Genomic DNA, 57,671 nt, shown 5'->3' with positions numbered 1-57,671 from the left:
GATCACGCTGAACACCAAGGCCGACAAGGAAATCGCGGTCTGCAACCTCGGCTCGGTCAACCTGCCGCGCCACATCGGTGCCAACGGCCAGCTCGATCTCGCCAAGCTCGAGAAGACCGTCAACACCGCGATGCGCATGCTCGACAATGTCATCGAGTACAACTACTACTCGGTGAAGACCGCGCGTGACTCCAACATGCGCCACCGCCCGGTGGGCCTCGGCGTGATGGGCTTCAACGACGCGCTCTACAAGAAGCGCCTGCCGTACGAGTCCGAAGCCGCGATCCAGTTCGCCGACGAGTCGATGGAAGCGATCAGCTACTACACGATCAAGGCCTCGGCCCAGCTCGCCATCGAGCGCGGCGCGTATTCCAGCTTCAAGGGCTCGCTCTGGGATCAGGGCATCCTGCCGATCGACTCGATCAAGCTGCTCGCCGACAATCGCGGCCAGTATCTGCAGCAGGACGCCTCGCAGTCCGGTCGCTTCGACTGGGCCGCGCTGCGCACGCAGATCCAGACCACCGGCATCCGCAACAGCAACACCATGGCGATCGCGCCGACCGCGACCATCGCCAACATCACCGGCGTGTCGCAGTCGATCGAGCCGACGTACCAGAACCTCTACGTCAAATCGAACCTGTCCGGCGAGTTCACCGTCGTCAACGAATACCTCGTCAACGACCTCAAGGCCCTCGGTCTCTGGGACGAGGTGATGGCGCATGACCTCAAATACTTCGACGGCAGCGTGCAGCAGATCGACCGCATCCCGGCCGAGCTGAAGGACATCTACAAGTGCGCCTTCGAAATCGATGCCAAGCGTCTGGTCGACGCCGGCTCGCGCCGCCAGAAGTGGATCGACCAGGCACAGTCGCTGAACCTGTACATGGCGCAGCCGTCGGGCAAGAAGCTTGATGAACTGTACAAGCACGCCTGGCTGTCCGGCCTGAAGACCACGTACTACCTGCGCACCATGGGCGCCACCCACGCCGAGAAGACGACGATCCAGGACAACCGCCTGAACGCCGTCGGCAACGCAGGCGCCGGCAAGGCGGGCGGCGCGTCGGCGAAGGCCGCCGCCAAGCCCGCGGTCCCGGTGGCCGCCGAGCCGATCATCCTGCCGACGCTGGAAGCCGGCAGCGGCAGCGCCAAGGTCTGCTCGATCCTCGATCCGGACTGCGAGGCCTGCCAGTAAGCCATGCGCCAGCCGGCTGCCCTGTCGACCGTCGTTCATGGCGAAAGCCGTGTCCCTCATGCCGTTCGTGGCGAGTGCCGCGACAGCGGTGTATCGAGCCACGCGCATGCCCCTCGATACACCGCGCGTTGCGCGGCACTCGGGGCGAACGGTTTGAGAGATGCGGCACTCGCCATGAACGGAATGAACGGGCAGCCGGCTCGTCGCTTTGACCCGTTCGTCCCGAGTGCCGCGTGCAGCGCGGTGTATCGAGGGATCACGCCGGCTGGTCTGCACTCGCAATAGGGAATCCCCTCATGCTCAGCACCGTCATCCTGCCCTGGGTTCATTACGTCGCCGTCCTGCTGATGGTCGGCGCGCTGATGGCGCAGATGTATCTGCTGAAGCTGAGCGGGGTTCCCGATGCCGTGCGCAGCATCGCCCGCGTCGACCGCATCTACGGCATCGCCGCGCTGGTGGTCTTCGTCACCGGCATGCTGCGCGTCTGGCACGGCGGCAAAGGCCCGGACTACTACTTCCACAACGGCGCGTTCCACGGCGTCATCGGCCTGTTCATTCTCGCCGCGCTGATCTCGGTGGTACCGACGCTGCGCTTCATCCGCTGGCGCAAGGCCGTCGACGCCGGCGCGCTGCCGGCCGAAGGCGAAGCCCGCAAGACCCGCATCCTGATGCACGTGCAGCTCACGCTGATCGTCATCATCACGCTGCTCATCACGATGGTCGCGCACGGCTACGGCGTGCACTGACCTCACACATTCACGAATACAGAGCCGCCGCGAAACGGCGACCGACATAGAAGAGGGACGACATCATGCTGAACTGGGACGACACTCCGAGCACCGCGACGCAGACGCCGGCGATCACGCCGAAGGCGCGGCCTCACCATCTCGCCGCCGAAGCGGTCGCAGCCGGCGCCACCGGCCTCGAAGACCTGGAGATGGGCGCCAGCCGCATCCGCGTCGACGACAAGAAGATCATCAACTGCCACGCCGACCTCAACCAGCTCGTCCCGTTCAAGTACAAGTGGGCCTGGGACAAGTACCTGTCGGCCTGCAACAACCACTGGATGCCGCAGGAAATCGGCATGTCCGCCGACATCGCCATGTGGCAGGACCCGCAGGGCCTGACCGAAGACGAGCGCATGATCATCAAGCGTTCGCTCGGCTTCTTCAGCACCGCGGACTCGCTGGTCGCCAACAACCTCGTGCTGGCGGTCTACCGCCACATCACCAATCCGGAATGCCGCCAGTACATCCTGCGCCAGGCCTTCGAGGAAGCGATCCACACGCACGCCTACCAGTACTGCATCGAAAGCCTCGGCCTCGACGAAGCCGAAGTCTTCAACATGTACCGCGAAGTGCCGAGCATCCACGACAAGGCCGCGTGGGCCCTGCCGTACACGCAGTCACTGGGCGATCCGAACTTCAACACCGGCACCACCGAAGACGATCAGCGCCTGCTGCGCGACATGATCGCCTTCTACGTCGTCTTCGAAGGCATCTTCTTCTACGTCGGCTTCGTGCAGCTGCTCAGCTTCGGCCGCCGCAACAAGATGGTCGGCGTCTCCGAGCAGATCCAGTACATCATGCGCGACGAAGCCATGCACATGAATTTCGGGATTGATGTCATCAACCAGATCAAGATCGAAAACCCGCACCTGTGGACCGCCGAGTTCCAGCAGCAGGCGCTGGACATGATCAAGGAAGCGACCGAGCTGGAAATCCGCTACGCGCACGACACCATGCCGCGCGGCGTGCTCGGCCTGAACGCCAACATGTTCAACGAGTACATGAAGTTCATCGCCAACCGCCGCTGCGAACAGATCGGCCTCAAGGCCCTCTACCCGCGCGCCGAAAACCCGTTCCCGTGGATGAGCGAAGTCCTCGACCTCAAGAAGGAAAAGAACTTCTTCGAGACGCGTGTGACGGAGTATCAGACGGGCGGGGCTTTGAGCTGGGATTGAGGCATAGCCAATGCTTGAGGGTCGATTTCAAAGCTTTTTTGAAGAAGTAATAGATCGACGTCCTGAGTTCGATACCCTGCTGGCAGGGCGAACGATTTATAAAAAGTATCACAATGAGTGGTTTACCGCTACGAATGTGCCCGTCCTGGACACCACACTCCGTAGTCGTTTGGAGCAATCACTAATTCACGGTGAGCCTTGGCGAGCGCGGCGTTCTTCCGAAGTATTTTTCGCAGTACCGTCGCTATCAGCTATTGTCTTGGCACTCTTTCACTCACGGCCAAGAAGAGCTACATACGATAAAGTCCAAATAATACTTGAGGACTGTTTACGAATCAGTGATTACAGATTTAACGCCACGCACCACAGCAAAACAGGCCTTCCGAATCAATTAGAACTCGAATCAAGGCTGAACAAATTTTTGACCGCAGGAACGGCCGATTCGGGAGATATGGTCCTTGCGGGAACAAACCAAACTCAGCTGTCAGAGGTTCACATTTTCGCCCTAGATGTAGATCATTTTAAACAGTGCAACGACTCGTATGGCCATCAATTTGGGGACTTGGTTTTACAAACCATAGGACGCCGCCTCAAAACATTCGAAGGAACGTTACGCGAGCTATTCCCTAGCATACAAGAGTCGTTTGTGGCACACCCTCATGGGGAAGAGTTCTTTTTGGTTATTTCTGGCCAACTGCCTAAAGCAGACCTTTCAGAGATCGGAAATCGAATTAGGAAGGTCATTAAAGATACGCCAACACCGACTGATTCTGAATGGGTGTCTGTTCCGGAAATAACGCGTGATATCTCCCTTCCTCCCATTACCGAACGACAAACGACAGTAAGCGTCGGCATCGCGAGCACGGCCACTCGGATAATGCCGGTTGGTGACTTAGAAGACCGCGCCGAAGTATCTCGCCTACTCGAACACGCTGATAGTGCTCTTTATCGCGCCAAGGCCGGCGGGCGAGACACTGTGCGTCACTACTCTGACATCCTAACGCATTGTGGGGCCGTAATTGAACATCATGCCGAGACTGACATAGTTGTCGTTGACATCGGAACCTTAGTCGGCGTGCAGGTCGGCCAAGAGTTCAAAGTATATCATCCAGATTTCGTCGGAACTAAACCATTCTACGTCAGCGACGGCCGTTCACGCAGAAAGCTTGGAAGCTACCCCAGACTCTCGTGCGGGCACATTGAGGTTATCGAGGCCCAACGAGACCTTTCGTTCTGTAGAACTATCGCTAAAGTCGGAGCTGCGCCATTTGCTGTTGGCTCAACGCTTGAAGCGGTTCCATTAGGGTCAATCGCTCACCTCCTCAATAACTCGCCTAGTGCGAGCTTGGAACACCAAGGGGACATTTTAAAACCGGAGGAACTACAAGCTTATGTAGATTCCATATGCCAAGAAATTCTGGGAGACGGCGCTGCAGCCTGCGTATTTGCAATCGAAGCTCCGGATGTCGTGCTAAAAGATCGCGGTTCCGCCTTCGTCAATTCATCCTTAGCTAAACTCTATACATCGATCACCGAACTATTTTTGCCTCTCGCAAAAATAAGAATTGGTCAAATTGATCAGACCTCTATTGCTGCGGTATGGTCTAGCCATCCTCCTGTCGAGACGGAGACGGCGGCAAGAAAAGTTGTACAGCACTGCGAAACTTCGCTAGGAGGAAAAATACGGTTCTGTGTTGGCATATACGATCCATCGATCGAGCGGAAAGCTATTTCAGGAGACAACAGCAACTTAGATCCCAGTAAGGCACTAGCATTTGCGATGTACGCTGCCAGTAGCGATGGACGAAGTAATTCATCGGTGCAGGTATTCTCGCCGCTAGTTGCATCTCGCATACTCGCCGGGGCGCGGACTAGGAAGAAATATGACCAAGCGCTTAAAGACTATGCTGATTTTCAGACGGCTGGGGTCCGCTACTGCTTTGTAGAGAATACCGCCGGCCTATGTGCACTAGAGGGGCGACAACGAGATGTATCGTTTGCACGAGAAAGGTTCGCCACAGCCAAAAAACTAAAAAATGACGACGCCATTTTCAGCGCAAATCTGGGCCTAACGGAATACATGCTAGGCAATTTCGAAGCAGCACATCTTGCTTTTGGGGGCACGAAGCAAGCACAACCGCAGGCTGAACTCTCCGAGGTGTACCGGCCAGCTCGTGCTCTCGCTGCATATGAGAGCTATAAACTGACAGGCACCCCAAGCAAGGAATTTGTGAAAGCTGTGTTCTCAAAAATTGGCCAAGGCGAACGATATCACTTCGTTTCGCCATCTGCGATCGAGGCAGCGCAAAGCGACATCGCAACTTGGGTTTCTTGAAATCCAGTAGAAACTTGGGAAGAAAGGGAAAAGAGGGCGGAGTAAATATTCCGAACATTCTGTTGGAGCTTACTTCGACTGCGGTTTCTTCAACCCCGGGCGACTCTGCAGCGCTCGCCCCTCAAACACCACCCCACCCCAACCCGTCCGCATGAAGTTGCGAATGTTCTGGTGGTCGCTGCCGTCCGGATTCTTCAGCACGTCTTCACGATAGAAGCGCCCGAAGCACGCCAGCGTTTCGGCTTCACTCAATCCCCGCAGCCTGGCGAACGACAGCAGCTTGCAGGAGCCGGCGTTCTGACCGGCTTCGTTGTGGACCTCACCATTGCGGAACGCGGTTGGCGTGTAGTCGTAGGCGCCGTCGATCGTGGCGATCGTGTCGGCGAATTCGATCTCGTCCGGGGTTTCGCGCAGGCGTTTCAGGAAGGCATCGACCGACATCGCAGGCTCCGGTTGCGGGGTGCGAAGTTTAGCGGGGCCGTGCGGCGAGCACGGCGCCCTGTCCGGATGGAGCACGGGGAACGGGGTGCCGCTCACCGGCACCCTTCATTATTCCGTCCGCACATTTCGACTCGCGCCGAACAACCGACACCGATGATCGACGATGCGCTGCCGGGCGCGCGATGCGGCGGACTAGCTGAATCGCGTATCCACGGTCGCGACCTGGCTGGCGGCGGCGAAGGCTTCGCTGATGTGCATGTAGACGTTTGGGTTGCCGGAGAAAGTCAGTGGAAACGGGCCAGCCTGACCGGTCTTGCTCAGGCGCGTGAAGTCGACGAAAGCGTCGTACTTGCCGCGAAACAGCAGGTCGGGATCGACGTCCGGCTTGTCGAGACCGAAGCGCACGCCCGTGGCCGGGTCGAAGGCCATCGTCCACCAGACGGTGTCGGCGCCGCGTTCGAGCTCGTAGCCGACGATGCAGGTTTTCGTGAAATGACCGGTGACGCGGCGTCGGCACGACCGGCGACCGCGGGCATCAGGGCGGTGCATGAGGCGACGACCGCGGCGCGACTCGCGGCAGCGCGCATGCCGGATCGCGTTTGCGCTGTATAATACAGTTCTGAATACCACGATCGCGGACGCCATGGCCACCAAACGCCTCACTTCCACCAGCCGCCAGAAGCGCAAGCTGACCATCCCCTCGCCCGGTCGCAAGGGCAATATCAAGGTCACGCTCGAAGGCTGGCTCAACGCCGCCAAGGTGATCCTGATCGAGGAAGGCATCGGTGCGGTCAAGGCGGATCGCCTGGCCAAGCGCCTGAACGTGACGCGTGGCGGCTTCTACCACCACTTCAAGAGCCATCACAGCATGCTGGAACTGCTGCTCAAGGACTGGCAGCAGACCAATCGCTTCGTGCCGGCATCGCTGGACACCTCGACCATCGCGTCGACGCTGAAGAGTTTCCGCGAGATGACCAGCAACCTGGTCCACGAATCCGGCTTCGACCCACAGTACGACATGGCGATTCGCGAGTGGGCGCGCATCTCGGAACCGGTCGCCAGGGTCGTTCACGCCGTCGACGAAGAGCGCATCGAGGCCATCCGTCGCCTGTACGCCGGCTTCGGCTACAAACCCAAGGACGCCATCATCCGCGCACGCGTCATGTACTGGCACCAGATCGGCTATTACTCGATCGGCGTCGAGGAAGCCTTGAGCGATCGCGAAAGCAATCTCGACACCTATCTCGAAGTGCTCGGCGGCGAGAAGTACCTCGCCGCATTGCGCACGACGAAGTAGCGTTCGCTCAGGCCGCCGGCGGCTGCTTGACGAACTCGCCGGCGCGCATGATGTGCGTCAGGTGCGCACCGTTGGCAGCGAGCAGGCCGATGTCGTCGAGCGGATTGCCGTCGACAACGAGCAGATCGGCCAGCGCACCCGGCTTGATCACGCCGAGCCTGTCCCGCATCTGCAGGATTTCCGCGTTCACCGAGGTCGCGGAAATCAGGATGTCGGCCGCCGACAGCACCTGACGACGCACCGTGAACTCGATGCCCACGGCCCGGTGATCATGTCGTCCGACCCGGCGCCATCGCGCCGCGCAGCGTTGACGAGATAGCGGCCGAGATCGCCGGCCAAGACAGCTCCTGTCGGTTTCACGCAACGGAATGCAGCAGCGGACCCGGTTCGACCGCGGTGGACGGAAACGCCGACTGATGCAGCTCCATCGCCTGCAGCGTGTTGCGCATCAGCATCGCCACCGTCATCGGCCCCACGCCGCCCGGCACCGGCGTGATCAGCGCGGCGCGCTCGCTGGCGGCGGCGAAGTCGACGTCGCCACGCAGTTTGCCGTCCGCACCGCGATTGATGCCGACGTCGATGACCGTGGCGCCGGGACGTACCCACTCGCCCTTGACGAGGCCGGGCTTGCCGACCGCGACGACGAGGATTTCGCCGGCCGCGACATCACCGGCCAGATCGGCGGTGAAGCGATGCGTCACCGTGACGATGGCGCCGGCCAGCAGCAGTTCCATCGCCATCGGCCGGCCGACGATATTGGACGCGCCGACGACCACGGCGCGTCGGCCATGGAAGGTTTCGCCGGACCGCCGCAGCATTTCGATCACGCCGAGCGGCGTGCAGGGCCGCAGGCGCGGGATGCGCTGCATCAGGCGCCCGACATTGAACGGATGAAAGCCGTCGACATCCTTGTCCGGATGGATGCGTTCGATCACCGCCGTCGCATCGAGCGCAGCCGGCAGCGGCAGCTGCACGAGGATGCCGTCGACCGTGTCGTCGTCGTTCAGCGCATCGACCAGCGCCAGCAGTTGCGCCTGCGTCGTGGTCGCCGGCAGATGATGCGGCAACGGCCGGATGCCGACGCGCTCGCAGGCGATGATCTTGTTGCGCACATAGACCGCCGACGCCGCGTCGTCGCCGACGATCACGGTTGCCAGACACGGCCGCCGCAGACCGCCGGCGACGCGCTGTCCGATGCGGGCCGAGACGCCCGCCTGCACCTCGGCGGCGATCGCCTTGCCGTCCAGCAGGCGCGCGCTCATCGCGATGGCTCCGCTTGCACTCGGCGTTCGTTCATTGAAAGACGATGGTCTTGCCGGCGTTGAGGATGACGCGATGCTCGACATGCCAGCGCACCGCGCGTGCCAGCACGCGCGCTTCGACCTCGCGGCCGAGATTGGTCATCTCGTCGGCATTCATCGCGTGATTCACGCGCACCACGTCCTGTTCGATGATCGGACCTTCGTCGAGATCGCTGGTCACGTAGTGCGCGGTGGCACCGACCAGTTTCACGCCGCGCTCGTAGGCGCGCTTGTACGGGCTGGCGCCCTTGAAGCTGGGCAGGAACGAGTGATGGATGTTGATGCAGCGGCCGTCGAGCTGCCGGCACAGGTTTTCCGACAGCACCTGCATGTAGCGCGCGAGCACGACCAGGTCGGTCTGCGTCGATTCGACGAGTTCGAGGATTTTCGCTTCCTGCGCCGCCTTGGTGTCCGGGGTGACCGGCAGATGGTGAAACGGCAGCCCGTACCACTGCGTCAGGCTGCGGAAGTCCTCGTGGTTGGAGACCACGCCGACGATGTCGGTATGCAGCAGACCGGTACGCCAGCGATGCAGCAGATCGTTGAGGCAGTGCCCGTACTTCGACACCAGGATCAGACTGCGCAGCTTGCGCTGCCACGGGCGCAGGCTCCAGCGCAGATCGAGCTGGCCGGCGACCGTCGCGATCGCCTCCGACAGCGCGCTTTCGCTGGTCGAAACCGGCGCCGAAAGATGCATGCGCACGAAGAAGGTCCTGCTGGCGTCGTCGCCGAACTGCTGCGCATCGCGAATGTCGCAGCCGGCCTTGAACACGCAGGCGGTCACTGCCGCGAGGATGCCCGGCCGGTCCGGGCTCAGAAAGGTCAGGACGAGGTCGTGGTGATCAGCACTCATTGCAGGGCTCGGGTTCGAACGGTCCATTACTATTCATATCTGTATGTTATTGGCCACGACGCGGCGCCTGCCGGGCATCTGCCTAGGCTTGCGTCGACAGGGTTGCGGCGTCCGTCAGCCAGTCCGCGCACGCCGATGCGAGACTGACATCGACCAGCAGGCGGAAGTCCTGCACGCCCAGACACTGCAGCAGCACCGGATAGCTTTCCGCGAACAGCGTGCGCACGAAGCCCCCCGGCGCCGGGCAGACACTGGTCGACGAACCCAGGATGCGCGTCGCCGCCGTGCCGCCGATGCGGAACGAAGCGAGGCGCGCCGACAGGTCCGTCACCAGACTGCCGGCGACCGCCGATGGCAGCGCGTCGTCCGGCCCGCCGATCAGCAGCCAGGCGCGCGGCTCGTAACGCGCCGCCTCGCGCCCCGCGCTGGCGAGATAGCTGTTCGGCGCCTGCGTGGCCGACAACTGCAGGCGCTCGGCGACCGCTGCCAGCTCGACCTGTCTGGAGAAGCGCACGCTGATCAGCCGCAGGAACGGCTCCTCGACGATGCGTACATGCGCGGCATCGACGAAGGTTCTTGCCGTGGCGCCCGGCTGCGTGCCGAACGGCGATTGCGGTACCGGAAAAACGGCCTGTTGATCGCTCATGTTCACATCCTCAGGCGCGCGCCGTCGGCGTCGTAGAACGCCATGCTGGTGATCGTCGCATCGATGCAGCGGCCGTCGTCGAAGATCTTCACGCGCTGGCCGAGCCGTTCCAGCCCGCGCTCGACCAGGCCCATCGCCACCGGCTTGTTCAGCGTCGGGCTGTACACCGACGAAGTGACCCAGCCCTGCGAACGCACCGGCGCCTTCACGAAATCCTCGCCGACGATGTGCGCGCCGCAAGGCAGCAGCGTGCGACCGTCGACCGGCAACAGGCCGACCAGTTGCCGGCGATCCTGGCGCAACGCGTCCGGCGTCATCGTCGAACGACGGCCGACGAAGTCTTCCTTCTTCTTGTCGATGATCGCGGCGAAGCCGACATCCTGCGGCAGCGTCAGGCCGTCGGTATCGGACCCGACGTGCAGAAAGCCCTTTTCGACACGCATCAGCAGCAGCGATTCGAGGCCGAACGGCTGGATGCCGAGGTCCGCGCCGAGGCCGAGCAGCCGATCCCACAGCGCGCGCCCGCAATTCCAGGGCACGCTGATCTCGAAACTCAGCTCGCCGGTGAAGCTCACGCGCGAGATGCGCAACGGCACCTTGCCGAGCAGGCCTTCGCGCGCCGTCATGTGCGGAAACGCGTCGGCGGACAGATCGATGCCCGTACCCAGACGCATCAGCAGCTCGCGCGCCCGCGGTCCGGCGAGCATCAGCGTCGACCATTGCGTGGTGATCGATTCGACCGTGACGTCGAGTCCGGTCCACTCACACTGCAGCCATTCCTCCAGCCAGTCGACGATGCGATCGGCCTGCCCGCTGGTGGTGCCGACGACGAACGAATCCTCGCTCCAGCGCACGAGCACGCCGTCATCCTTGACGATGCCGTCCTCGCCGAGCATCAGGCCGTAGCGGCAGGCGCCGACTTTCAGCGTCTGCACGTTGTTGACGTACATGCGCTGCAGGAAGGTCGCGGCGTCCGGCCCGGACACCAGAATCTTGCCGAGCGGCGAATAGTCGAGCAGGCCGACCGCCGAGCGCACGGCGTGCACCTCGCGCGCGATCGTCACCGTCTCCGACTCGCCGGCGCGCGGATAGTGCGAGGGCCGCAGCCAGGCGCCGTAGTCCTCGACATGCGCGCCGAGCGCGAGCTGCGCGTCGTGCGTCGGCAGACGCCGCAGCGGCCGGTAGTGCGCACCGACATTGCGGCCGGCGATCGCGCCGAAGCTGACCGGATTGAACGGTGGCCGGAAACGCGTGGTGCCGACTTCACCGGGCGCCTTGCCGATGACGCCACCGAGGATGCCGATCGCATTGACGTTCGAGGTCTTGCCCTGGTCGGTCATCATGCCGGTCGTGGTGTAGCGCTTGAACAGCTCCACGGAAATGAAATTCTCGCGCGCGGCGAGGCGCAGATCGGATTCGGTCGAGTCGCTGGCGAGATCGACCCAGGACTTCGACACCGCGCGACCCAGCGGCGTGACGTCGACCGACCAGAAGCTCTGTCCGCTGGCGCCCTCGCCCACCGGCGCCACGCTGCCGCTGCGGCCGGCAGCGGCTTCAGCGCCGGCGACGCGTGCCGACGCGACCGCATCCGCACGTTGCGCGATGCCGGCGGCGGCCCCCACCATGAATCCCGGCTGCGCATAGCGGGCCGGAACAAAGGCCTTCTGCGCGTCGTCGTAACGCAGGCTGCCACCGGACTGCGAGAACAGATGCACGGTCGGGTTCCAGCCACCGGACACCAGCAGCGAGTCGGCGGACACGCGCCGCGCGCTGCCCGGTCTAACGCGGCCCTGTGCGTCGACCTCGTGGAGTTCAACCGCGTGCAGGCTCTTGCTGCCACGCGTGTCGGTCGGTGACAGACCGCCGGCGACCTCGATGCCGAGCGCACGCGCCTGCGCGGCGAGCGTGCTGTCGGCGATCGTCCGGGTATCGGCAATCAACGCGATGTCGGCACCCGCCTGCTTGAGCTCGATCGCGACCTCGTAGGCGCTGTCGTTGTTGGTGGCGACGACAATGCGCCGGCCCGGCAGCACCGCATGGCGATGCAGGTACTGGCGCGCCGCGCCTGCCAGCATCACGCCGGGCCGGTCGTTGTTCGGAAACACCAGCGGTCGTTCCAGCGCGCCGGTCGCCATGACGATGCGCTTGCCGCGAATCTTCCAGAGCCGCTGGCGCGCGCCGTGCGCGGACCCCGGCAGCAGCTCGTTGGCGAGCAGGTGGTTGTGGTCGTAGTAGCCGAACGCCGTGGTCCGCGTCATCAGCTGCACGTTCGGCAGCGCGCCCAGCGCCTGCAGCTGCGCGTCTTTCCACTGCGCCGCCGCAAGCCCCTCGATCGCGCCGGCTTCGTACAGCAACGAGCCGCCCAGGTCCGGCTTGTCGTCGAGCAGAATCACGGACGCACCGGCCCGCGCTGCCGCCAGTGCGGCGGCGATCCCGCTGGGGCCGGCGCCGACGACGATCACATCGGCGCCGGCAAAGCGCTTTTCGTAGACGTCCGGGTCGGCAACGCGCGGCGCGACACCGAGGCCGGCACCGTGGCGGATCGCCGGCTCCCACAGGTGCCAGCTCGGCGCCATGAAAGTCTTGTAGTAGAAGCCGGCCGGCCAGAACGGCTTGAACAGCCGGAAGAACGAGAACAGGTCGAAACGCGCGCTCGGCCAGCAATTGACCGCGCGTGCCTGCAGGCCTTCGCTCAGTTCGATCTGCGTGGCGCGCAGGTTCGGCTCGGTGCGCGACGCGCGCCCGAGTTGCACGATGCTGTTGGCTTCCTCGAAGCCGGCCGCCATCGTCCCGCGCGGACGGTGGTACTTGAAGCTGCGGCCGGTGACGCGCACGCCGTTGGCGATCAGTGCCGAGGCCAGCGTGTCGCCGGCGTAGCCGATGTAGGCACGACCATCGAATTCGAAGCGCAGCGGCTGGCTGCGATCGATGCGACCTCCTTCGGGCAGACGCAGGGGCTGGCTCATGACGACTCCCCGATCACCGGCGCCGCCTCGCCCATCGCGTAGACCGCGCGAATTTCGTGCGTGACGGTGCTGCGCGCCAGGTTGAACCACTGCCGGCAACCACCGGCATGCAGCCAGCGCTCGAAGTGCCAGCCTTTGGGGTTGTCGCGCGTATACAGGTACGCGCCCCAGTCGGCATCACTGACCGCGGTGTGCGGACCGGGCCGCTGGATGTGGCTCTGGCCGCCGCAACGGAATTCGGTCTCGTCGCGCGGGCCGCAAAAAGGACAGGAGATCAGCAGCATCAGTGGGCAATCCCGGCTGCGGCCGCTTCATCGATCAGCGCACCGTTCTGGAAACGTTCGAGGGCAAAGGGTTTGATCAGCGGATGGACATCGCCGGTCGCCAGCGTATGCGCCATGGTCCAGCCGCCGGCCGGAATCGCCTTGAAGCCGCCGGTGCCGAATCCGCAGTTCAGATAGAGGTTGTCGACCGGACTCGGCCCGAGGATCGGCGAGGAGTCGCGAACCACATCGACGATGCCGGCCCACTGGCGCATCAGACGCAGACGCGAGAACGCGGGAAACATCTCGAGCATGCCGGCGACGACGTTTTCGACCGTATGGAAATTGCCGCGCTGCGCGTACGACGGATACAGGTCGAGCGCGCCGCCGATCACCAGCTCGCCCTTGTCGGTCTGGCTCAGATAGACGCCGGTGGCCGGCGACAGCACGACGGTGTCGAACACCGGCTTGACCGGTTCGGACACGAAAGCCTGCAAGGCGTAGCTGGTGATCGGCAGTTGCAGCCCGGCTTTCGCGGCGATCTGGCTGGTGTGCCCGGCTACGGCAAGGCAGACCTTGTCCGCACCGATGTTGCCGCGGCTCGTCGACACGCCGCCGACATGGCCGTCGCCACCGAGGAAGCCGGTGACTTCACAGTTCTGGATGATGTCGACGCCGAGATCGGACGCCGCGCGGGCGTAGCCCCAGGCGACCGCATCGTGTCGCGCCGAACCGGCGCGTGGCTGATCGAGACCGGCACGCACCGGGAAGCGCCCGGCGCGGTTGTAGAGCGGCATGCGCTCGAACACCTCGTCCGGTTCCAGCCACTCGCAATCGACCCCGTTCAGCGACATCGCGTTGAACGAACGGCGCAGCGTTTCCTCGTCGTGCCGCGAATGCGCGAGCGTGATCATGCCGCGCTGCGAGAACATGATGTTGTAGTTCAGCTCGCGGCTGAGCTTCTCGTACAGCTGCACCGAGAACTCGTAGAACGCCGAAGACTCGGGCAGGAAATAGTTCGAGCGCACGATGGTCGTGTTGCGGCCGGTGTTGCCGCCGCCGATCCAGGCCTTTTCCAGCACCGCGACGCGCTTCACGCCGTGATGCTTCGCCAGGTAGTAGGCCGTCGCCAGACCGTGGCCGCCGCCGCCGACGATCACCACGTCGTAGTGCGGCTGCGGCTGGGCGTCCCGCCACATGGGTTGCCACTGCCGATGGCCGGTCAGGGCATTGCGAGCAAGGGTGAGGGCCGAATAGCGCATGGGATCCGTTCTGAGCGTCTGAACAAACCGTATCATGCACAAACGTATAATACAATACTGGCGAATCTCGGATCACGGAATTCGGGCTGCGGCGGCACCACGACCCGGCCGTCGCCGCGGACGATTCAGGCTCGCCGCTGCCCCGGCGTTCGCGCAGGCAGGCGTACGCGCTGCGCATCAGGGATGGCTGTAGACGGTCATGCGATTCCCGCGCGCGAAACCGATCAGGGTGATGCCGGCCTCTTCGGCAAAGCGCACCGCCAGCGCCGTTGGCGCCGACACGGCGGCGACCACCGGACAGTTGCGTTGTGCCGCCTTGTGTATGACTTCGTACGAAGCCCGCGACGTGACCAGCAGCGCGCGCGGCCGATCCCGGTGCATTGCCGCGGCGCCGAGCGCCTTGTCGACGGCATTGTGGCGGCCGACGTCTTCCCGGACCAGCATCGGTCCGTCGGACATGATCAGCGCCGCGGCGTGCAGGGCGCCACTGCGATCGTTCAGCGGCTGCGCCGCGATCAGGCGGGCAAAGGCGTCCGGCAGGCGTTCCGTGGCAATCGCCGCCGTCGATGTCACGCGACGGATCGGCCGCATCGCCGCTTCGAGCGTGGCGGCGCCGCAGAGGCCGCAGCCGGTACGACCGGTCAGGTTCCGCTCGCGGTCCCGCAGGCGGTCATAGCGTCGTTGCGGGATCAGCATTTGCAGCGAAATGCCGTGCGCGGTGTACAGACGGTCGACGATCTCGATTTCGCCGACATCATCGACGATCCCTTCGGCCAGCGTGAAGCCGTACGCGAAGTCGTCGAGATCGCCGGGCGTCGCCATCATCACGGCGTGCGAGCGGCCGTTGTAGACCAGGGCGATCGGCGTCTCGTCCGCCAGCGTCTCGTTGCGATCTTCGCGAATGCTGCGTTCGATGCGCGTCGCCTGCACGATTCTCAGCGGCTCATGTTTCATCGTCACGCTCCAGATGCGCGCGTCCGGCGGGCGTCAGGTAAAGCCGTTGCGGACTGTCGCCCCTGACCTCGATCAACGCAGCTGCTCCTGCCGCGCCATGGCCGCCCAGCGCGGTCAGCGCCCGCAGCAACTGGCTCTGACCGAGCCTGAGTTTCCTTGCCGCGCGAGGAAGCGAGGTGCCGTCGTCCGCGGCGATCAGCTGCAGCAGGCCTTGCAGATCGACCCCGCTCATGCCGCGTCACGGACGGACGGCCGCAGGCGTACGGGGATCGACTTGGAAGTCGGTGTGCGCGCCCGGTCGGCGTAGGAGTCCAGCGGCACCAGCGCATTGGTTTCCGGGTAGTAGGCACCGATGCAGCCAGCCGGAATGTCGTATTCGACGAGCTTGAAGCCGGGCGCGACACGTTCACCGTCGTGCCACACCGAGACGATGTCGACCCATTGTCCGTGCTGCAGCCCGAGCGTTTGCAGATCGCCGGCGCTGATGAAGCACACGCGACGCTCGCCCTTGATGCCGCGATAGCGATCGTGCAGGCCATAGATGGTGGTGTTGTACTGGTCGTGACTGCGCATCGTCATCAGCGTCAGCGGCGCAGCGGCCGGTGCCGCCGGTGGCGGCACCAGCGGATGGGCGTAGAACACGGCACGCCCGGCCGCGTTTTCCCAGCGTCGCTCGCGCGCCGGGTTGCCGAGATAGAAGCCGCCCGGCACCGCCAGCCGCTGGTTGAAGTCCTCGAAGCCCGGGATCACCTCGGCGATCTTGTCGCGTATGCGCCGGTAATCCTCGACCAGCCAGTACCAGCGCGTCCTGCTGTGCGGCAGGGTGGCCGCGGCCATGCCGGCGACGATCGCCGGTTCGGATCTCAGGCTGCCGGCGGCCGGCGCGTTCATGCCGGTCGAGACATGCACCATGCTCATCGAATCCTCGACCGTCATGCCCTGCGGCGCGCCGGCCTGGACATCGATTTCGGTGCGGCCGAGACAGGGCAGGATCAGCGACGCCCGACCGTGCACGAGATGCGAGCGGTTCAGCTTGGTCGAAATGTTGACGGTCAGCGCGCAGCGACGCAGCGCCTCGCCGGTCCGATCCCGATCCGGCGTGGCCGCCGCGAAGTTGCCGCCCATGCCGACGAAGACCTTGACCTCGCCTTTCAGCATGGCCTCGATGCTGCCGACGACATCATGGCCATGCGCGCGCGGCGGTTCGAAATCGAATGCCTTGCCGAGCCGCGCCAGGAACGCTTCGCCCGGCTGCTCGTAGATGCCCATCGTGCGGTCGCCCTGAACATTGGAGTGGCCACGCACCGGACAGGCGCCGGCGCCGGGCCTGCCGATGTTGCCTTTCAGCAGCAGGACATCGATCAGCGTCTGGATGGTCGCAACCGCGTGCTTGTGCTGAGTGATGCCCATGCCCCAGCAGAAGATCGTCGCCCCGGACGCCATGTAGACCGCAGCGGCTTCTTCGATCTCGCGGCGAGCCAGGCCGGACCCGCGCTCGATATCGGCCCAGGTCTGGGCCAGCACCATGGCGCGGAATGCCTCATAGCCCTGCGTATGGGCGGCGATGAACGCGGCATCGACATCGCCCGCCTCCAGCACGCAGCGTGCGATGCCGAGCAGCGCGGCGCGATCGCCGCCGAGTCGGGGCTGGTAGTAGTGCGAGGAGATTCGCGTCGAACCGCCGGTCGTCATTTCGAGCGCGGACTGCGGATGCGCGAAACGTTCCAGGCCGCGCTCGCGCAGCGGATTGAAGCTGACGATCCGGCAACCGCGTTTCGATGCCGCACGCAGCTCGCCGAGCATGCGCGGATGATTGGTGCCCGGATTCTGGCCGAAGATGAAAATGGCATCGGCGTGCAGGAAGTCCTCCAGCAGCACGGTGCCTTTGCCGATCCCGATCTGTTCGGTGAGCGCGACGCCGGACGGTTCGTGGCACATGTTCGAACAGTCGGGCAGGTTGTTCGTGCCGAACTCGCGAACGAACAGCTGATACAGGAACGCGGCTTCGTTGGACGTGCGTCCCGACGTGTAGAACGCGGCCTGGTTCGGATCGCTCAGTCCACGGAGATGCCGCGCGATCAGCGCGAATGCCTCGTCCCAGGCGATCGGCCGGTATCGATCTGACGGCGCGTCATAGACCATCGGCTCGGTCAGCCGGCCCTGCCCTTCCAGCGCGTAGTCGTCCATGGCGCCGAGCGCCTCGACCGTGTGTGCCTCAAAGAACTCGCGCGTCACGCGCCGCGCCGTGGCCTCTGCCGCCACCGCCTTCACGCCGTTTTCGCAGAATTCGAACGTCGAATGCGGATTGGCGTCCGGCCACGCGCAGCCCGGGCAGTCGAAGCCGTCGGGCTGGTTCGCCTTCAGCATGGTCAGCGAACCAAGCCCGACGATGCCCTGCTCCTTCACGTGCTTCAGCGAGCTGGCAAGCGCCGGCCATCCGCCGGCCGGTCCCTTGTACGGTCCATCCGCTTCGTCCATAGATCCTCCGTGCCCACGGTTCCGTCACTGTCACGGGATCGCGGCGTCCATGCTAACGGCTCCCGGACTTGCGCTCACGCCGGCCCAGCGAATCCGGCTGCTGCGGCGAACAGCTCCGCTACTACTATACATTCATGTATGGTAATGCGCGTGCCACGCCACGCTTCGCCGATGGTCGGGCCCGAGATCGGCCAATGAAGCCGGGCCGGCGATCGGAACGCCGGCTTCACGTCAGCCTCAGCCAGCCGGACAGAATGGCGTGGCGCTGCAGGGCAACGGCATTGCGCACGCCGAGCCTGGCGAACAACCGTCGGCGGTAGACATCGACGGTGCACATGGAGATGTGCAGCGCCGCGGCCATCTGCTTGCACGAACGGCCGCAGGCGACCAGATACAGCACCTGCATTTCGCGCGGCGTGAAGGCCGGGGCCGCGGGACCGGCGTCGGCGCCGCGCTCGCTGTCGAGCTCGGTGCGCGCGTCCAGGCACGTACAAGCCAGTCCGGTATCCACGGCGTTCAGGCCCGCTGCGGACGCGCCGCCGTTTGCGCGACGTTCTGCCGCGGCCCGGACTCGCGGTCGGCTCGCGATGTCGCCGGCCGCAGCGTCGCGAAGGTCGGCGCGACAGCGGCCTCGCAGGACGTTGCAGGGTCGCGGCGATCGAGTCCGCGGCCGCACATCGCCGCCGTCACGTCGGCAGGCGTGCCCGACGGCGCCGAGCCGCGAACCGCGAAGACAAATTCCTGTTCCGGCATGCTCATGACCTCTTCCGGCGCTGGCGCCTGGCCCGGCGGGCCGCGAAACGTCGCCGACCGGATTCGTGCTTTTATTATACAGTTCTGTATTTTACGGAGCAGACCGATTCGCGCGTGTACACCTCGTACACCCCCTTCCGCGTTGCTTGTGCTGCGGCAAGGCAGACTCGGCCACGGCGAGGTCGTCAGGTCTGGCCGGCCCTAGAGGCGATTGCGCACGAACTCGCCGCCTTTCATGATCATCGAGAAGTGCTCGTCGGGCCGCGCCATGACGTGAATGTCCCGCAGTGGATTGCGGTCGATGGCGATGAGGTCCGCATAGGCGCCCGGCTCGATGCTGCCGACCTGCCCGCGCTTCTGCATGATCTCGGCATTGACGCTGGTCGCCGAACGCAGCAGGTCGATCGGCTCGAAGATGTCGGCACGGAAGCTGAACTCCTCGTTCTGCATCGGATGAAAGCGCTCCTCGAACAGATCGGTGCCCATGCCGACCCGCGCGCCGGCGCGCTTCAGGAATTCCATCGAGCGGTAGGCGGCGGCGTGCGCGATCCTGATCTTCTCCAGGCTCTCGCCGAACACGCCCAGTTCGGGGCCATGGCGCATGATCTGTTCCTGCACGGCGATCGTCGGCACGGCATAGGCCTTGCCGTCGGCGGCCGCGATCAGTTTCGCCGTGTCCTCGGTGATCATCGTGCAGTGGTCGATCGAGCGGATGCCGGTCTTCAGACAGCGACGTGCGCCGTCATCGGTGTGGCAGTGTGCAACCACGTATTTGCGGCGCGTGCCGGCTTCGTGAACGGCGGCTTCGATTTCCTCGTCGGTGTACTGCGGCATCCAGATCGGATCGGTGGGCGACGCGACGCCACCGGAAATGAAGACCTTGATGTGGTCGGCGCCCTTGCGCAGCTCGTTGCGGCAGAACACGCGCACGTTCTCGACGCCGTCGACGATCTCGGCGAAGGTGCTGTTCGCGCTGCAGCCGCAGGGCCCGTCGAGCTGGTGCGCAGGTCGCATGTCGCCGTGGCCGCCGGTCTGCGACAGCGCCTTGCCGCCGTAGTACAGGCGCGGCCCTTCCATGAGGCCCTGGTGGATGGCGAGATGCAGGCCGATCTCGCCGCCGGCCGGATCGCGAACCGTGGTGTAGCCGCGATGCAGGGTTCCCTTCAGCAGGCGCGCGGCGTACGCGACCTTCAGGGGAAGGGTCATGTTGTCGATCAGATGCATGTTCAGCGAGATGCCGTAGACGTGGAAATGCACGTCGAGCAGACCCGGCATGACGAAGCGGCCGCCCATGTCGATCACGGTCGCGCCATCGATGCGTGCATCACCGGCCGCGATCTCGCGAATCCGGTCGTTCTCGATGACGATGCTGCCGCCTTCGATCAATACGTCGCTGCGACCGTCGAAGATCAGGCTGTTGCGCAGAATCTTGATACTCATGAACCGGCTCCGGTGATGCTGGGACCGGGCCGCCGTGCCGTTCGCCGGCTGCGGCCCCTGGTGATGACAACGAACGCAGTCGTACGCTCTACCACGCCGTCGCGCGATCGTCCGGCTCGGGCCGCTGCGGCAGGACGCTGAAGCGGAACTTCGCCGGCGGTGCCTTGCCGAGCAGATGACGGCAGAAATGATCCATGACCTTGCGGAAGGTGTAACGCGTGCGGATCACGGTCTGGTGGCTGCAGCCCGGCATCACGATCAGATCCATCGGCGCGTCGGCCTCCACGGCTGCCGCATACATCTGCATGATCGGCGGCAGCGGGCAGTTCTCGTCCAGCTCGCCGGCCATGACCAGCAGCGGACCCTTGAGCTTTCCGATCTGCTCGGTGGCATCCAGCGACGCGTAGTTCTGCGGCCGCGCCGTCGCACCGGGGCGCTCGCTGCGGCCGTCGCCGTAGTCCGGCGCGCCGTGCCAGCCGGTCCAGTGATAATCCGGATAGATGCCGTGCACGGTGCACATCGGCACACCGGACACGCCGACCGTGAAGACCTCCGGGAATTCCAGCATCGCGCGGATCACCGCAAAGCCGCCGTAGGAGCCGCCCTGGATGCCGACGCGACGCGTGTCGAGCCAGCGGTGGCGTTCGCCGAGTTGCGTGATGGCGGCGACGTAATCGTCCATGCCGATCAGATTCAGCCTGCCCTGCCCGGCCGTCGCGAACGCCCGGTTGCGGCTGGTCGTGCCGCGCGCATCGAGCGCGATCACCGCGCAGCCCAGCGCGGCAAAGGCAGCCGGCGAAATCCATTGCCCGGGACCGACGACAGCGCCCACGTACGTGCGCGGACAGGCCGCCATCAGCGGGCTGGCGTACTGGGCGACGATGACCGGCGCCCTGCCATCGGCCGGCAGCACCGCCGGCCGGTACAGCAGGCCGTGGATTTCGGTCTTGCCGTCGGCCGCGAGCGTGACGAATTCCTCCGGCGGCACATAACCGTCGGCGAGCAGCGCCGAGACATCGGCTTGCTCGATCAGCGTTTCGTGGCCGTCCGCGAGCCGCACGATGACGGTTTGCGGCGGCTGCGAAACCGTCGAGCGCGTGTACAGCAGATGCCGACCGCTCGGTGACAGCTGGCGAATGAACTCGGTGGTCTTCGAGATCGCCGACAGGCCGGGATTGATGTCGGCATCGACACCCGCCGGCGTCAGCCGCCGCAGGCCGCTGCCGTCCAGATTCACCGCGTACAGCGAGCGCAGATACGGATTGCCGCCCTCGCGACCGGAGGCCGTGAACAGCACGCGCCCGCTGCGCCGGTCGACGTCGATCAGATCACGCACCAGCCACGCGCCGCTGGTGATCGCATTGAGCAGCTGCCCGGTCCTGCCGTCGTAACGGTACAGATGGCCCCAGCCGGAGCGGTGGCTGTACCAGACCACCTGTTCGAGATCGCCGATGACATCGACCGCGACCGGGCTGTACGAAGTCGTGTTCAGCTCGACACGCGGCTCGTCGGTTTCCGCAACAACCACGCGCGCCGCACCGCTGGCCAGATCGATGTCGAGCAGCGATGCCGTCTTCTGATCGGCACCGAACATCACCGCCCAGGCGTGCGTGCAGTCCGGGCTCCACATCCATTTGCGCACGGCCTCCCAGTCCTGGTGCAGATGCAGCTGATCGTCCGGCAACTGCAGCGGCGTCAGTCGGCGGCTGGCCAGATCGAGACACAGCCAGCGTATGGTCGGCGTCGCCTCGCCCGTCAGCGGCATGCGCGGCAGATGCAGCTTCGGCCGGAAGCTGCCGTCGCGCGGCGCCGTTTCGACCATCGGATACGCTTCGACGTGGCGCTGATCGACGCGCCAGACGATCAGCTTGCTGCTGTCCGGCGCCCAGACGATGCCGGCCGCCTGATCCCTGGCGTCGACACGGCTGCGCGTGATGTAGCCGGCGCGGTAGTTGCCGTGATAGATCGCATAGCCGTCGTCCGGCGTGCCGTCGTGCGTGATCTGCTGCGGCGCACCGCCGGCCTGCGCCAGCCAGAGGTTGCCGTCGCGCTGGCCCAGCAACCACTTGCCGTCCGGCGACCGCGACGGTCCGTGTGCCGCTTCGACCTCGCCGAGCAGGCTCGGCTCGCCGCTGCCGTCCGACCAGCGATAGCGCCTGTGCTCGAACGTGAACTCGACGCGATCGAGCGTCACGCTCGTGACTTCGATGCCCAGCCTGCCGGCATCGGACGGATGACCGAGCGCGGTCAGCGACGCGGCCAGGCGACGATGATCGAAGGCCGCGCGGCGCGCGCCCGACACCGCATCGACGATCACCCATTCGTGTCCGTCGGCCTGATGCCGCCGGTACCAGCAGGCATCGGTGTTATCGATCCAGCGTGCGACCGGTGCCGTGTTTTTCAGCTTGCCGGCGGCCACCGGCGCCAGCAGCTTCTCGGCGCCGGCATAACGCTCCTGCATTCTCACGATGACATTCTTCCGCTGATTCCGATGGAAACGGCTGCTCGGCTACGGCGCCAGGCCGAGTTCGCCGATGAAGAAACCCAGCCAGTCGCTGCCTTGCGCGCGTTGCCCTTCGACATCCGCCGCGCCATGACCGACGCCTTCGCGCACGCGCATCAGAATCGGGTGCGAGCTCGTGTTTGCCGGCTGCATGCGCGCTGCCATCTTGCGCACATGCCAGGGCGGACAGCGCACGTCGCTCTTGCCGGCGTCGAGCAGGAGCGACGGATAGGCCGTGCCGTCCTTGATGTTGTGGTACGGACTCCAGGCCAGCAGCGCTTCCGACAGGTCCGGATCGTTCGGATCGCCGTAGTCCATGGTCGCACCCATCGTGATCGGGTCGCGTGCGCGCGCCAGTGCGTCGGTGATCGGGACCTGCGAGATGGCGGCACGGAACAGGTCCGGACGCTGCACGACCGCGGCGGCCGCCATCGCGCCACCATTGGAACCGCCGACCACGCCCAGCTGCGCGGCGGTGGTGATGCGCCGCGCTATCAGGTCTTCGGCGATCGCATAGACGTCGTTGAAGCTGTTCTGCTTGTTCAGCAAACGACCCTGATGCCACATCTCCGGGCCCAGTTCGCCGCCGCCGCGCAGGTGGCCGAGCACCAGCACGCCGCCGGCCTGCACCCAGGCCGCCAGCCAGGTGCCGACCCACGACGGCACCAGCGCCACCGCGAAGCCGCCGTAGCCGTAGATCGCCGTCGGCTGCGGCTGCGTCAGGTCGACATCGGCGCGGGCGATGACGTTGTACGGCACGCGTGCGCCGTCGGCGCTGATGGCCGAATGATCCTGGAACCGTGCGTCGATCTTCAGCAGCGGCCGGGTCAGCGCTTCCACTTCCAGCGTGTGGACATTGGCACGGTACAGCGCCGGCGACTGCGCCGCCGTCGAGAACGGAAACAGCACGTCGCCGCTGCTGCCCTTGGCGAACATGTCCAGCATGTTCGGGATCACGAAATTGATCGCGCTCATCGAGCCATGGCCGGGCATCCCGATCTCGCCCTTGAGCCGGCCCTCGGTGTCGAACACCCGCATGCGCGAGTAGCAGTCGACCAGATCGGCGAGCACCAGCAGGCCGTCGACCGCGAACAGCGTGCCGAGCACGTTTTCCGAGCCGGCGAGCAGCTCCGTCCAGGTGCTGCGATCGGTCGGCGTCGCCAGCGGAATCGAGACCAGCCGCCCGCAGGGCGCGCCCTCGTCGGTGACGGCGTAGTAGCGGTCACCGATGATCTCGCCGCGGAACAGGGCGGTCTCGCCCTTGAGGAAAGGGCGCCAGGCCTCGCCGGTGGTGTCGTCGCGAATGTAGTCCGGCCGCGGATTGAGATGATCGGCGATGATGAACAGATGCCTGCCGTCGCCGGCGCTCTTCGCCCAGGTCATCGGGTGGGTCATCTCGTAGGCCTCGGGTCGCGTCACCGGTGCCGCACCCAGCACCTGCCTGAACACCCTCATCTCTTCCATCGACACCGCAGGATCGATTGCGGTGTAGTAGAAGCCGCTGCTGTCCGCGGACCACACGGCGAAGAACGGGCGGATCTGGCGAACCGAGTCGACCAGCATCGTGCCGTTGTCGACATCGACCACGCGCAGCTCGGCGAGCTCGTTGCCGTCGACGCCGAGGCTGAACAGCAGCTTGCGTCCGTCCGGCGACGGCACAAAGCTGTCGGCGGCGAGCATGCGGCCGGCCGACATCTGATTGAGATCGACAATGCAGCGCCAGGGGCCATCGATCGAGTCGGCGACTTCGAGCACCTGCATTTTCCGATCGGACGGCGTGCGCCTCTGGAACCAGCGGCCGCCGCTGTAGCTCGGGAAATCCGCGCTGATGCGTGGCATCGCGTCGATCAGCGCTTCCGCACGCGCCCTGGCCGGTGTGTTGCGCAGCCAGTCCTGCGCCAGACGATCCTGCTCTGCCTCCCAGGCCAGGGCTTCCGCCGTTTCCTCCTCCAGCCACTGATAGTCGTCGGTGTAACGGACACGGCCATAACTGACGGCGGTCGGCTGGATCCGGGCGTGGGGATAGTTCATCGGCAAGCTCTTCCTCGTGAATGAATGGGCGGCTGCGCTCAGCGCCGTTTGCGTGGGGCCTGCTGCAGCGGCAGCAGACCGTCGATACAAAGCTTCAGCCAGCGGCGGTAGATCGCGGTGCCCGGAGCGGCGGCGAGCTTCGCGATTTGCGGCGCGAGCCCGCCGAGCTGCTCGGAGAACACCTGCGCCAGCACTGGCTGCAGTCCCGGCTTGCTCTGTCTCGCACCTTGCACGCCCCAGGCGTAGGCGAGATTGGCAACCACCGAGTAGATGGCCATTGCCTGCTCGAACTCGATGCCGGCGGCGACCATCACCTTCACGCACTGCGCGACGTGGCGGGCCACCACTTCCGCGCTGGCAGGGCCCAGGATCGTCGCCAGGTACGGGTGCTTGCGCATGATTTCCAGCCAGTCCAGCCCGAACCGCAGCAACTGCTCGCGCAGACCGGCCGCGCTGGAGTCGTCGAGCGGACGCATTCCGGACAGCAGCGCCGCCGCGACCTCGTCTTCGAGGTCCGCCAGATTCCTGAAATAGCGGCCGAGCGCGCCGACCGCGACGTCGAGTTCGCGCGCCACGGCGCGAAACGTGAGGGCCTCGGCGCCGTCGCGGTCCAGCATGCGGATCGCGCACTGGACGATCTCCCGACGGCTGGTACTGGGTCGCGGGCCGGGTCGCGGCGTTGCGGAAGCGGTGGTCGGCATTGATGCTCGGTCGGATTTAATTGAGGACACTGTCCTCTTTCAACATACATTGCTGTATTATTCGGATGACGTCAAGTAGGCTTGCGGACGGATAAGCGATTGCCGCGGCGGCCGGCCGATGTCGGCACGCAATCGCGGCCATGCCCGGCGCCATCCGCATGCGAGGTCTATCACGTGAGAGCCTGTCCATGAGTTCCAGCACCGCCGCACCGCTGCAACGCAGTCTGTTGATCGCCTTCACCCTGCCGACGCTGGTGCTCGGCGTGATGCACGGCCCCGAGGGACAGATCCAGGCGGTGTACGCCAAGCACGCCGGGCTTTCGCTGACCGCGCTGGCGGCGGCCATGCTGATCACCAAGATGTTCGACGCCGTCACCTACCCGCTCATCGGCTATTGGTCCGACCGCAGCCACGCACGCAGCGGCACGCGCCGCAGCTGGGTGATCGCCGGGGCGCTGCTGTCGATGGTCGGCGTCTGGTTCCTGCTGCGCCCGCCGTCCGGCGTCAGCGTGCTGTATTTCGGTCTGTGGACCGCGGTCACCTATGTCGGATGGAAGGTGATCGAAATCCCGCTGCAGGCCTGGAGCTACGGCCTGTCGGCGGACTATGCACAACGTGCCCGCGTGCAGGCCTGGCGCGGCCTGGCCATGCTCGCCGGCCAGCTGCTGTTCTTCGTGATCCCGTTTCTGGCGGTGCAGGCCGGCTATTCGGACAGCACCGAACTCGACTTCCGCAGCCTCGGATTCGCCGCCCTGATCTGCATCGTCGCCTTGCCGCTGGTGACCGTGATGCTGGTGTTGCGCGTGCCGACGGAGAAGCCCGGCCTGGCACCGGCGAAAGAGCGCTTCGGCGTGCGCGAAATTCTCGCCGCGGTGCGCGGCAACAAGCCGCTGCTGCGCCTGCTCGCCGCGTTTCTGCCGGTCAATGTGCTCGGCGGCCTGGCCGGCGGCGTGAGCTATCTGTACATGGACTCGTACCTGGGCCTCGGCAAGCAGTATCCGGCCATCATGCTGGTGGCCTTCGTGTCGACGATCCTCGGCGTGCCGTTCTGGACTGCGCTGTCGGCGCGCTGGGAACGGCACCGGGTGTGGGCCGTGTGTCTGGCCATCGGCGTGTTCGCCTGTGCGGCGCTGGCGCTGATCTCGCCCGGACCGCTGGCACTGCCGCTGAGTTCCGTGCTCTACACGACGCTGCTGTTCTGCCTGAGCGGCTCGGTGATCGTCTACACGATGACCGCCGACATCGTCGATTACGGTCTGCTCGAAACCGGCCGCGATCACGGCGGCCTCTACGCCTCGCTGTTCACCTTTCTGCAGAAATCACTGGGCGGCGTTTCGGCGGCGGCCGGCGTCGCGCTGGTCGGCGCGTCCGGATTCGATGCCGCCGCCGCGGTGCAGACCAGCAGCGGCATACTCGGCATCAAGCTGGTGAGCGCCGTCCTGCCCGCCATCGGCCTGCTCGGCGCCGCGGCGCTGATCTGGAACTATCCGCTGAACCGTGCGCGCATCGCCGGCATCCAGGCCGCCCTCGGCGACCGCAAGCACGACGCGGCAGACCTCGAAGCCGATCGGCAGGACTGATGCCGGAAGCGCGCCCGGCGCCGCGCTTGTCGCAGCTTCAATGCGCAGGCGAAGGCCGGCAGGCACTGCAATCCGCCGCACTCGCCGGCGCGACCACGACCGCCGCGTTCGCTGCGCCGGCGGTGATGATCGGCAGCTCCACGTAGGACTGCGCGCCGCCGCCGACCGCGACCGACACCGTTCCCGGTGCCGCATCGGCCGTGGCGTCCGGCACATCGCCACTCGACAGCGAGATCCGCAAGCGGCTGCCCTTGCGGAATCGCCAGTCGGTGGCCAGCACATGGACCTGCATGTCGTAGCGCGCACCCGGCGTGATCGGCTGCAGTTGATCGTCACCGCGATAATGACTGGCCTTCAGCCAGCCGGTCGCGACCTGCCGGACCGTGCCGCCGGGCAGCACTTCCATCAGCCGCGCCACCAGATTTCCGCCGTTCGCGCTGAAGGCGACATTCAGATGCACTTCGGCCGAACCGGCGATCACCGTGTCGGCCGGCAACGGCGCCGTGGTGAACGTCAGTCGATACGCACTGGCATCGGCAGCGGCCTGATCGACACCCGACTTCTGCTTGCCGCTCGCCGGGTCCGAACCGCTGTCGTCGGCCTTGACCTGCCACTGCAGGACCGCGGCCTGCGTGGCGGCGGCCGTGCTCATCGTTCGGGCGGCCGTGAAATGGAAGCGTGTGCCGGCAACCGATGCCGGTGGCCAGTCCGCATACTGCTGCCAGCCGGCGCTGCCGGCGTCGTCCGGCATTTCGTAGGAAGTGATTTTCGCGCGTGGCAAGGGCGCGCCCGGCAGATGCCGGAGCCAGTGGTCGTACCAGGCGAGCTGATGCGAGGTCTCGACCAGGGTGCCGGTCGCGTTCGCGCCCTTGTAGGCGGCGTGGCCCCAGGGCCCCATCAACAGCCAGACCGTGTCCTTGTGCGCGGTGTAGAGCGTGATGGCGGCGTCCTTGTAGCGATCGTTCCAGCCGTCGACCACCAGCGCCGGCACAAGGTAGTTCGCGAGGTTCGGCCCGAGGCCGTGCGCACGCCAGTAATCGTCGTACAGCGGATGTTCGCCGTAGCGATGCAGCGTGTCGCGACGAATGCCCTTGAGCGCGCCGAACAGATTGCTGCCGCCGAACGCAGCGATCGGCATGCCCCAGACCTGGTAGTAGATCGACTCGTTGCGGATGCCGCCGTGGTAGATGGTCTGCTCGTACCAGTCGACGAACGACGAATCCGGCACGATCGCCTTCAGATGCGGCGGCCGCAGCGCCGCGACCTTGTTGGTCGTGTGTCCGCCGTAGCTCGCGCCCTGCTGGCCGATGTTGCCGTCCGAATACGGCTGCGCCGCAAACCACTCGATCAGGTCGTAGTTCGCCAGGGTTTCGGCCGGGCCGAACTGATCGAGGATACCGGGCGAGCTGCCACTGCCCGGCACATCGCAGTTGATGACGTTGTAGCCATGCTCGGGAAAGAAATCGAAGTGCCCGCCGAGGCTCTCGACGACGTCCACCAGATGGTAGGCGAAGTAGTCCATGACGATGCCCGGGAATTTTCCCGGCACGGCAACGCCATGACGGGCCGGCCGGTACAGGCGGCAGGACAGATGGCTGGAGCCGCCGTCCGGCGTGCGTACCGGCACCTCGACGCCGGAGGTCTTCACGACCGAGTCGTACTCGGGCGCGCGCTGGTAGAAGAAGAAGGGGTCCGCCAGCGGCGTCGGCGCGGCCTCGGCGATCGGCACCGCCGCCATCAGCGCAAGGGCGAACAGGCACGGCAGCAGCCGCTGCGTACGCACGGAACCGGCACGCGCGCGTCGCGCGCAATGCCCCGGGCTCGGCGAAGCGCTCACGATGCCGGCGGCGCCTGGTCGAGCAGCGCGTCGAGCGCCTGCGCGATCGCGGTCATCGCCGCCAGCGTCGGGTGCAGCGGCGCACCGAGCAGACCGCGCGACGGCCGCATGCCGTTCATCCACGCATCGGCGGCGCAGACATCGTGACCGTGGGTCAGGCTCGCGGCGTCCAGCAGCAGCGCGCCATGTTGCTGCGCGACGCGGCGGGTCGTGTCCGCGAGCTGGTCGGCGATGTCGCGCATCTGCGCGACCTGCGCATCGCTCAGACCGAGCCGCTCGCAAGTGCCCTGGTCGGGGAGCACGGTCTGATAGGTGACGAGCACGACCTTCGCCTTCGGCGCACGACGATGGATCTCGTCGACGATGCGGCCCATCCGCAGCGCGGTGTCGCGCAGATCCTGTTCCATGCGGCCGACGCTGCGACTGCGGCAGGCGCCGACCCGGCGCAGGTACCAGGGCGTGCTCGCGTCGCAGCCCAGCGCCATCATGTTGCCGATGTAGTCGATGTCGTTGCCGCCGATCGTGATCGTGACCAGTTCGGTGTCGCTCGTCACCGCGTCGAGCTGCGGCGGCAGCATCAGGAAGCCGCCGCCGAGGATGTGCCGCGTCGTCGCACCGCCGCAGCTGACATCGACCAGCGACAGCTGGCGCAGCCGCGCGAGCTGATGCGCGTAATTGTCCTGCGAGCGCGCGCAGAACCAGGGACTGTCGGCAGCGCGCGTGGTGATCGCCGGACCGGCGGCGAACGAGCTGCCCATCGCGACGTACTGCGCCCGGCCATGCGGCGGCCGGCCCTCGTGATGAATCCAGGCGATCAGCACCAGCACCACGGCCAGCAGGATGGCGAGCGTCCAGCCCAGACCGCGCATCAGTTTCCTAAGCACCGCGAACCTCGCTTGCGAATAGTCGGGACATGGCCAGCGCAAAGGCGCGCGGGAAGACCGTCGTGTGCGAATCACCGTCAAGACAGAGGAACTCGACCTCGCCGGCGTCGAGCACTTCAAGCTGCCGCGCATAGTGCGCCGACAAGGGAATGCCCGCCAGCGCATTGAACGCATTGTGTCGTTCTTCGCCGCCCATCGTGACGATGGTCCTGCGGCCGCGGGCGAGGCCGGGCCGCAGGCCGCCATCGGCCTTCAGCATCCAGTTGTCCGAGATCGACACGCCCGGGCTCGACACCGCGAAGCGCGAGAACGGCGAATCGGCCTGCGCGCGCTCGAAACCGATGAAGGTGCCGCCGGCCGAGTGCCCGGCGATGCACAGACGCTGCGGATCGAGCGGCAGCACGCGCAACAGTTCCGGCATCAGTTCGTCGACGATGAAGCGGTGAAAATCGGGCGCACGTCCGAAGTGCCGACGTACATCCTGACCGAATAGCGCGAAGATCGATTCGAAGATGCGGCCGAGTCCGCCCGTGAACGCGGCATCGCCGGCCGGCGGCGAAAACTCCTCGAAGCGCCGCAGCCCGAATGCGGCCTCGCCTTCTTCGTGCGGCACGCCGATGCCGATCATCACGACATCCTCGATCTCGCCGGCCGCCGCCATGCGCAATGCGATCTCCGAACAGGTCGACCAGGTGGCGCTGCCGTCGAGCGTGACGACCGCGGGATAGGCCTGGCGGCGTTCGCGCGCACGCGGCGGCAGCGACACGAAGATTTCGAAATCCCGATCCATGAGCTCGGAGCGGAACCGGTACCGGCTTTCGTTGGCCGGCGGAGCCTTCGCCGACTGCCGCAGGCGGCGGATGATCGGCATCGCGCCACGCAGCAGCGCTGCAACCAGCGGCTTGCCGAGCGGCATCACCTCGCTGCCGTAGTCGTGTCCCGTTCCCCACAGCGCGCGCAGCCCGTGCAGCAGGGCGGTGACGACCTGCCCGGCCGGCGTTGCTTCCGGCAGCGTCTTGACGCTCACGCTTGCATCGAAAGCGACCGGCACCGACGCCGTGCCGGTCCAGGCGACGCGCGGCCGGCGACCGGCGCGACGAGCTGGCGGCTGACACCAGGCCGACGGCGTATCGGATGGCGTTTGCGCGACGACGATCCAGCGGTCGACCGCCTTCGATCGGCGGTCGTGCAGTGTCCTGGCGCAGGGCACGCCGCCGCCGCTGACGAACAACGCGACCTCGCCGCGCTGCACGCGATAGGCGCGACGGCACCAGGCGATGATCTGCTCGAGATGCGCGGCCTCGGCGGCGGCATCCTCGGGTGCCAGCCAGGCTTCATCGTGACGGACGATGATGCATTCGCGGGTCTCGCGCGCCGCCGCGACCGCCCGGCACATTTCGACGGCGCTGCCGAACAGTTCGCGCGCGTCCGTGAGCACGATCAGCGGATAGCGCCGACGCCTCGCTTTCTCGTAGGACGCCGGCAAGGCGACCGTCACCCGCAGCGATTGCGCTTCGTTGCGCGCCGGCAGCGCAGCCGGCTTGATTCCGGGCAGGCGCAGCCGCACCGAATCCGCCGTGCCGATGATGTGGGCACAGGGCCGCGTGGATCCGGCCGGCCGCTCCGACACAAGTGCTGCATGGTCTTTCTGCATTGCCGACCTAGAACGTGAAAGCCAGCCGCCCGACCAGGGTCCGCGGCCGGATGTAGTTGTGGTCCTTCGGGAACTGCGGGTTGTTGACGCCACTGAGGATTCCGCGCTCGTCGGTGGCATTGAGCAGCGACAGCGAGAACTCCGGCGCGCCGGCCATCGCCGAGTTGCCGATGTTGAGCATCACGTCCAGCGTCTGGTATCCGAACACGGTATCGAGATAGGCGAGCGTGTTGGGGGCGTGACTGATGGTCGTGTAAGTCAGCGAGCCGCCGCCGTCCCAGTTGCCGAACAGGTGATTGAGATAGCTCAGCGTGGTCGCCGACTGCCACTTCGCCGACAGCGGCCACTGCGTTCCCGGCTCGGTCTTGACGCCGGAACTGGTGGTGAACGGCTTGGTCGTGACGTTGTCGACATACGAGCCGGAGAACGCGAACGTCAGCCCCGGCAACGGTGTGCGATAGCGCAGCGCCACTTCGACACCGCGGACGCGCGAACCGCCGACGTTGTCGAAGTACGAGCCGAGTCCGGTGGCGTCGGCCTGCTGCAACTGCGGATCGGTCCAGTCGATCTGGAACGGCGTGACGTCGGCCAGCAGCTTGTTGTCCAGCCACTGTGTGCGCAGGCCGAACTCGTAGGCCCACACCGTGTCGGACTTGTACGTGCTCGGCGCGGTCGAGGTCAGCGTGCCGATCAGGACCTGCGGGCCACCGAAGCGGAAGCCGCGGCTCGCCGAGCCATAGGCGGCGACGTGCTTGTTGAAGGTGTACTTCAGCGCGAACTTGGGATTGATGCCGTGCTCGGTCAGGCTGCCGACATTGGCGTATTCGAGCCCGCCGTGCGTGACGGTCTGCGACGCCGCCAGCACGCCCGAGAACACCACGCGGCTGTCGGACTGCGTGAGGAAAGCGCGCAGTCCGAGCGTCGCCTCCAGCGAATCCCAGAAGGTCGCGGTGACCTCGCCGAACAGCGCGGTCTCCTTGACGATGATCGGATCGGCACTGCTGTGCGCAAGGTCGAGCTTGCCTTCGTCGGTGATGATGCCGTCGAAGCCGGGAATCAACCGGTCCAGCAGCTGCAGCGCAGCGTCGGGAATCGGCAGTGTCGCGTTGCTGGCGAGAATGTCGTCGTCTTCCGTCATCCGGTAGTGCCGGTAGAACGCGCCGACCAGCCATTTCCAGTCCGGATCGAAATCCGGATTCGAGGTCAGCCGCAGTTCCTGCATGAAGCTTTCGGACCGGTTGTCGCCGATGATCGACACGCTCGGCGGTGGCTCCGGCACCAGATTGCCGATGCGTGACGCGTCGGCAAAGGCCTTGTAGCGCTTGCCGGTGCGCGTCGTCTGCGAGAGTGCATCGAAGGTCGCGAAGGAATACTGCACACCCAGGGTTTCGAGGTCGTAGCGGGTGTGGCCGGGGCTGGCCTGCGGCGTGTCGGAGCGGGTCAGATTGCCATCGGTGTTGTCGGTAAGCGAGGAGTCGCGGATCCTGGTGTCCTGCGCCATCACCATGCCGGAAATCTTCCAGACCTCGCCCGGCTGCCAGAGCCCCATGACGCGCCCGCCCCACTGCTTGGTCTGGTTGACGTCATGCAGATCGCGCTCGAGATCGTCGACCCAACCCGGCGAGCGGCGATTGAAGCCGACGACGCGGAACGCGAGCGTGTCGCCCAGGGGAATGTTCTGCGCGAGTCCGTAGGTCGGGCCGGTTGCCCCTTCGTGCACATCCTCCTCCTGCACGAAAGCCTTGGTCTGCCAGGTCTGCAGCTTCGGCTCCTCGGGGATGTAGCGCACCGCGCCGTTGAGCGCGGAGCCGCCGAACAGCGTGCCCTGCGGCCCCTTCAGCACTTCGATGCGGGCCAGATCGAAGGGGTTCGGGTCCAGGGTCACGCGCGGCAGGATCGGATCGTCGAACGGCACGTCGCCGAAGAACACGCCGGTGGTGTTGCTGGTGTTGAGATCGGCACCGATGCCACGCACGGTGATGCGATTGGCGTTGGTGGAGTCATTGGCAAAGGTCACGCCCGGCACGAGCTTGAGGAAGTCCTCCTGCCCCTGATAGCCGTGCTTTTCGATGTCGGCACCGCTGAGCGCCGTCACGGTGCCCGGCAGGTCTCGCGGATTTTCAGCACGCTTGGTCGCAGTGACGATGATCTCCTCGATCGGCTCGGCCGGCGCCGGCTGGGCCTCGCTCGACTTCGGAACTTCCGGCGCCGGCTGGCTGACCGGAATCGTGTTCAGTTCCGCGGGCTGGGCGTCGTCCTGCGCGAAGGCGGGCTGCAGCGACGCGGCGGCACACAAGACGATCAGCATCCGCAGCAAAGGCGGCAGGCCACCTCGTGGATATCCCTTCATCTCGACTCCTCCGATCGTTATGGAACGTTGTGTTCTTGGGAACACTATGTTCTCATTATTGCCGCCGCCGGAAAGGAAATGCAATCCTGTGCCGCCATGAGTGCCACGATGACGACGATGACGACCAAGGTCCGCAAGCTCCGGCTCAATCGCAGCGAGCAGCGGCAATCGCGAACCAGCGAGTTGCTGGACGCCGCCTGGGAGTTGTTCTGCGAGCGCGGCTACGACGCCATCACCATCGATCAGGTTGCCGAATTCGCGGGCTACTCGCGCAAGCCGGTCTACACCCTGTTCGGCGACAAGCAGACCCTGTTCTTCGAATTGTGGGCGCGCATGTTCCTCGAACTGATCGACTCGGTGCAGGTCGTGTTCGAACCCGGCGCGACGCTGCGCGCCAATCTCAAGCGTACGGCCGACCTCGGCGCCGAACGTGGCCGGCAGGGCGCCATCCTCCAGGATCGCGGCCTGTTCTTCGTCGTCCAGACGATCGCGCTGGGGCGCGAGGACCTCGCCGCGCGCGCCAAGAAAATGCACGAGACCGTGCTTGACCAGCTCGCGGCGGCAATCAAGGCAAGCCGTCTCGAAGGAAAGGACCGCCTGCGCGGCAAGCCGGAGGAGATCGCAGCGCATCTGATCGCGCACATCAATGGCCTGTCGCTGCTGCACTTCCAGACCGGCAAGAACTACATGAAGGCGGACGACCTGCTCGATCTGTTCGTTTGCATGTCGATCACCAGCAAGCCGGCGCGCTGAGCGCCGATCGAATCGCGACGCGTCCCGCCTGCCCCGGCGATCCGGGTCGGCGCGAATCGGCCGGCCGCGATCACGTCATCACACATTTCCGGGGAGACGCGACGATGTCGGCGAACACCACCAGCCGCGCAGGACCGGCGCCCGAGACACGCGAGTGGCTGCACATCGGCGGCGCCGGCACGCCGCTGGTGCTGCTGCACGGCCTCGGCGGCACATGGCGGAACTGGCAGCCGGTGCTGAAACAGCTCGAGGCGAGACATCGCGTCATCGCGATCACCATGCCCGGCCATGCCGATGCCGCGGCGATTGCCGGCACTGTCAGCATCGCGAATCTCGCCGACACGCTGCTCGCGCAGTTGCGGGCACTCGGCGTCGACAGCGCGCATGTTGCCGGCAATTCGCTCGGCGGCTGGATCGCCGTCGAACTGGCGCGGCGCGGCTTCGCGCGCTCGGTGACGGCGATCTCGCCGGCCGGCGCCTGGCGCCGCCTCGAAGATCGCGACAAGCTGCGCAGGGCTGCCCGCATCGGTGCCCGCCTCCTGCCGCTGATCTACGCGCTGCTCTGGCCGTTCATGGGCATCGCCCGTGTGCGCAAGCTGTTTTTCGCCGACACGATGGAACACGGCGAGCGCGTGACGAAAGCCGAGTTCAAGATGCTGCTGCGCAGCGCCCGGCAGTGCCGGATGCTGCCGGCCCTGCTCGATCAGGTTGCGAGCGACGGACCGGTGCAGCCGCTGGCTGCGGGCGCGGTGCCGATCCGTGTCGCCTGGTGCGAATTCGATCGTGTCATTCCTTTCGAGAACTACGGGCGGCCGTTTCTCGATCGGATCGCCGGACACGAACACGTGGCGATCGCCGGCGTCGGCCACGTGCCGATGTGGGACGATCCCGAACTTGTTGTCGGCACCATTCTCGACGTGACCCGTCGCATCGACGGCGCGACGCGTGACGGAGGTCGATTTCAATGAGAGAGGGCGTCGAATCGATGGAGGAATTCCAGGCAAGGGAGCGCGACGCGCTGCAGGACTTCGTCGCACGAGACTTCGCGTTCGAAGGCAACTGCAAGGTCGTGCTTGTTTCCGGAAAAGGCCCGGCCGTGATCGTGATGGCGGAAATGCCCGGCATCTCGCCGGAGGTGGCCCGTTTCGCGCGCTGGGTGCGCGATGCCGGCTTCACGGTCTACATGCCGGTCCTGTTCGGCGACCCGGGCCGGCCGATCATGGCGCTCGCTGGCCTGTACAGCCTGGGCGTGATCGTCAAAGCCTGCATCAGCCGCGAGTTTCATGCGTTCCGCGCCAACTCCTCGGGGCCGATCGCACAGTGGCTGCGCGCGCTCGCGCGTGTGGCGTTTGCCGAATCGGGTGGCAAAGGTGTCGGCGCGATCGGCATGTGCTTCACCGGCAACTTCGCGCTGTCGATGATGCTGGAGCCGGCGGTACTGGCACCGGTGCTGTCGCAGCCTTCGCTGCCGGTCAACGATCCGGCCGGGCTGCACATCGCGCCGGAAGAACTGCAGGCCGTGAAAGCGCGCATGGACGCCGAAGATCTGAGCGTGCTGGCGTACCGCTTTTCCGGCGACGCCTTTTGCAAGGCTGCGCGCTTCGACGCCTATCAGGCAGCGCTCGGCGATCGTTTCATTCCCGTCGTGCTCGACGATGCCAGTGCGGCACCCGGCGCGGCGTCGAATCCGCACAGCGTGGTCACGCAGCACCTGATCGACAAGGCCGGCGAGCCGACGCGTCAGGCGGTCGACGACATCATCGCGTTCTTCGTCAGGCGTCTGCAGTAGTCAGCGTCTTCAACCACTGCGCAACATCGGCCACCGCTTCCTTGTGCGCCGGCGATGGCTCCAGCCCGACGAAGCCGTGCTGCTGACCCGGATAGTGCTTGATGCGAACGCGATTGCCGGCGAGTTCCATGCGCCGGCCATATTCGGCCGCTTCGTCGCGCAGCAGATCCTCGTCGGCGATGACGAAGAACGCGGGCGGAAGATCGCGCAGGTCCTCGACATGCAGAGGCGTGGCGAGTTCATGTGACGTGGCGCCCGGCACCCACAGCGGGCTGTCGGTCAGATAGAACGCCCACAACTCGGTCATGCCGGCGTGCGTCAGATTGAATTTGCTGCCGCCGTGCGTCCGGTACGAAGACCAGTTCGCGAAGCCGCAATGGTCGGTGACCGGATAGATCAGGACCTGGCCCTTGATCAGGCCCGGATGACGGCTGCGCGCCTGCTGCGCACTGACGGCGACGAGATTGCCGCCGGCGCTGTCGCCGCACAGAACGATGCGATCGACATCGCCGGACAGGCGTGCGGCATTGGCCTTGATCCAGGCCAGCGACGCCAGGCAGTCGTTGATCGGAATCGGGAACGGATGCTCGGGCGCGAGGCGATAGTCGAACGCGACCACCAGATGCTGCGACTGGATACAGAGGTCGCGACACAGGGCGTCATGCGTCTCGAGATCGCCGCCGACCCAGCCACCGCCGTGAAAGAAATGCAGGACCGGAAACGGACCCCTGCCGCGCGGCGTGTAGATGCGAACGCCGATCGCGCCGCCATCGACCGGCATCGTCTCGTTGGTGACGACCAGATCCCGGGGCACCTTCCCGCGCCATTTGTAGGCGATCAGCAGGCGCCCGAGGCTGCGCATCAGTTTGACCTTGATCATCTTCAACATGGGTCTGTCATCCGGTTACGCGCGTCACGGCGTTTTGATGGGTTCGGGATCGCATCGTCGGGACCAGCCCGGTCGAGCGGACTGTTTACACGGTGTCCGCGGTGAAGATCAATTTTGCAGCGCGTGCCGCGTGGGCGGTCGCCGCCGGACATGCGTGCCACCGTCGATGCGCGTTCCATCTCAGTGAGACGGAGCCAGCAGCCGCTCGACATGCGCTCTGGCACCGGCATCGCGCAGTGACGCCAGCTGGCGGCTCACGCTCGCTTCGAACCGCGCGGCGCGCGCGTCCGTGATCGGCAGTCTGGCGGCGAGAAACGGGCCGGGCTGCTGCTCGGCCACCGCGGCGCTGGCCAGCGCGATCAGACCGGCAACATCGTGATCGACATAGGCGGAGCGGGCCTTGTCGTCGCGGCCGAGACCGTCGAGATAGACCAGCCACAGGGCGATCGCGGTCGCGAGGAAATCGACGCTCAGACCCGCATCGAGCCGGCGCAGCACGGGCGGCAGAAGCACCTGCGGAAATTTCGTCGAGCTGTCCATCGCCAGACGCAGCAGGCGATCCTGGATCGCGGCGTTGGAGAACCGCCGCGTCAGCGCGCGCTCGTATTCGGCGTAGTCGACATCCGGCAGCGGCGACAGCGTGGCCGATACCTCGCGCATGTAGCCGGCGTGCCAGGCGCGAATCACGGGATCGGCCAGGGCCTCGTGCACGCTCTCGTAGCCGAGCAGCAGACCCAGGTGCGAGATTGCGCTGTGGCCGCCGTTGAGCAGGCCGACCTTCATGTCCTCGTAGCGCGTCACGTCGTCGGAGAACACCACGCCGACACGCTCGAACGCCGGACGTCCGCAAACAAAATGATCTTCGATGATCCACTGCTGCCAGGGCTCGCAAATGACCGGGACACGATCATCGACGCCCCAGTCTTCACAGAGGCGTTCGCGTCGCGCGGCGTCCATTGCCGGCGTGATGCGGTCGACCATCGAACACGGAAAGCATCCCCGGCTTTCGATCCACTGCGCGAGTGCCGGATCGACGAGGCGGGCGAACGCCAGCACCGCACTGCGCAGGCGCTCGCCGTTCTTGACGAGGTTGTCGCAGGACATCGCGGTGAACGGCGGCAGGCCGTTCGCGCGCCGCTGCGCCAGCGCGGCAACCAGCAGCCCCGGCGCGCTGCGCGGCTGCGCCGGATCGGCGAGGTCGTGAACGACGTCCGGATGATGCACGTCCAGCGTTTCGCCGTTCAGGCAGTAACCGGCCTCGGTCACGGTCAGCGAGACGATATGCGTGTCGGCATCGGCCAGCCGTGCGATGGCGGCGCTGCAGTCGCTGCTGGCATCGAGCTGGTCCATGATCGAGCCGACGACGGTGACACGCCGTCCGCTTTCGTCGATCTCCCACAGCGAATACAGCCCGTCCTGTTCACCCAGCGCGTCGAGCGTCGCACGGTCGGCGGCACGCAGGCCGATGCCGCACAGTCCCCAGCCCTCGCCCTCGCCCTGTTGCAGCAGTCGATGCAGATACCAGGCCTGGTGCGCGCGATGGAACGCGCCGACGCCGATATGGCAGATGCGCTTGCGCAGCCGGCGCTCGTAGCCCGGCAGTTCGGCCGGAGCGCCATCGACGCGCAACTCGCGCAATTGCGCGAGCCCGTTGTTGCGGAGTAAGGGCTTCATGTCATCGATCGGGTTGCGGAATCGGCAAGTGTCGCCGGCATTTTCATCGGCGATCAGGCGCCGTCATTGTTGCACGGCTGCAGCGCGGCACGGCAGCCGCTTCGGACGCCGCGCGCAGCACCACATCGAGCGTGGCCGCACTTCAGTTCTGCGGCAACTCGCAATGGAAATTGCCTGCGTCGTCGGGGCTGCCGTGACCGGACCACTTCGCGAATTGCGGGTACGGACACAGCGGCCGCGTCATCTCCGGCTTGCTCCGGCTCGGGGCCAGCAATGGCTTCAAGTCGCCCGGATATTTCGCGGCGATGATCGCGCCCGGCGCGACACCCTGCTCCACCCAGCGATGCAGCGCCGCATTCACGTCGCTTCCCGGCCGATCGTCGCCGCCGCCCGGGACCTGGCCCAGCGAGTTCGGTCCGGGGCCGCCGAAGCAATGCTCCATGCCCGGCACCATGTACAACCTCACGAAGCCCTGCACCGCGTCCGTACCGAGACGCGCCTGCACGCTCTGGTAGTACTGGATGGTCTTCTGCGGCGGCAGCGCCGGATCGTTCCAGCCGTGGTAGAGGATCAGCTTGCCGCCGTGAGCGGCAAAGCGCGCGAGATCGGGACTGGTGGCGTTATAGACCTGTCCCATGATGCCGTGATCGGCAAAGGCAAGATCGCGGGCCACATCGAATTGTTCAAGCCGCCAGCCCGGGTCCTGGCGAATCAGGTAGCGGTTGAACTCCAGCGAGTAGATGTAGCCCGTGGAGGTGCGCGGCCTGGACCCGGTGATCCACTGCTTGTACAGATCGCTGTTCTCGCCGCCGGGCTCGAACCCCGGCAGCAGGCGATCGCCGACCTGACCGGGCCCGGACTGTATCGCCTCCAGGGAATGCACCTGCGCGGCGGTCAGGCAGTCGTCGCCATCCTTGCCCTTGCACTGCATCGACTCGGGTTTGAAGTCGCAGCGACGCGGGTCCTCGATCAACCCGTCCTTGACGCCGTCGAGCGTGTCGCAGGCCGCGAGCATGGCCGCCGCGATCGCGTGCAGCTTCGCCGGTGGAATCCAGGCGGCCGGGTCCTTGAGTTGCGTCTGCTGTATCCAGGCATGCGTTGCCAGCAAGGCGGTACCGTCTGCTGCCGGGCAACCCGCGAGAATGCCGTCATAGTCGTCCGGAAAACGCTGCGCTTCCATCAGGGCTTCGCGGCCGCCATTGGAACCGCTGCTGAAATAGCGGTGCTGCGCGTCGCGCCCGTAATACGCCGCGACCAGCCTTTGCCCGACGTCCGCCGTTTCGTGAATGGCGCGATAGCCGAAATCCTCGATCAGATCCGGTCGATGCAGCGCCCAGCTGCCATCGGTGTCCTTGCCTTCATGTCCGGTATCGGTTGCCGCCACCGCGTAGCCCGCACCCAGCGCGACGGTCATGCTCATGGTGTCGATCGAACCGGCAAAGCCGCCGTTGCCGATGCCCTGGAAGCGCCCGTTCCAGCGCTGCGCCTCCGGCAGCCAGACGCGGACATGAATATCCGATTCCGGCGAAGGATGCAGACGCAGCTCGACGCGGCAGGACGCTGGCAAGCGGAAGCCGGGAATGCCGATCAGCGCAGTCCGCCAGTTGAAATGAAAACCACCGCGCACGCGTTCGGCCGCGACGATCTCGCCGTGGTCGATCGGCACGCTGGCGAGCTTCCCGCAGCTGGCGGTTTCGGCGGACGAGCAGGCGGCAAACCAAGGCATGGCAGCCAGCAAAGGCAGGCACAGCAAGCGTCGCATCCTCGCATCTCCCGGAAAATCGAATGAAGGCCGCATGCGGACACCAGGGCCTGTTAACGCTAATCGCGTCGCTGTGGTGGTGCATGGCAAGCCGCCAGGCAAGGCGCGAAACGCGCACTTGGCTGATTCCCAAGAAGCGGCTCGCCACACGGCATCCCGAAGGGACCGGCCCCCTTGAAACGATGATTGCCGCATCGCGGGCCGTTCGCTTTGCGAACGGCCTCGTCGCTCATGGACATCAAGTACATGGCGCTCCTCGTTCCTTGCGCTGCGGCAAAACGGACTCGGCCACAGCGATGTGATGAGTGTTGACAGGCCCTAGTCCGTTTCACGTTCGACCGAACCGATGAAATCGAGAATGGCGCCGGCGACCGCCTCGGGATCGTCGTACATCGGATTGTGTCCGCAGCCGCGCAGCACGCCGTGGGTTTTCAGGCCGAGACGATCGAGGAACGGCTGACCGAATTCCCTGAAGGTGAGCACGCGGTCATTGCCGCACCAGACGATGCGCACCGGCACCCGGTTATCGGCGGGCAGCGCCTCGATCTGCGCGATGCCCTCGTCAAGGAATTCCCGGGCGATGGGACAGTTCAGGGCGTGGTGCAGCATGCCGCGCACTTCGGCGGGCGACATCTTGTCGCCGTGTTCCATTTCATCACGCAGCACCCGCTTGCGCAGCGAGCGGATTTGCAGCAGCGGCGACAACAGCGGCCGCAGATAGGGCATCAGCCTGAAGCTCTTGCGGATCCGGCCGAGTAGCGCCTTCTGATCGGCGTCGGTCTTCCAGGCACCGCCCGGCGAGATGCCCAGCACCGACCTGGCGACGCCGCGCCGCGCCATTTCCACGGCCATGTAACCGCCGAGCGACTGACCGACGACATGCGCCTGATCGAGCCCTCGTGCACGCAGTTGTTCCGCCAGCGCGTCGGCGATGCTGGCCGGCGTCGCCCGCCTGCGCAGACGCACGCCGCCGGAGTGGCCCGGCAGCGTCGGCACGATCACGCGATGATGCCGCTCGAGGATCGGCAGCACCGGCTTCCACATGCGCCAGTTGCCGCCAAAGCCGTGAATCAGCACCAGCGGCGTGCCCGCCCCACCCTCGTAGACCTCGGGCAAGGGCAAGCTGTCCGGATAGTTCGGCGTCGATATCGTTGCCATCAGAAACTCCCGCTGAGCCGCAGCAGCACTGCGCGCGGCTGGATGTAGGTGACTTTGTCGACCCGCGTCACCACACCGCCGACGATGACGTTGGCAATGCCGCGTTCGTTGGCGAGGTTGCTCACGGTGACGCCGATCTCGGGCAGCCAGCGGATCGCCGCATTGGACAGATTCAGCTGCGCGTCCCATTGCTGATAGTCGAAGACCGGCTCGGTCTGTTCGAGATCGGCCCAGGCCTTGCTGAGCCAGCTGTGCGTCACGCCGGCTTCCGCGGTCCAGTCGCCGAACTCGTGCGCGTAGGAGACGGTCGTGGCGGTCTGCCAGCGCGCCGCGTACGGCCATGGCGTGCCCTTCGGCAACGTCGCGCCGGTCTGCCCCTCGAAGGCCTCGGCAGTTTCCGTGCGAGTCCAGGCGGCCGATGCATTGATCGACAGGCCCGGCGCCCACGCCGGCAACCACTGCACGGCCGTTTCGATACCGACGCTCTTCACGCGACCGGCATTGTCCAGATACGGAAGATGAAGCACGGAATCGCCGAGCAGGATCTGCGGGTTCTTCCAGTCGACGTAGAACGCGGTCGCGTCGACATGCAGCGTATTGTCCAGCCACTGCGTGCGTGTGCCGGCCTCGTAGTTCCACAGCGTGTCCGCGGTAAAGCGATCCGGCGCCTGCTTGGCCGACAGCGGCGTCGTGAAGCCGGGCTGCAGGCCACCGTTGCGAAAGCCTTTCGACACCGCCGTGTAGACCAGCACGTCGTGGGTGATGTGCCAGAGCGCGGAGGCCTTGGGATTGAAGCCGGACGCCTTGATGACGCCCCGGTTGTCGTTCTGCAGTGCACCCGTGAGCAGCACCAGCGCGCCATCCTGCAGCACGCTGCCACCTGACCGTGAGTGATACAGGCGGCCGCCGATGCTCAGCTCCACCGAATCGCCCAGGCGACGCGTGACATCGCCGAACAGCGCCAGCTCCTCGATCGTCGCCTGCGTGCGTACCCGCAGAAGATTGACCGAGTCGCCCTGCGCCAGCAGGCCCTGGATCGGCAGATCGAGCGCGCCGGCCAGCGCCTGAAGATCGAACCCCGGCGTCAGCGCAACGGAATACTCCGGCACGAAATTCAGGGACTGATGCATGCCGAACACGCCGGTCACCCAGCGCCACGGCGAGCTGGTGTCGGTCGACACCAGACGCAGTTCCTGGCTGTAGGTGTCGGAGCCATCGACATCGTCGAGCAGCACGTATGGAAACGTGCTGCCGGTCAGATCGGTGGACGCATCCAGTGCCTTGTGCGCGGACTTGTCGACCCAGGCCGTATCGGACACCAGGTCCATGCTTTCGAACGAGTAGCGCGCGACCAGATCGGCGAGCCGGTACTGACTGTCGACCGGGCTCGGTCTGCTCGTGGTGTCGCGCGTCAGCTCGCCGCTGCGGTCTTCCGCGTATGGCGAATCACGCACATTGGTCTGCTGCCAGACATAGCTGAGATGCACATCCAGATTGTCGCCGGGGCGCCAGCCGAGGATGCCGCGCGCGCCTTCCTGCCCGACGCTGTTGATGTCGTGCTCGCCGGTGTGCGTATTGTCGATCCAGCCCGGCGACTTGCGCTTGAAGGCCATCATGCGCAGCGCCAGCTCATCGCCGAACGGCAGATTGACGGCGGCGCCGTAGGTCGGGGCTTCGCCACCGCCATCGACCATGCTGTACTGCGCGAACCAGCGCGTCTCGTATTCACCGAACTTCGGCGGCTCGGGCACGTAGCGGATCGCGCCATTGAGCGCCGCGGAACCGAACAGCGTTCCCTGCGGCCCCTTCAGCACTTCGACCGACTTCATGTCGAAGGGATTGGGATCGAGCGTGACACGCGGCAGATAGGCATCGGTGAACGACACGTCGCCGAACAGCACACCGGTGGTCGGATTGCCGAGCGTCGTCGTCGAAATGCCGCGAATCGTCACCTGCGAGGCATTGACCGAATCGGCGGTGAAGTTCACGCCCGGCACTAGCCGCGCGATGTCCTCGACACCCTGGGCGCCGCGACGTTCCAGATCCGCGCCGCCAAGCGCGGTGATGCTTGCGGGAATCTGACGCAGCGACTGTTCGCGCTTGGTTGCCGTGACGACGATCTCGGCAATCTGCTGTGGTGCCGCGGCGCTTCCGCCAGGCGGCACCGGCGGCGGATTCTGCGGCACGGGAATCGTCGCCACGACGGATGGCGGCGCGCTCGTCGGCGCGTCGGCCGCCGCCTCGCCCGGCGGTGACGGCGGTGTCGGGTTCGCGTCGGCACGAGCATCGGCCGGCACCGCGTCGCCACCGGACGCATCCGCCGCATCGGCCGCCGTCGAGGTCGACGACAGGGAAGATGAATCTGCGGGGCCCGCATCCGTGCTGCCTGAAGACTGATCTGCCGCTGCAGATCCGGCGACGCCGGCCGATTCGTCCTGAGCCCGCGCAATGCCGGTCGCCAGCATCAGGATCGCAGCTGCCGCCATGTGGACGCGCATTCGTTCTCTCCTCGTCGCCGGCTGTGAGCCATGGCCCGCCGGCTTGATTGTCTTGTCACGACATCGCATCGATCGGCGATGTCGCGTGTTCGTGCGTCAACCGACGCGACGTTGCCGGTCCTGCCAGTACGGTTCGCGCAGCGCCGTCTTCAGCACCTTGCCGGCGCCTGACAGCGGCAAGGTGTCGCGCATTTCGATGCTGTTGGGGCACTTGTAGCCGGCGATCAGCGCGCGGCAGTGCTCGCGGATTTCCTCGAAGGTCGGCGCGGGTACACCGGCCCGGCAAACGATGACCGCGTGAACCGATTCGCCCCAGCGCGCGTCCGGAATGCCGATCACCGCGCAGGCCGCGACTGCCGGATGCTGGGCAACGGCGTTCTCGACCTCGGCCGAAAACACGTTTTCGCCGCCGCTGACGATCATGTCCTTGACGCGATCGACGATGAACAGAAAGCCGTCCCTGTCGAGATAGGCGCCGTCGCCGGTGTACAGCCAGCCGTCGCGCAGCACCGACGCGCTGAGTTCGGGCTTTCCCCAGTAGCCCTGCATGACGCCGGGCCCGCGCGCAGCGATTTCGCCGACACTGCCGGCCGGCAGCTGACGGCCATCGGCGTCGACGATCCGCACTTCGACGCAGGGCGCCGGGGTGCCGGCCGAGCGCTGCTTGCTGCTGCCCCGATGATGCTGCTCCGGCAACAGGAAGCTGACCACCGGCGACATTTCCGTCAGCCCGTAGGCTTGCAGGAAGCGGGCATCGGGCATGCGTTCCATCGCACGTTCCAGCAGCGCCTCGCTGATCGGCGACGCGCCGTAGGCGATATGCCGCAGCGAGCTGACCGCCGCCGCGTCGAAATCCGGATGATCCACCATCATCTGGATCATGGTCGGCACCATCAGCACGGCACCGACCCGCTCACGGCGAATGACCTCGGTCACCGCAGCAGGCTCGAACGCCGGCACGATCACCTGCGTGCAGGCGCGCAGGGTCATCGCCATCAGGAACATGCCGTCGGCGAGATGGAACATCGGCGCCACATGCAGGCCGACCGCGTACGGTGGCGCGATGTGCTCCATCACCGTCATCACGCTGCTCCACAGGTTGGCATGCGACAGCATCACGCCCTTCGGAAACCCGGTGGTGCCGCCGGTATAGAAAACGCCGGCCAGATCGTCGTTGCAGCGCATCGCGTCATCGACCGGCGCGTGGTCCGCAATCAATTGCTCGTAGTCGTGCATGCCGCCGGGCGCGGCACCGTCGCCGCAGTGAACGATCGTCTGCAGCGAGGTCGAGCGCTGCGACAGCTCCTCGGCGCGCACCGCAAATGCGTCGTCGATGAACACGATCTGCGTCCGGCAGTCGTCCAGCGAGTACGCCATTTCGCGTACGCTCCAGCGCGTGTTGATCGGATTGACGATACCGCCGGCCCACCAGACGGCGTAATACAGTTCGAGATAGCGGTCCGAATTCAGCGCAAGAATGCCGACCCGGTCACCGGGCTTCAGACCCAGTTGCCGCAGGCCGGCGGCGAGCCGTGGCACGCGTTCGGCAAGCTCGCCGTAGCTTCGGCGGCGATCGCCGAACACCGTTGCCGGCCGTTCGGGATGCAGGGTGCGTGCGCGGTGTATCGCCTGCGTGAGGTATGTCGTTGCCATGGCGTCTCGTCGATGCGGCGTGGCGGCCAGACTACAGAGCCCGCGGCGTGAACCACCCCTCTCCAAGTTGGGGGGGCGTCACCGACCCGTGCCCGCGACGCCGCGCGGAAAGCTATCCTCGTCGCGAACGACGAACCCGCCGCGGCAGCCGCCGCGCAACAGAGCGGGCCGCGTCCCGGAGAACCTGAAGGCATGCGAGGCCCGACGCTGCAATGAGCACCGGCGATCTGCCACTGATCCGCACCAAGCTGGCACCCCCGCGTGTCGGCAATGCGCCGGTGAGCCGCGATGCCATGCTGCAGCGGCTCGACGACGGCCGCAGCCGCAGACTGGTGCTGGTACAGGGTCCGGCCGGATGCGGCAAGACCATGCTGCTGACGCAATGGCGACACCGGCTGCTGGCGCAGGGCGCGAAGGTCGGCTGGTACAACGCCGGCGTCGACGACAACGACACCCTGGCCGCCTGCTATCTGGTCGAGAGCCTGCTGCAGGCCGGCGTGACGATCGACAAGGAAGCGCTGCACGTCTATCTGCGTTCCGGCGCCAAGGCTTGGCGGCCCTTGATTGCCTCGCTGATCGACGACGTCTGCAGCCAGGACGACGAGATCTATCTGGTCATCGACGATCTGCATCACATTGCATCGTTCGGCACCCTGAAGCTGCTCGACCGCTGGCTGGCGATCGCACCCGGACATTTTCATCTGGTGCTCAGCTCGCGCACGCGGCCGCCGCTGCAGACTGCGCGCCTGCGCGCGGCCGACGAGATCACCGAACTGGAATTCTCCGAGTTGCGTTTCAGCCGCGACGAGACGCATCGCTTTCTGCAAGGTCAGGGCCTGCAACTGGGCGCGAGCCAGGAACAGACCCTGCACGACATCACCGATGGCTGGGCCGCCGGCCTGCAGCTGATGGCCTTCACCTTGCGCAAGGAAAAGGACCCGGAGCAGTTCCTCGCACGCGAGGGCAAGCAGTCACTGTCGCGTGCGGACGCGCTGGAACGCTATCTCGAAACCACCGTCGTCGAGCACCTGTCCGATGCGGAACTCGATTTCCTGGTTCGCGTGTCGGCATGCCGCCGCTTCAATCGCGAGCTCTGTGAACTGCTCACCGGCGATACACGCACGGCGGAGCATCTGGCGCGCTTCGAGAACGAAAACCTGTTCCTGATCGCGATCGACACCGGCGACGCGGAACCCTGGTATCGCTTTCACCGGCTGTTTGCCGAATTCCTCAATCGCCGTCTGCAAAGGCGGGACGAACAGGAGCTGCGCGCCATCCACCATCGGGCGAGCCGCTGGTTTGCCGGGCAGAAGCTGCACGTGGAGGCAATGCGTCACGCAACGCTGGCGAACGACGTCGATTTCGTCGTCGAACTGATCGACCGCGCGGCGCGACGCATGATCAACGGCGCCAATTTCGTGGAACTGCTGAAGTGGTGCGATGCGGTGCCGGCGGAAAGCCTGCAGAAACGCCTCAACATCAGCCTGTGCCTGGCCTGGGCACAGCTCGCCTGCAGCCGCATCGAGGACTTCGAACGCAACCTCGCGGCCATCGACGCCAACAACGAATCCCGCGCGGCCGAAGCGGCGACCGAAGTGCAGCTGCTGCGCGCCTTTCATCTGCTGCGACAGGACGACACCAGCGCCTGCCTTGCCATGCTCGAACCGATGCTGCACGGGCACCCGCCGGTCAACACCTTCAACTCGTTCATGCTCAACCAGCTGGCGAGCCTGTCGAGGGTGTACACCAACGACTTCGAGCGCGCGCGCGAACTGGCTCGGCAACGCCATCAGATCGAGACGCGCGAACGGCCGGACTATCCGCGGCCGATGGTCGACATCGTCAACGGCTTCAGCCATCTGCAGCAGGGCAACGTGCAACTGGCGACGGACTCGCTGAGCGACTACATCGAACATGCCCTGACGCGCACGTCCTACGGCGTCGACGCCGCCGGCGGCTATGCGGGCTACCTGCTGGAGGCGCTCTACCAGACCGGCGCCATCGACCAGGCACAGGACTTCATCGATCGCTATCTCGAACTGATCGAGGCCGTCGGCTTTTCCGACGGCGTGCTGTTCGCCTATCGCGTGCGCGCACGTCTGCAGCGGCTGGCAGGCGATGCCCGCGCCGCCCGCGAAACGCTGCTGCATCTCGAAGAGATCGGCTACCGGAAACGGCTCGACCGCATCGTCGCCTGGAGCCTGTTCGAACAGCTGGCGCTCGCCATCGGCGAATCGCAAAGCGCGCCGGTGCGCGATCTGCTGGCGCAGCTCGACCGGCTGGCGGCCCGCCACGGTGACGCGCAGAACTGCGCCTGGAGCGAAATCGGGCTCGCCGCGCTGATCGCCCATGCTGCCGTCGCGCTGGCCCGCGAAGACGATGTCGCGGTCTGCCTGGCCACGATCGATGCGGCACGGGAGGCCGCCACGCGCAATCGCCGCCGGCTGCTGTCCACCCAGCTCGGCCTGATGCGGGCGATCGTGATGCTGCGCAGCGGCAAGGCCGCTGAAGCACAGCGACTGGCTCGGGAGCTGCTCGGCGTCGCCTGCGAAACGAACATGCGGCGCGTACTGCCCGATCTGGGCAGCGCCGCCCTGCCGCTGATCGAGCGCCTGCTCAAGAGCGAGGCGGACGGCGCCGCCAGGGAACTGCTGAAGTCGGCTGCCGACGAACTCCGCCCGTCCGCGCCGGGCACGCCGGCAGCGAAGGCGGAATCGCGGCCGACGACGGCGCGGGCGCCCGGCAATCCGCTGTCGGCCCGCGAAGGTGAAATCCTCGCGTTGCTCGGCCAGGGCCTGTCCGTCAAAAGCATCGCGCGCGACCTGAATGTCTCGGCCGGCACGGTCAAGTGGCACGTCAAGAATCTCTACGCGAAGCTCAACGCCTACTCCAAGGAAGACGCGCTCGCGCGTGCGCGCAAGCTGCGCATCCTGGCGTGACCGGCAGCCGAGGCCGGCAGCGCCTGCGGCGTGCACCGGGGCGGTTCGCCGCCGAGCCTGCTTGTTTCCCGTATTGGCGAAGCGGTCCCCGCCGCCTTTCCCTCCCATCTTGGGAGGGACTTCCGGAGTGACGATCGCCTTAGTGTTGCCGCTCTGATGACGGAGTGACACACGATGATTGACCGCAGTCTGGTGAACCACGAACTGACGGCGTCGACCATGCTCATGGAACGCGGCCGCCTGAAGTTCTTCGCCAAGGCGATCGGCGAAACCGACGCCATCTACTTCGACGAGGCCGCAGCGCGTGCCGCCGGACATCCGGATCTGCCGGTGCCGCCAACCTTCCTGTTCGGCGCCGAACTGGACAGCGGCGGGCTGGAGAAGCTGATGCAGCTGCTGAAGCTCGATCTGCGCAAGCTGCTGCACGGCGAACAGGAATTCACCTATCACCGCATGGCGTACGCCGGCGACTGCATCACGGTGCGTTCGACGATCACCGACATCTACGACAAGAAGGGCGGCGCCCTGGAGTTCGTCGTCAAGCAGTCGCGCGCCACCAATCAGCGCGACGAGCTGGTCGCCGAGCTGCGCGCCGTGCTCGTCATTCGCCACTGAGGACGCCCGTGATGACTTCTGTCACACCGATTGCCGCCGGCACCGAATTGCCGGCACTCAAGCTGCCGCCGGTCGATCGCCGGACGCTGGCCCTGTTCGCCGGTGCTTCCGGCGATCACAACCCGATCCATATCGACCTCGACTTTGCCCGCGCCGCCGGCATGCCGGACGTGTTCTCGCAGGGCATGCTGGTCATGGCCTGGCTCGGCCGACTGCTCACGCAGTGGCAGCCGCAGGCGCAATTGCGCCAGTTCACTGCACGTTTCCAGGGCATCACCCACCTCGGCAACGCGATCACCTGCAGCGCGCAGGTGACGGAGACCCTGACCGTCGACGGCGAGCCGCGCGTGAAGCTGCTGCTGCGCAGCGTCAATCAGTACGGTGAAACCAAGATCGCCGGCGAAGCCATCGTCGCACTACCGAATTCGTAGACCAAGGAACCGTCGCAAGTGAAAGCAAGACTGGATGGAAAGATTGCCCTGATCACCGGCTCGGGCCGCGGCATCGGCCGCGCCACCGCGCTCAAGCTCGCCGCCGAAGGTGCGCGCATCGTCGTCAACGATCTCGATGCCGGGCCGGCCAACGAAGTGGTCGCCGAGATCAAGGCAATGGGCGGCGACGCCGTCGCCTGCATCGGCAGCGTCACCGCTCCCGACTTCGCCGACCGTTTCATCGGCACTGCGGTACAGCAGTACCAGGGCCTGGACATTCTCATCAACAATGCCGGCTACACCTGGGACAACGTCATCCAGAAGATGTCGGACGAACAGTGGTACGCGATGATGGACTGCCATCTGACCGCACCCTTCCGCATCCTGCGCGCCGCGCAGCCGGTGATTCGCAAGCTGGTGAAGGCAGAGACCGACGCCGGCCAGCGCGTCGTGCGCAAGGTCGTCAACATCTCGTCGGTGGCCGGCATGTTCGGCAATCCCGGCCAGACCAACTACTCTGCGGGCAAGGCCGGCATCATCGGCATGACGATGACACTGGCCAAGGAATGGGGCCGCCTCAACACCACGGTCAACTGCGTGGCGTTCGGCTTCATCGAGACGCGTCTGACGGCGGCCAGCGCCGGCGCCGGCGCGACGGCAAACATCGAAGGCCGCGAGATCAGGATCGGCGTCAGCAAGGAACTGCTGCAGGTGCTCGAGAAGAGCATTCCGCTCGGCCGCGCCGGCACCACCGACGAAGCGGCCGGCTCGGTCTATCTGTTCTGCACGCCGGAATCCGACTACGTCAGCGGCCAGACCCTGATGTGCAGCGGCGGCCTGACCGGCATCTGAGCATGTTGCCCGCACCGTATCAGCATCAGTGGATGAACGCGGAGATCGAGTCGTTCCGCGAGCAGGTCCGTCGTTACATCGCCCGCGAGCTGTCGCCGCATCTCGAGGGCTGGCGCCGACAGGGCTACATCCCGCGCGAGGTCTGGCGACCGTTCGGGGAAATGGGTTTCCTGCTGCCGGAACTCGACGAGCGCTACGGCGGCGCCGGCGCACCGCTGTCGTACCAGCTGATGGTGCAGGACGAGCTTGCGCGCGCCGAGATTCCGGCGAATACCGCCGTGCATTCGATCGCCACGCACTACATCCTCGACTACGGCACCGAAGCGCAGAAGCAGCGCTGGTTGCCGAAGCTGGTCAGCGGCGAGATGCTGGCCGGCATCGCCCTCACCGAACCCGGTTGCGGCTCGGACCTGAAGGCGCTGCGCACCAGCGCCCGGCGTGACGGTGACGACTACATCATCGACGGCGCCAAGACCTTCATCACCAACGGCTACACCGCGAGCCTGCTGGTGGTCGCGGTACGCACCGGTGCCGCGGGCAGCCGCGGCGTGTCGCTGATCGTGCTGGAAACCGAAAACCTCCAGGGCTTCCGCGTCGGCCGTCGTCTCGAGAAGCTCGGCCAGCACGCTTCCGATACCGCCGAGCTTTCGTTCGACGGTGTGCGCGTGCCGGCCGCACATCTGATCGGCGGCGAGGAAGGCCACGGCTTCGTGCAGCTGATGAGCCAGTTGCCGTACGAGCGCCTGATGCTGGCGGTGCCGGCGGTCGCGATCATGGAACGCGCGGTCGCGATCACCGTCGACTACGCGCGCGCACGCAAGGCTTTCGGCCAGTCGATCGCCGATTTCCAGAACACGCGTTTCAAGCTCGCCGAGTGCGCGACGCAGGCGCATGTCGCGCGCTGCTTCGTCAACGACTGCATCCAGCGCCTGGTCGACGGCAACTTCGATGACGACGCTGCCTACATGGCCAAGTGGTGGTGCTCCGAGCAGCAGTGCAAGGTCGTCGACGAGTGCCTGCAGATGTTCGGCGGCTACGGCTACATGATCGAATATCCGATCGCGCGGCTGTACGCGGACGCACGGGTACAGCGCATCTACGGTGGCACGACCGAGATCATGAAGGACCTGATCGCGAGGACCCTGTTCTCGTGACACCACCGCTGTCAGGTCTGCGGGTCATCGAGTTCGAAAGCCTCGGCCCCGGTCCGCTGACCGGACGCATGCTGGCCGACATGGGCGCCGAGCTGATCGTCGTCACGCGGCCGCAAATCGGCGCGGTGCAGCAACAGCTGGGCATTGCGGAGGCCAATCCCCTGCAGCGCGGCAAGCAGACCCTTGCGCTCGACCTCAAGCAGGCGGCGGCAGTCGCCGAAGCGATGGATCTGATCGCCGGCGCCGACGCGCTGATCGAAGGCAACCGGCCGGGCGTGATGGAACGCCTCGGCCTGGGTCCGGCCGATTGCGCGACACGCAACCCGAAGCTGGTCTATGGCCGCATGACCGGCTGGGGCCAGCACGGGCCGCTGGCATCCGCGGCCGGTCACGATCTGAACTACGTGGCGCTGACCGGCGTGCTGTCGCTGTCCGCACATCGTGGACAGGCGCCGATTTCGGCACCGACGGTCATGGGCGACGGCTGCGGTGCGCTGGGTCTGGCCTTCGGCATGGTCAGCGCCCTGCTGGCCGCACGCGCGAGCGGCTGCGGTCGCGTGGTCGACGGCGCCATCATCGATGTGGTGGCGATGCTCGGGTCGCTGGCGCTCGGCATCCGCGCCAGCGGCCAACTCGACGGACCGCAGCCGAGCCCGTTCCACGACTCGCCGTTCTACGATGTCTACAGCTGTGCCGATGGCGGTCACATCACGATCGGCGCACTGGAACCGCAGTTCTACGCGCTGCTGCTGCAGAAGCTGTCGCTGAACGACGTCGACCCGGCCGGCCAATACGACCGGAGCGCGTGGCCACAGCTGAAGGCGCGCTTCGCCGAACGCTTCCGCAGCCAGCCGCGCGCGCACTGGTGCGAGCTGCTGGAAGGCAGCGACGTGTGCTTTGCGCCGGTGCTCGGCATCGCCGAAGCGGCGCAGCATCCCCACAACCGCGCGCGCGATCTCTACAGCACCGCAGACGACGGCAGCCTGCAGGCGCGCAGCGCACCGACATTCCTGCCACTGCGCGAAAGCGCGCACTGAGCACCGCCCCTGTCTTTCACCTCTGACGGAGTCATCTCATGCAACAGAAAGTCTGTGTCGCCGGCGTCGGAATGATCCCCTTCCTCAAGCCGGGCGCCTCGGAAAGCTATTTCGCGATGGGGGCGACCGCGACCCGGCTGGCCTTGCAGGACGCCGGTGTCGACTACCCGCAGATTCAGCAGGCCTATGTCGGCTACGTCTACGGCGACTCCACCTGTGGACAGCGCGCGCTCTATGAAGTGGGCATGTCCGGCATTCCGGTCGTCAACGTCAACAACAATTGCTCGACCGGCTCCTCGGCGTTGTTCCTGGCCCGCCAGGCCATCGCCAGCGGCGCGGTCGATTGCGTGCTGGCCCTGGGTTTCGAGCAGATGCAGCCCGGCGCGCTGGCCAGCCAGTTCACCGATCGGCCGAGTCCCTTCGACCCGTTCGACACGCTCGCCAACGAGCTGGTCGGTCAGCCGGAGATTCCGCTGGCACTGCGCTACTTCGGCGGCGCGGGGCTCGCGCACATGCAGGAATACGGCACGCGTCTGGAAACCTTCGCCAAGATCCGCGCGAAGGCCAGCCGTCACGCCGAGCACAATCCGATGGCGCTGTTCCGCAAGGTCGTCAGCGAAGACGACGTGATGAATTCGCCGATCATGTGGCCGGGCGTGATGACGCGTCTGATGGCCTGTCCGCCGACCTGCGGCGCCGCCGCCGCCGTGCTCTGCTCGGAACGCCATGCGCGCCGGCACGGTCTGTCGGCGGACGTGCAGATCATCGCGCAGGCAATGACCACCGATACCGACGTGACTTTCGGGAAGCGTGACATGCGCGAGCTGGTCGGCTTCAGCATGGCGCGCAACGCCGCCACGCAGGTTTACGAAGCGGCCGGCGTCGGCCCCTCGGACTTCGATGTCGTCGAACTGCACGACTGCTTCGCGCACAACGAGTTGCTCAGCTACGAATCGCTCGGCCTGTGCCCGGTCGGCGGCGCCGAGAAATTCGTCGAGGACGGCGACAACACCTACGGCGGCAGCATCGTCACCAATCCGTCCGGCGGCCTGCTGTCGAAGGGACATCCGCTGGGCGCGACCGGCCTCGCGCAATGCACGGAGCTGGTCCAGCAGCTGCGCGGCAAGGCCGGACCGCGTCAGGTCGACAAGGCGCAGCTGGCGCTGCAACACAATCTCGGACTGGGTGGAGCATGTGTCGTCACGGCCTATCAGCGCATCAACTGACCGCGAGGCGGTCATCCGAGATCTCGACCGATCGCCTGCTTTCGCTGTCCCGCCGCGAAGTGCAGGCCTTCGATCTGCTGGTGCGCGGCCTGACCACCAACGAGGTTGCCGCAGCGCTGGGCATCAGTGCCAGAACCGCCGAGCATCTGCGCCGCAAGGTCCACGAGAAACTCGAACTCAAGGGCATCGTCGCGCTCGTCCGTTATGCCGCGAGGATCGGCTGGATATGAAAGGACAATCCTCGGACCGGGTCCGGACCGCGACCGCGCGCCGGTTCAGGGTGCAGGATGGCATCGCGATACGCAGTTCATGAAAGAGGCGTCGATGCGGGGGGAGAGCGAAGCAATGTCCACGCTTGCCAGGTTTGTCCCGGCCAGGTTCGGCGCCGGGTTGCCGCGCCGAACGGGATGGCCGTGCTGCGCGGCGCTGCTGTTGGTGACGGCTTCCGTCCGCGCGGCACCACAGGCGCTGGACGATCCGTTCTTCTCGTATCAGCGCCCCGCGGACTACGACTCGGTGGCCCGCACCGCAGACGTCCATGTGCCCGTCCATGTGCCGGGCGGTGCCGACAGCTATATCGTCTGCACGCTGTTCCGGCCGGCGGTCGGAGGGGTCGCGGTCGACGGAAGATTTCCCGGCATCGTCATCGACTACCAGGTCTATCACCTGCTCAACGTCGTCACCGAGGCGCAGGGCGGATACGATTTCTTCCCGGAGCACGGCTACAACGTCGCCGTCTGCGATCCGCCCGGCGCCGGCAGTTCGCCCGGCACTGTCGATCAGTTCGGGCCGATCTCCACGCAGGCGAACTACGATCTGATCGAATGGTTTGCGGCGCAGGCGTTTTCGGACGGCAACATCGGCCAGCAGGGCGCGAGCTATGGCGGGCACACGACCAACATGGTCGCGTCGTACCATCCGCCGCATCTCAAGGCGATCGTGCCGGACTCGTCGTTCGCGGACTGGTATGAGCAGACGATCTACCACGGCGGCATCCGCAATCTGTCGATCCTCTACCAGCCGCTGGCGGTCGGCGTGACCGGCATCGGCGGCAGCAATCCGCTGGGCGGACTGATCGGCAATCTCGACAACACGCTGATCGACTACAGCGCACATCCGCTGTACGACCAGTTCTGGATGGACCGCAGCGTCATGCCGCGCTGGGACCGGTTCACGGTGCCGGCCCTGATCGTGGACGGCTGGAACGATCGCTACAAGGACGGCACCACGAAAAACTACATGGCGCGCAAGGACAATGTCTGGCTGCTGCTGGGCCCCTGGGGACATGCGGCCTACGACGGCAGCAGCGCCGTCGGCACGCTCGCGCCGACTGCCCATCAGCTGGCCTGGTACGACCACTGGCTCAAGCATCTGCCGTCGGCGCCGCTGCCGCGCCGCAAGATCACCAGTTTCGAGATGCCGGATGACGCCGACAGCAGCGGCTGGCAGCAGTTCACGGACTGGCCGCCACCGGCGGTAAAGACCACGCGCTGGTACTTCACCGCCGACCGCTCGCTGACGGCCGAAACATCCGCGGACAGCGGCAAGCTCGCCTGGGTGGTGAATCCCCTGGATGTCGGCTCGGACCCGGCAAGCGGGACCGCACCCGGCGGCGTCAACCAGGCGCTGGCCGACGCCGCACCCTATCGACTCGCCTTCACGAGCCTGCCGCTGGCCGAAGACACGGTCATTGCCGGCGCCACGGAGGTGCATCTGAACGTCAGCTTCTCGGCCACCGACGGCAATCTGGTTGCGCGCATCATGGATGTCCTGCCGGACGGAACCGTCAATCAGGTCGCCACCGGCTGGCTCAAGGCCAGCCACTACCGCGGCAACGATCACCTCGAGACGATCACGCCGGGCACGGCGTACGCAATGCAGGTGCACATCTGGCCGATGCATTGGCGCTTTCTCAAGGGCCATTCGATTCGTATTTCACTGTCGAGCGGCGATGTTCCGGATGCCGCACCGGACGCGCCACTCGGCATGGTCAATGTCGCAGTCGGACAGAACGGCTCGTATGTCGATCTGCCGACGATTGCACCGAAAGCGGCAGCGGCGGATGGCAGCACCGAGTTCGGCGGCGAGTCCGGCGGCGGCTCCATGCCGCCATGGTGCTTGTTGCTGGCTGCCATCGCCCGCCGTGTCGGCCAGCGGCGCAGCTGTCCCGAACAACTGCTGCGCCGGCTTGCCGCGTCACGAAGGGGCGCCGACGCGGCCGCGTGACGAATGCCGCCGCGCGGCACCGCCGACGGCCACGCGCCAGGAACAGGGCAGGCGGCGCGCCTGTCATCCGCTTCGTGCGGGCGGCCTGCGGATGCCGCACTCGCGCACCCGGAAACGGAAAGCGTCCGCTCTGCGTCGGCGCCTCTCAGACTGCGCGGTGAGTCGCGTCGCGTCGCGACGGGGCTTCCAGACCGCAGCGGAACCAGCCGGCGCGCGCGGCATAGCGGACGATGCCGACAACCCCTTGCACGCCGAGCTTCTCGTACACCCGACGCCGGTAATGATCGGCGGTATGTCTGGAGATCCCGAGCACGGTGGAAATCTCCTTCGTGGTGCGGCCGTTGACGACCAGATCGAAGGTCTCGAGCTCGCGCCGCGACAACAGGCGCAGCGCCGCCGCCGGGTCCTCCGAGCGGTCGTATCCTTCAAGCCCCGACGCGGACGGTGGATCGACGGCCTCGGCATCGCCGCGACCGGCGCCGTCCCTGAAAGCTTTCATGCTGTCCATGCGCGCTCAGTCCAGAAACAGCGTGGCGGGATGCTCGAGCAGGCCCTTGATCGCCTGTATGAACTCGGCCGCGTCATAGCCGTCGACGATGCGGTGATCGAAGGACGACGACAGATTCATCATCTGCCGCAGCACGACCGAGCCACCGCGGAGCATCGGCCGCTGCAGCATCTTGTTGACGCCGACGATCGCCACTTCGGGCGCGTTGATGATCGGCGTCGACGCAATGCCGCCCATCGCACCAAGGCTGGTGATGGTGATGGTCGAACCGCTCAGTTCCTCGCGCTTTGCCTTGCCGCTGCGCGCGGCGTCGGCCAGCCGGCGGATCGCCGCGCCCGACGCCCAGAGATCGAGTGTCTGCGCATTGCGCACGACCGGCACCATCAGACCCTGCGGCGTCTGCGTGGCGATGCCGACGTGCACCGCCGCGTGGCGATGCAGCACGGCGGCCTCGTCGTCGTAGTTGGCATTGATCTGCGGGAAGCGCGGCCGCAGCTTGATGATGGCCTTCATCAGGAACGGCAGCAGCGTCAGCTTGCCGCGCGCACCGCCTTGCGTCTCGTTGAGATGCACGCGCAGTGCTTCGAGCTCGGTGACGTCGACTTCCTCGACATACGAGAAATGGGGAATGCGCTGCGTCGATCGCTGCATCGCTTCGGCGATCCGCCGTCGCATGCCGATGACCGGAATCGACTCGATCCCGGCCGGCACATCCGGCTCGGCACGCGCCGATGTCGGTGTCGGTGCCGCCACCGCAGCCCGGACGTCCTCGCGCATCACGCGGCCGCGCGGACCGCTGCCCTTGATCTGCTGCAGGTCGATG

48 protein-coding genes (2 of these 48 only partly in view) are annotated in these 57,671 nt (G+C 65.9%); 18 read left to right on the top strand and 30 right to left on the bottom strand.

Translation table 11 applies throughout. The features are described from left to right. From G7Y85_RS05130 to G7Y85_RS05115, 4 genes are all read left to right on the top strand, one after another. Positions 1-1,192, top strand: the end of a protein-coding gene (locus tag G7Y85_RS05130; RefSeq protein WP_166252802.1) for a ribonucleoside-diphosphate reductase subunit alpha. 1,772 nt of this gene lie to the left of the window's left edge; 1,192 of the gene's 2,964 nt are visible here — the last part of the coding sequence; the start codon falls outside the window, past its left edge; its stop codon occupies positions 1,190-1,192. Positions 1,193-1,488: 296 nt separating this feature from the next. Then, positions 1,489-1,938 (top strand): DUF2214 family protein, encoded by a 450-nt coding sequence (locus G7Y85_RS05125; protein ID WP_166252799.1) that lies wholly within the window; start codon positions 1,489-1,491, stop codon positions 1,936-1,938. A gap of 65 nt (positions 1,939-2,003) precedes the next feature. Then, positions 2,004-3,155, top strand: a complete 1,152-nt coding sequence (locus tag G7Y85_RS05120) for a ribonucleotide-diphosphate reductase subunit beta (protein ID WP_166252796.1) — start codon at positions 2,004-2,006, stop codon at positions 3,153-3,155. A gap of 10 nt (positions 3,156-3,165) precedes the next feature. Continuing rightward, entirely contained in the window at positions 3,166-5,490 is a 2,325-nt protein-coding gene (locus G7Y85_RS05115; protein ID WP_166252793.1) for a GGDEF domain-containing protein, read from the top strand. 69 nt (positions 5,491-5,559) lie between these two features. Here the strand turns inward: G7Y85_RS05115 and G7Y85_RS05110 are convergent, their stop codons facing one another. After that, the gene (locus tag G7Y85_RS05110) at positions 5,560-5,931 is read right to left on the bottom strand and encodes a HopJ type III effector protein (protein WP_166252791.1); all 372 of its coding nucleotides are present in this window, start codon (positions 5,929-5,931) and stop codon (positions 5,560-5,562) included. Between the two features lie 192 nt (positions 5,932-6,123). Beyond that, entirely contained in the window at positions 6,124-6,480 is a 357-nt protein-coding gene (locus G7Y85_RS05105) for a hypothetical protein (protein ID WP_166252788.1), read from the bottom strand. 94 nt (positions 6,481-6,574) lie between these two features. On the opposite strand from G7Y85_RS05105, the gene G7Y85_RS05100 reads away from it, so the two are divergent. Next, the gene (locus G7Y85_RS05100; protein ID WP_166252785.1) at positions 6,575-7,228 is read left to right on the top strand and encodes a TetR/AcrR family transcriptional regulator; all 654 of its coding nucleotides are present in this window, start codon (positions 6,575-6,577) and stop codon (positions 7,226-7,228) included. 7 nt (positions 7,229-7,235) lie between these two features. Here the strand turns inward: G7Y85_RS05100 and G7Y85_RS05095 are convergent, their stop codons facing one another. From G7Y85_RS05095 to G7Y85_RS05020, 16 genes are all read right to left on the bottom strand, one after another. After that, the gene (locus tag G7Y85_RS05095) at positions 7,236-7,592 is read right to left on the bottom strand and encodes an amidohydrolase family protein (protein ID WP_194241109.1); all 357 of its coding nucleotides are present in this window, start codon (positions 7,590-7,592) and stop codon (positions 7,236-7,238) included. Then, positions 7,585-8,490 carry a bifunctional methylenetetrahydrofolate dehydrogenase/methenyltetrahydrofolate cyclohydrolase FolD gene (folD, locus tag G7Y85_RS05090; protein ID WP_166252782.1) on the bottom strand — a complete coding sequence of 302 codons (906 nt, stop codon included), beginning with the start codon at positions 8,488-8,490 and terminating at the stop codon, positions 7,585-7,587. Before folD ends, G7Y85_RS05095 begins: the two co-directional genes overlap by 8 nt. 31 nt (positions 8,491-8,521) lie before the next feature. Further along, positions 8,522-9,382 (bottom strand): formyltetrahydrofolate deformylase, encoded by an 861-nt coding sequence (gene purU / locus G7Y85_RS05085; RefSeq protein WP_166252779.1) that lies wholly within the window; start codon positions 9,380-9,382, stop codon positions 8,522-8,524. An 82-nt stretch (positions 9,383-9,464) separates the two neighbouring features. Continuing rightward, entirely contained in the window at positions 9,465-10,028 is a 564-nt protein-coding gene (locus tag G7Y85_RS05080; RefSeq protein ID WP_166252775.1) for an aminomethyltransferase family protein, read from the bottom strand. A 2-nt stretch (positions 10,029-10,030) separates the two neighbouring features. Further along, positions 10,031-12,994 carry a sarcosine oxidase subunit alpha family protein gene (locus tag G7Y85_RS05075; RefSeq protein WP_166252772.1) on the bottom strand — a complete coding sequence of 988 codons (2,964 nt, stop codon included), beginning with the start codon at positions 12,992-12,994 and terminating at the stop codon, positions 10,031-10,033. Further along, complete coding sequence (locus G7Y85_RS05070) at positions 12,991-13,278, bottom strand: sarcosine oxidase subunit delta (RefSeq protein WP_166252769.1); 288 nt, start codon at positions 13,276-13,278, stop codon at positions 12,991-12,993. The genes G7Y85_RS05075 and G7Y85_RS05070 overlap by 4 nt, the downstream gene beginning before the upstream one ends. Beyond that, complete coding sequence (locus G7Y85_RS05065) at positions 13,278-14,519, bottom strand: sarcosine oxidase subunit beta family protein (RefSeq protein ID WP_166252766.1); 1,242 nt, start codon at positions 14,517-14,519, stop codon at positions 13,278-13,280. Before G7Y85_RS05065 ends, G7Y85_RS05070 begins: the two co-directional genes overlap by 1 nt. Before the next feature lie 177 nt (positions 14,520-14,696). Further along, positions 14,697-15,473: a formate dehydrogenase accessory sulfurtransferase FdhD gene (gene fdhD, locus G7Y85_RS05060; protein WP_166252763.1), complete on the bottom strand. Its 777-nt coding sequence runs from the start codon at positions 15,471-15,473 to the stop codon at positions 14,697-14,699. Beyond that, on the bottom strand, positions 15,463-15,705 hold the full coding sequence (locus G7Y85_RS05055) for a hypothetical protein (RefSeq protein ID WP_166252760.1): 243 nt from the start codon (positions 15,703-15,705) through the stop codon (positions 15,463-15,465). Before G7Y85_RS05055 ends, fdhD begins: the two co-directional genes overlap by 11 nt. Then, the gene (locus G7Y85_RS05050) at positions 15,702-17,951 is read right to left on the bottom strand and encodes an FdhF/YdeP family oxidoreductase (protein ID WP_166252757.1); all 2,250 of its coding nucleotides are present in this window, start codon (positions 17,949-17,951) and stop codon (positions 15,702-15,704) included. The genes G7Y85_RS05055 and G7Y85_RS05050 overlap by 4 nt, the downstream gene beginning before the upstream one ends. A 226-nt stretch (positions 17,952-18,177) precedes the next feature. Further along, complete coding sequence (locus G7Y85_RS20425) at positions 18,178-18,462, bottom strand: response regulator transcription factor (protein ID WP_166252754.1); 285 nt, start codon at positions 18,460-18,462, stop codon at positions 18,178-18,180. A 5-nt stretch (positions 18,463-18,467) separates the two neighbouring features. Beyond that, complete coding sequence (locus tag G7Y85_RS05040; protein ID WP_166252751.1) at positions 18,468-18,710, bottom strand: hypothetical protein; 243 nt, start codon at positions 18,708-18,710, stop codon at positions 18,468-18,470. Between the two features lie 195 nt (positions 18,711-18,905). Beyond that, positions 18,906-20,144, bottom strand: a complete 1,239-nt coding sequence (locus G7Y85_RS05035; protein WP_166252748.1) for a metal-dependent hydrolase family protein — start codon at positions 20,142-20,144, stop codon at positions 18,906-18,908. Positions 20,145-20,232: 88 nt separating this feature from the next. Beyond that, positions 20,233-22,605, bottom strand: a complete 2,373-nt coding sequence (locus tag G7Y85_RS05030) for a S9 family peptidase (protein ID WP_241696035.1) — start codon at positions 22,603-22,605, stop codon at positions 20,233-20,235. Between the two features lie 48 nt (positions 22,606-22,653). Then, positions 22,654-24,678, bottom strand: a complete 2,025-nt coding sequence (locus G7Y85_RS05025; RefSeq protein WP_166252741.1) for a prolyl oligopeptidase family serine peptidase — start codon at positions 24,676-24,678, stop codon at positions 22,654-22,656. Between the two features lie 38 nt (positions 24,679-24,716). After that, entirely contained in the window at positions 24,717-25,379 is a 663-nt protein-coding gene (locus G7Y85_RS05020) for a TetR/AcrR family transcriptional regulator (RefSeq protein WP_166252738.1), read from the bottom strand. A 188-nt stretch (positions 25,380-25,567) separates the two neighbouring features. Here G7Y85_RS05020 and G7Y85_RS05015 point away from each other — a divergent pair, with 188 nt between their 5' ends. Next, complete coding sequence (locus tag G7Y85_RS05015) at positions 25,568-26,959, top strand: MFS transporter (RefSeq protein WP_166252734.1); 1,392 nt, start codon at positions 25,568-25,570, stop codon at positions 26,957-26,959. 37 nt (positions 26,960-26,996) lie between these two features. Here G7Y85_RS05015 and G7Y85_RS05010 read toward each other — a convergent pair whose 3' ends face one another. The 4 genes from G7Y85_RS05010 to G7Y85_RS04995 all read right to left on the bottom strand — a co-directional run bounded on the left by G7Y85_RS05010 (position 26,997) and on the right by G7Y85_RS04995 (position 33,684). Then, complete coding sequence (locus G7Y85_RS05010) at positions 26,997-28,796, bottom strand: CocE/NonD family hydrolase (protein WP_166252731.1); 1,800 nt, start codon at positions 28,794-28,796, stop codon at positions 26,997-26,999. Beyond that, a complete protein-coding gene (locus tag G7Y85_RS05005; protein WP_166252728.1) occupies positions 28,793-29,665 on the bottom strand; it encodes an SGNH/GDSL hydrolase family protein in 873 nt (290 codons plus the stop codon). Before G7Y85_RS05005 ends, G7Y85_RS05010 begins: the two co-directional genes overlap by 4 nt. A gap of 7 nt (positions 29,666-29,672) precedes the next feature. After that, entirely contained in the window at positions 29,673-31,247 is a 1,575-nt protein-coding gene (locus G7Y85_RS05000) for an alpha/beta hydrolase (protein ID WP_166252725.1), read from the bottom strand. 94 nt (positions 31,248-31,341) lie between these two features. Beyond that, positions 31,342-33,684 (bottom strand): TonB-dependent receptor, encoded by a 2,343-nt coding sequence (locus tag G7Y85_RS04995; RefSeq protein WP_166252722.1) that lies wholly within the window; start codon positions 33,682-33,684, stop codon positions 31,342-31,344. 108 nt (positions 33,685-33,792) lie between these two features. On the opposite strand from G7Y85_RS04995, the gene G7Y85_RS04990 reads away from it, so the two are divergent. From G7Y85_RS04990 to G7Y85_RS04980, 3 genes are all read left to right on the top strand, one after another. Beyond that, on the top strand, positions 33,793-34,437 hold the full coding sequence (locus G7Y85_RS04990; RefSeq protein ID WP_166252719.1) for a TetR/AcrR family transcriptional regulator: 645 nt from the start codon (positions 33,793-33,795) through the stop codon (positions 34,435-34,437). A 104-nt stretch (positions 34,438-34,541) separates the two neighbouring features. Continuing rightward, positions 34,542-35,405 (top strand): alpha/beta fold hydrolase, encoded by an 864-nt coding sequence (locus G7Y85_RS04985; RefSeq protein WP_166252716.1) that lies wholly within the window; start codon positions 34,542-34,544, stop codon positions 35,403-35,405. Next, positions 35,402-36,226, top strand: a complete 825-nt coding sequence (locus G7Y85_RS04980) for a dienelactone hydrolase family protein (RefSeq protein WP_206675501.1) — start codon at positions 35,402-35,404, stop codon at positions 36,224-36,226. The genes G7Y85_RS04985 and G7Y85_RS04980 overlap by 4 nt, the downstream gene beginning before the upstream one ends. Here G7Y85_RS04980 and G7Y85_RS04975 read toward each other — a convergent pair. From G7Y85_RS04975 to G7Y85_RS04950, 6 genes are all read right to left on the bottom strand, one after another. Further along, on the bottom strand, positions 36,210-37,115 hold the full coding sequence (locus G7Y85_RS04975) for an alpha/beta hydrolase (RefSeq protein ID WP_166252713.1): 906 nt from the start codon (positions 37,113-37,115) through the stop codon (positions 36,210-36,212). The two genes, G7Y85_RS04980 and G7Y85_RS04975, sit on opposite strands and share 17 nt — an antisense overlap. Before the next feature lie 180 nt (positions 37,116-37,295). Then, positions 37,296-38,789, bottom strand: coding sequence for a mannitol dehydrogenase family protein (locus G7Y85_RS04970; protein ID WP_166252709.1), 1,494 nt, complete (start codon positions 38,787-38,789; stop codon positions 37,296-37,298). Between the two features lie 142 nt (positions 38,790-38,931). Next, positions 38,932-40,551, bottom strand: coding sequence for a tannase/feruloyl esterase family alpha/beta hydrolase (locus G7Y85_RS04965; RefSeq protein WP_166252706.1), 1,620 nt, complete (start codon positions 40,549-40,551; stop codon positions 38,932-38,934). 318 nt (positions 40,552-40,869) lie between these two features. Beyond that, positions 40,870-41,709: an alpha/beta fold hydrolase gene (locus tag G7Y85_RS04960; protein ID WP_166252703.1), complete on the bottom strand. Its 840-nt coding sequence runs from the start codon at positions 41,707-41,709 to the stop codon at positions 40,870-40,872. Continuing rightward, entirely contained in the window at positions 41,709-44,207 is a 2,499-nt protein-coding gene (locus G7Y85_RS04955) for a TonB-dependent receptor (protein ID WP_166252700.1), read from the bottom strand. Before G7Y85_RS04955 ends, G7Y85_RS04960 begins: the two co-directional genes overlap by 1 nt. 96 nt (positions 44,208-44,303) lie before the next feature. Further along, positions 44,304-45,860 carry a long-chain-fatty-acid--CoA ligase gene (locus G7Y85_RS04950; protein WP_166252697.1) on the bottom strand — a complete coding sequence of 519 codons (1,557 nt, stop codon included), beginning with the start codon at positions 45,858-45,860 and terminating at the stop codon, positions 44,304-44,306. 212 nt (positions 45,861-46,072) lie between these two features. Here G7Y85_RS04950 and G7Y85_RS04945 point away from each other — a divergent pair, with 212 nt between their 5' ends. From G7Y85_RS04945 to G7Y85_RS04905, 9 genes are all read left to right on the top strand, one after another. Beyond that, a complete protein-coding gene (locus G7Y85_RS04945; RefSeq protein WP_166252694.1) occupies positions 46,073-48,799 on the top strand; it encodes a winged helix-turn-helix domain-containing protein in 2,727 nt (908 codons plus the stop codon). 174 nt (positions 48,800-48,973) lie between these two features. Beyond that, complete coding sequence (locus G7Y85_RS04940) at positions 48,974-49,414, top strand: MaoC family dehydratase N-terminal domain-containing protein (protein WP_166252691.1); 441 nt, start codon at positions 48,974-48,976, stop codon at positions 49,412-49,414. Between the two features lie 11 nt (positions 49,415-49,425). After that, entirely contained in the window at positions 49,426-49,845 is a 420-nt protein-coding gene (locus G7Y85_RS04935; RefSeq protein WP_166252689.1) for a MaoC family dehydratase, read from the top strand. A gap of 18 nt (positions 49,846-49,863) precedes the next feature. Further along, positions 49,864-50,697, top strand: a complete 834-nt coding sequence (locus G7Y85_RS04930) for an SDR family NAD(P)-dependent oxidoreductase (protein WP_166252686.1) — start codon at positions 49,864-49,866, stop codon at positions 50,695-50,697. Between the two features lie 2 nt (positions 50,698-50,699). Then, the gene (locus tag G7Y85_RS04925; RefSeq protein ID WP_166252683.1) at positions 50,700-51,851 is read left to right on the top strand and encodes an acyl-CoA dehydrogenase family protein; all 1,152 of its coding nucleotides are present in this window, start codon (positions 50,700-50,702) and stop codon (positions 51,849-51,851) included. After that, on the top strand, positions 51,848-52,888 hold the full coding sequence (locus G7Y85_RS04920; protein WP_166252680.1) for a CaiB/BaiF CoA transferase family protein: 1,041 nt from the start codon (positions 51,848-51,850) through the stop codon (positions 52,886-52,888). Before G7Y85_RS04925 ends, G7Y85_RS04920 begins: the two co-directional genes overlap by 4 nt. 38 nt (positions 52,889-52,926) lie before the next feature. Next, the gene (locus G7Y85_RS04915) at positions 52,927-54,114 is read left to right on the top strand and encodes a lipid-transfer protein (protein WP_166252677.1); all 1,188 of its coding nucleotides are present in this window, start codon (positions 52,927-52,929) and stop codon (positions 54,112-54,114) included. Next, positions 54,081-54,344, top strand: coding sequence for a LuxR C-terminal-related transcriptional regulator (locus G7Y85_RS20235; RefSeq protein ID WP_241696006.1), 264 nt, complete (start codon positions 54,081-54,083; stop codon positions 54,342-54,344). Before G7Y85_RS04915 ends, G7Y85_RS20235 begins: the two co-directional genes overlap by 34 nt. 205 nt (positions 54,345-54,549) lie before the next feature. After that, positions 54,550-56,340, top strand: coding sequence for a CocE/NonD family hydrolase (locus G7Y85_RS04905; protein ID WP_166252671.1), 1,791 nt, complete (start codon positions 54,550-54,552; stop codon positions 56,338-56,340). 145 nt (positions 56,341-56,485) lie between these two features. On the opposite strand, the gene G7Y85_RS04900 is transcribed toward G7Y85_RS04905, so the two are convergent. Both G7Y85_RS04900 and G7Y85_RS04895 read right to left on the bottom strand, forming a co-directional pair. After that, complete coding sequence (locus tag G7Y85_RS04900; RefSeq protein ID WP_166252668.1) at positions 56,486-56,839, bottom strand: response regulator transcription factor; 354 nt, start codon at positions 56,837-56,839, stop codon at positions 56,486-56,488. Between the two features lie 15 nt (positions 56,840-56,854). Beyond that, positions 56,855-57,671, bottom strand: partial view of a dihydrolipoamide acetyltransferase family protein gene (locus tag G7Y85_RS04895; RefSeq protein ID WP_166252665.1) — the 3' portion only. 413 nt of this gene lie beyond the right edge of the window; the window shows 817 of its 1,230 coding nt (coding positions 414-1,230); the start codon falls outside the window, past its right edge; it ends in the stop codon at positions 56,855-56,857.

The sequence above is a fragment of the Solimonas terrae genome (genome assembly GCF_011067135.1).
In the GTDB taxonomy this organism is placed as follows: Bacteria; Pseudomonadota; Gammaproteobacteria; order Nevskiales; family Nevskiaceae; genus Solimonas; species Solimonas terrae.
Note: the sequence above shows the minus strand (reverse complement) of the source record. Positions and strands in the feature narration are given on the sequence as shown.

Excerpts from the sequence above, each read along its gene's own strand:
- G7Y85_RS05125 (WP_166252799.1), top strand. The coding sequence starts at position 1,489 with ATGCTCAGCACCGTCATCCTGCCCTGGGTTCATTACGTCGCCGTCCTG.
- G7Y85_RS05120 (WP_166252796.1), top strand. The coding sequence starts at position 2,004 with ATGCTGAACTGGGACGACACTCCGAGCACCGCGACGCAGACGCCGGCG.
- G7Y85_RS05115 (WP_166252793.1), top strand. The coding sequence starts at position 3,166 with ATGCTTGAGGGTCGATTTCAAAGCTTTTTTGAAGAAGTAATAGATCGA.
- G7Y85_RS05110 (WP_166252791.1), bottom strand. The coding sequence starts at position 5,931 with ATGTCGGTCGATGCCTTCCTGAAACGCCTGCGCGAAACCCCGGACGAG.
- G7Y85_RS05105 (WP_166252788.1), bottom strand. The coding sequence starts at position 6,480 with ATGCACCGCCCTGATGCCCGCGGTCGCCGGTCGTGCCGACGCCGCGTC.
- G7Y85_RS05100 (WP_166252785.1), top strand. The coding sequence starts at position 6,575 with ATGGCCACCAAACGCCTCACTTCCACCAGCCGCCAGAAGCGCAAGCTG.
- folD (WP_166252782.1), bottom strand. The coding sequence starts at position 8,490 with ATGAGCGCGCGCCTGCTGGACGGCAAGGCGATCGCCGCCGAGGTGCAG.
- purU (WP_166252779.1), bottom strand. The coding sequence starts at position 9,382 with ATGAGTGCTGATCACCACGACCTCGTCCTGACCTTTCTGAGCCCGGAC.
- G7Y85_RS05080 (WP_166252775.1), bottom strand. The coding sequence starts at position 10,028 with ATGAGCGATCAACAGGCCGTTTTTCCGGTACCGCAATCGCCGTTCGGC.
- G7Y85_RS05075 (WP_166252772.1), bottom strand. The coding sequence starts at position 12,994 with ATGAGCCAGCCCCTGCGTCTGCCCGAAGGAGGTCGCATCGATCGCAGC.
- G7Y85_RS05070 (WP_166252769.1), bottom strand. The coding sequence starts at position 13,278 with ATGCTGCTGATCTCCTGTCCTTTTTGCGGCCCGCGCGACGAGACCGAA.
- G7Y85_RS05065 (WP_166252766.1), bottom strand. The coding sequence starts at position 14,519 with ATGCGCTATTCGGCCCTCACCCTTGCTCGCAATGCCCTGACCGGCCAT.
- fdhD (WP_166252763.1), bottom strand. The coding sequence starts at position 15,473 with ATGAAACATGAGCCGCTGAGAATCGTGCAGGCGACGCGCATCGAACGC.
- G7Y85_RS05055 (WP_166252760.1), bottom strand. The coding sequence starts at position 15,705 with ATGAGCGGGGTCGATCTGCAAGGCCTGCTGCAGCTGATCGCCGCGGAC.
- G7Y85_RS05050 (WP_166252757.1), bottom strand. The coding sequence starts at position 17,951 with ATGGACGAAGCGGATGGACCGTACAAGGGACCGGCCGGCGGATGGCCG.
- G7Y85_RS05040 (WP_166252751.1), bottom strand. The coding sequence starts at position 18,710 with ATGAGCATGCCGGAACAGGAATTTGTCTTCGCGGTTCGCGGCTCGGCG.
- G7Y85_RS05035 (WP_166252748.1), bottom strand. The coding sequence starts at position 20,144 with ATGAGTATCAAGATTCTGCGCAACAGCCTGATCTTCGACGGTCGCAGC.
- G7Y85_RS05030 (WP_241696035.1), bottom strand. The coding sequence starts at position 22,605 with ATGCAGGAGCGTTATGCCGGCGCCGAGAAGCTGCTGGCGCCGGTGGCC.
- G7Y85_RS05025 (WP_166252741.1), bottom strand. The coding sequence starts at position 24,678 with ATGAACTATCCCCACGCCCGGATCCAGCCGACCGCCGTCAGTTATGGC.
- G7Y85_RS05020 (WP_166252738.1), bottom strand. The coding sequence starts at position 25,379 with ATGCCGACCACCGCTTCCGCAACGCCGCGACCCGGCCCGCGACCCAGT.
- G7Y85_RS05015 (WP_166252734.1), top strand. The coding sequence starts at position 25,568 with ATGAGTTCCAGCACCGCCGCACCGCTGCAACGCAGTCTGTTGATCGCC.
- G7Y85_RS05005 (WP_166252728.1), bottom strand. The coding sequence starts at position 29,665 with ATGCGCGGTCTGGGCTGGACGCTCGCCATCCTGCTGGCCGTGGTGCTG.
- G7Y85_RS04995 (WP_166252722.1), bottom strand. The coding sequence starts at position 33,684 with ATGAAGGGATATCCACGAGGTGGCCTGCCGCCTTTGCTGCGGATGCTG.
- G7Y85_RS04990 (WP_166252719.1), top strand. The coding sequence starts at position 33,793 with ATGACGACGATGACGACCAAGGTCCGCAAGCTCCGGCTCAATCGCAGC.
- G7Y85_RS04985 (WP_166252716.1), top strand. The coding sequence starts at position 34,542 with ATGTCGGCGAACACCACCAGCCGCGCAGGACCGGCGCCCGAGACACGC.
- G7Y85_RS04980 (WP_206675501.1), top strand. The coding sequence starts at position 35,402 with ATGAGAGAGGGCGTCGAATCGATGGAGGAATTCCAGGCAAGGGAGCGC.
- G7Y85_RS04975 (WP_166252713.1), bottom strand. The coding sequence starts at position 37,115 with ATGTTGAAGATGATCAAGGTCAAACTGATGCGCAGCCTCGGGCGCCTG.
- G7Y85_RS04970 (WP_166252709.1), bottom strand. The coding sequence starts at position 38,789 with ATGAAGCCCTTACTCCGCAACAACGGGCTCGCGCAATTGCGCGAGTTG.
- G7Y85_RS04965 (WP_166252706.1), bottom strand. The coding sequence starts at position 40,551 with ATGCGACGCTTGCTGTGCCTGCCTTTGCTGGCTGCCATGCCTTGGTTT.
- G7Y85_RS04960 (WP_166252703.1), bottom strand. The coding sequence starts at position 41,709 with ATGGCAACGATATCGACGCCGAACTATCCGGACAGCTTGCCCTTGCCC.
- G7Y85_RS04955 (WP_166252700.1), bottom strand. The coding sequence starts at position 44,207 with ATGCGCGTCCACATGGCGGCAGCTGCGATCCTGATGCTGGCGACCGGC.
- G7Y85_RS04950 (WP_166252697.1), bottom strand. The coding sequence starts at position 45,860 with ATGGCAACGACATACCTCACGCAGGCGATACACCGCGCACGCACCCTG.
- G7Y85_RS04945 (WP_166252694.1), top strand. The coding sequence starts at position 46,073 with ATGAGCACCGGCGATCTGCCACTGATCCGCACCAAGCTGGCACCCCCG.
- G7Y85_RS04940 (WP_166252691.1), top strand. The coding sequence starts at position 48,974 with ATGATTGACCGCAGTCTGGTGAACCACGAACTGACGGCGTCGACCATG.
- G7Y85_RS04935 (WP_166252689.1), top strand. The coding sequence starts at position 49,426 with ATGACTTCTGTCACACCGATTGCCGCCGGCACCGAATTGCCGGCACTC.
- G7Y85_RS04925 (WP_166252683.1), top strand. The coding sequence starts at position 50,700 with ATGTTGCCCGCACCGTATCAGCATCAGTGGATGAACGCGGAGATCGAG.
- G7Y85_RS04915 (WP_166252677.1), top strand. The coding sequence starts at position 52,927 with ATGCAACAGAAAGTCTGTGTCGCCGGCGTCGGAATGATCCCCTTCCTC.
- G7Y85_RS20235 (WP_241696006.1), top strand. The coding sequence starts at position 54,081 with ATGTGTCGTCACGGCCTATCAGCGCATCAACTGACCGCGAGGCGGTCA.
- G7Y85_RS04900 (WP_166252668.1), bottom strand. The coding sequence starts at position 56,839 with ATGAAAGCTTTCAGGGACGGCGCCGGTCGCGGCGATGCCGAGGCCGTC.